The organism is Stenotrophomonas sp. Marseille-Q5258 (assembly GCF_946900935.1).
GTDB classification, from domain to species: domain Bacteria; phylum Pseudomonadota; class Gammaproteobacteria; order Xanthomonadales; family Xanthomonadaceae; genus Stenotrophomonas; species Stenotrophomonas nematodicola.
In genome coordinates this window covers 55,720-113,390 of record NZ_CAMPPN010000014.1, presented here as the reverse complement: position 1 = coordinate 113,390, position 57,671 = coordinate 55,720, and the positions used below count along the sequence as shown (strand labels likewise).

48 protein-coding genes (2 of these 48 only partly in view) are annotated in these 57,671 nt (G+C 68.3%); 13 read left to right on the top strand and 35 right to left on the bottom strand.

The annotated features are described in order from the left end of the window. The 3 genes from OC534_RS11165 to gap form a co-directional block, all read right to left on the bottom strand. Positions 1-660: the 5' portion of a DUF3999 domain-containing protein gene (locus OC534_RS11165; RefSeq protein WP_262071799.1), read on the bottom strand. 693 nt of this gene lie to the left of the window's left edge; the window shows 660 of its 1,353 coding nt (coding positions 1-660); the start codon lies at positions 658-660; its stop codon lies off the left edge, out of view. Beyond that, on the bottom strand, positions 657-3,317 hold the full coding sequence (locus tag OC534_RS11160) for a DUF2339 domain-containing protein (protein ID WP_262071798.1): 2,661 nt from the start codon (positions 3,315-3,317) through the stop codon (positions 657-659). Before OC534_RS11160 ends, OC534_RS11165 begins: the two co-directional genes overlap by 4 nt. Positions 3,318-3,483: 166 nt before the next feature. Further along, complete coding sequence (gene gap, locus OC534_RS11155) at positions 3,484-4,488, bottom strand: type I glyceraldehyde-3-phosphate dehydrogenase (RefSeq protein ID WP_017356070.1); 1,005 nt, start codon at positions 4,486-4,488, stop codon at positions 3,484-3,486. Between the two features lie 205 nt (positions 4,489-4,693). On the opposite strand from gap, the gene OC534_RS11150 reads away from it, so the two are divergent. Next, positions 4,694-5,323: an OmpW family outer membrane protein gene (locus OC534_RS11150; RefSeq protein ID WP_262071797.1), complete on the top strand. Its 630-nt coding sequence runs from the start codon at positions 4,694-4,696 to the stop codon at positions 5,321-5,323. A 161-nt stretch (positions 5,324-5,484) separates the two neighbouring features. Here OC534_RS11150 and OC534_RS11145 read toward each other — a convergent pair whose 3' ends face one another. Continuing rightward, positions 5,485-6,180 carry an aspartate/glutamate racemase family protein gene (locus OC534_RS11145; RefSeq protein ID WP_262071796.1) on the bottom strand — a complete coding sequence of 232 codons (696 nt, stop codon included), beginning with the start codon at positions 6,178-6,180 and terminating at the stop codon, positions 5,485-5,487. A gap of 97 nt (positions 6,181-6,277) precedes the next feature. Between OC534_RS11145 and OC534_RS11140 the strand changes: the two genes are divergently transcribed. After that, positions 6,278-7,102 (top strand): S1/P1 nuclease, encoded by an 825-nt coding sequence (locus OC534_RS11140; RefSeq protein WP_262071795.1) that lies wholly within the window; start codon positions 6,278-6,280, stop codon positions 7,100-7,102. A gap of 9 nt (positions 7,103-7,111) precedes the next feature. After that, positions 7,112-7,924 (top strand): MBL fold metallo-hydrolase, encoded by an 813-nt coding sequence (locus OC534_RS11135; protein WP_262071794.1) that lies wholly within the window; start codon positions 7,112-7,114, stop codon positions 7,922-7,924. A 19-nt stretch (positions 7,925-7,943) separates the two neighbouring features. Here OC534_RS11135 and OC534_RS11130 read toward each other — a convergent pair whose 3' ends face one another. Genes OC534_RS11130 through OC534_RS11120 form a run of 3 tightly spaced genes read right to left on the bottom strand, consistent with a single transcriptional unit; the run spans position 7,944 to position 10,052 of the window. Then, positions 7,944-8,516 (bottom strand): hypothetical protein, encoded by a 573-nt coding sequence (locus OC534_RS11130; protein ID WP_153164709.1) that lies wholly within the window; start codon positions 8,514-8,516, stop codon positions 7,944-7,946. Beyond that, the gene (locus tag OC534_RS11125) at positions 8,513-9,694 is read right to left on the bottom strand and encodes a TonB family protein (protein WP_262071793.1); all 1,182 of its coding nucleotides are present in this window, start codon (positions 9,692-9,694) and stop codon (positions 8,513-8,515) included. Before OC534_RS11125 ends, OC534_RS11130 begins: the two co-directional genes overlap by 4 nt. Continuing rightward, positions 9,687-10,052, bottom strand: coding sequence for a BlaI/MecI/CopY family transcriptional regulator (locus OC534_RS11120; RefSeq protein ID WP_136002991.1), 366 nt, complete (start codon positions 10,050-10,052; stop codon positions 9,687-9,689). The genes OC534_RS11125 and OC534_RS11120 overlap by 8 nt, the downstream gene beginning before the upstream one ends. Before the next feature lie 118 nt (positions 10,053-10,170). On the opposite strand from OC534_RS11120, the gene OC534_RS11115 reads away from it, so the two are divergent. Then, positions 10,171-10,728 (top strand): flavin reductase family protein, encoded by a 558-nt coding sequence (locus OC534_RS11115; protein ID WP_262071792.1) that lies wholly within the window; start codon positions 10,171-10,173, stop codon positions 10,726-10,728. Positions 10,729-10,759: 31 nt separating this feature from the next. Beyond that, positions 10,760-12,706, top strand: a complete 1,947-nt coding sequence (locus tag OC534_RS11110) for an acetyl-CoA hydrolase/transferase C-terminal domain-containing protein (protein WP_262071791.1) — start codon at positions 10,760-10,762, stop codon at positions 12,704-12,706. A 114-nt stretch (positions 12,707-12,820) separates the two neighbouring features. Here OC534_RS11110 and tkt read toward each other — a convergent pair whose 3' ends face one another. The 14 genes from tkt to OC534_RS11040 all read right to left on the bottom strand — a co-directional run bounded on the left by tkt (position 12,821) and on the right by OC534_RS11040 (position 28,956). After that, positions 12,821-14,830 carry a transketolase gene (gene tkt / locus OC534_RS11105; protein WP_017356319.1) on the bottom strand — a complete coding sequence of 670 codons (2,010 nt, stop codon included), beginning with the start codon at positions 14,828-14,830 and terminating at the stop codon, positions 12,821-12,823. 98 nt (positions 14,831-14,928) lie between these two features. Further along, complete coding sequence (locus OC534_RS11100) at positions 14,929-15,351, bottom strand: hypothetical protein (protein WP_037591313.1); 423 nt, start codon at positions 15,349-15,351, stop codon at positions 14,929-14,931. Between the two features lie 78 nt (positions 15,352-15,429). After that, positions 15,430-16,758 carry a dicarboxylate/amino acid:cation symporter gene (locus OC534_RS11095; RefSeq protein ID WP_136002989.1) on the bottom strand — a complete coding sequence of 443 codons (1,329 nt, stop codon included), beginning with the start codon at positions 16,756-16,758 and terminating at the stop codon, positions 15,430-15,432. Between the two features lie 67 nt (positions 16,759-16,825). Continuing rightward, a complete protein-coding gene (locus tag OC534_RS11090) occupies positions 16,826-18,541 on the bottom strand; it encodes a BatD family protein (RefSeq protein WP_262071790.1) in 1,716 nt (571 codons plus the stop codon). Continuing rightward, complete coding sequence (locus tag OC534_RS11085; protein ID WP_262071789.1) at positions 18,538-20,256, bottom strand: VWA domain-containing protein; 1,719 nt, start codon at positions 20,254-20,256, stop codon at positions 18,538-18,540. The genes OC534_RS11090 and OC534_RS11085 overlap by 4 nt, the downstream gene beginning before the upstream one ends. Then, on the bottom strand, positions 20,253-21,272 hold the full coding sequence (locus OC534_RS11080; RefSeq protein WP_153164713.1) for a VWA domain-containing protein: 1,020 nt from the start codon (positions 21,270-21,272) through the stop codon (positions 20,253-20,255). Before OC534_RS11080 ends, OC534_RS11085 begins: the two co-directional genes overlap by 4 nt. Beyond that, positions 21,269-21,727, bottom strand: coding sequence for a DUF4381 domain-containing protein (locus OC534_RS11075; RefSeq protein ID WP_262071788.1), 459 nt, complete (start codon positions 21,725-21,727; stop codon positions 21,269-21,271). Before OC534_RS11075 ends, OC534_RS11080 begins: the two co-directional genes overlap by 4 nt. Continuing rightward, the gene (locus OC534_RS11070; RefSeq protein WP_166473393.1) at positions 21,724-22,653 is read right to left on the bottom strand and encodes a DUF58 domain-containing protein; all 930 of its coding nucleotides are present in this window, start codon (positions 22,651-22,653) and stop codon (positions 21,724-21,726) included. Before OC534_RS11070 ends, OC534_RS11075 begins: the two co-directional genes overlap by 4 nt. 4 nt (positions 22,654-22,657) lie before the next feature. Further along, a complete protein-coding gene (locus OC534_RS11065) occupies positions 22,658-23,689 on the bottom strand; it encodes a MoxR family ATPase (protein ID WP_017357631.1) in 1,032 nt (343 codons plus the stop codon). 138 nt (positions 23,690-23,827) lie between these two features. Further along, entirely contained in the window at positions 23,828-25,810 is a 1,983-nt protein-coding gene (locus tag OC534_RS11060) for a type IV pilus secretin PilQ family protein (protein WP_017357630.1), read from the bottom strand. 20 nt (positions 25,811-25,830) lie between these two features. Further along, positions 25,831-26,364, bottom strand: coding sequence for a pilus assembly protein PilP (locus OC534_RS11055; RefSeq protein ID WP_037591971.1), 534 nt, complete (start codon positions 26,362-26,364; stop codon positions 25,831-25,833). Then, positions 26,361-27,038 (bottom strand): type 4a pilus biogenesis protein PilO, encoded by a 678-nt coding sequence (locus tag OC534_RS11050; RefSeq protein ID WP_136002982.1) that lies wholly within the window; start codon positions 27,036-27,038, stop codon positions 26,361-26,363. Before OC534_RS11050 ends, OC534_RS11055 begins: the two co-directional genes overlap by 4 nt. After that, positions 27,035-27,898 carry a PilN domain-containing protein gene (locus OC534_RS11045; RefSeq protein WP_136002981.1) on the bottom strand — a complete coding sequence of 288 codons (864 nt, stop codon included), beginning with the start codon at positions 27,896-27,898 and terminating at the stop codon, positions 27,035-27,037. The genes OC534_RS11050 and OC534_RS11045 overlap by 4 nt, the downstream gene beginning before the upstream one ends. Further along, positions 27,898-28,956 (bottom strand): pilus assembly protein PilM, encoded by a 1,059-nt coding sequence (locus OC534_RS11040; protein WP_017356727.1) that lies wholly within the window; start codon positions 28,954-28,956, stop codon positions 27,898-27,900. Before OC534_RS11040 ends, OC534_RS11045 begins: the two co-directional genes overlap by 1 nt. Before the next feature lie 223 nt (positions 28,957-29,179). On the opposite strand from OC534_RS11040, the gene OC534_RS11035 reads away from it, so the two are divergent. Continuing rightward, positions 29,180-31,600, top strand: a complete 2,421-nt coding sequence (locus tag OC534_RS11035; protein ID WP_262071787.1) for a penicillin-binding protein 1A — start codon at positions 29,180-29,182, stop codon at positions 31,598-31,600. Between the two features lie 113 nt (positions 31,601-31,713). Further along, on the top strand, positions 31,714-32,361 hold the full coding sequence (locus tag OC534_RS11030) for a hypothetical protein (RefSeq protein ID WP_017356725.1): 648 nt from the start codon (positions 31,714-31,716) through the stop codon (positions 32,359-32,361). A 107-nt stretch (positions 32,362-32,468) separates the two neighbouring features. Here the strand turns inward: OC534_RS11030 and OC534_RS11025 are convergent, their stop codons facing one another. The 10 genes from OC534_RS11025 to OC534_RS10980 form a co-directional block, all read right to left on the bottom strand. Next, positions 32,469-38,081 (bottom strand): ESPR-type extended signal peptide-containing protein, encoded by a 5,613-nt coding sequence (locus OC534_RS11025; RefSeq protein WP_262071786.1) that lies wholly within the window; start codon positions 38,079-38,081, stop codon positions 32,469-32,471. A 57-nt stretch (positions 38,082-38,138) separates the two neighbouring features. Then, entirely contained in the window at positions 38,139-38,846 is a 708-nt protein-coding gene (locus OC534_RS11020; protein ID WP_262071785.1) for a pilus assembly protein, read from the bottom strand. A gap of 22 nt (positions 38,847-38,868) precedes the next feature. Then, on the bottom strand, positions 38,869-39,999 hold the full coding sequence (locus OC534_RS11015) for a CfaE/CblD family pilus tip adhesin (RefSeq protein WP_262071784.1): 1,131 nt from the start codon (positions 39,997-39,999) through the stop codon (positions 38,869-38,871). Next, positions 39,996-42,743 carry a TcfC E-set like domain-containing protein gene (locus OC534_RS11010; RefSeq protein ID WP_262071783.1) on the bottom strand — a complete coding sequence of 916 codons (2,748 nt, stop codon included), beginning with the start codon at positions 42,741-42,743 and terminating at the stop codon, positions 39,996-39,998. Before OC534_RS11010 ends, OC534_RS11015 begins: the two co-directional genes overlap by 4 nt. Before the next feature lie 59 nt (positions 42,744-42,802). Next, positions 42,803-43,321, bottom strand: a complete 519-nt coding sequence (locus OC534_RS11005; RefSeq protein WP_262071782.1) for a fimbrial protein — start codon at positions 43,319-43,321, stop codon at positions 42,803-42,805. A gap of 614 nt (positions 43,322-43,935) precedes the next feature. Beyond that, positions 43,936-45,213 (bottom strand): citrate synthase, encoded by a 1,278-nt coding sequence (locus tag OC534_RS11000; protein ID WP_017356719.1) that lies wholly within the window; start codon positions 45,211-45,213, stop codon positions 43,936-43,938. Positions 45,214-45,532: 319 nt separating this feature from the next. Further along, complete coding sequence (locus OC534_RS10995) at positions 45,533-45,799, bottom strand: type B 50S ribosomal protein L31 (protein ID WP_017356718.1); 267 nt, start codon at positions 45,797-45,799, stop codon at positions 45,533-45,535. A gap of 108 nt (positions 45,800-45,907) precedes the next feature. After that, on the bottom strand, positions 45,908-46,846 hold the full coding sequence (locus OC534_RS10990) for a nucleoside hydrolase (RefSeq protein WP_017356717.1): 939 nt from the start codon (positions 46,844-46,846) through the stop codon (positions 45,908-45,910). Positions 46,847-46,921: 75 nt separating this feature from the next. Continuing rightward, a complete protein-coding gene (gene recG, locus OC534_RS10985) occupies positions 46,922-49,033 on the bottom strand; it encodes an ATP-dependent DNA helicase RecG (protein WP_136002974.1) in 2,112 nt (703 codons plus the stop codon). Positions 49,034-49,040: 7 nt separating this feature from the next. Beyond that, positions 49,041-49,427 (bottom strand): RidA family protein, encoded by a 387-nt coding sequence (locus OC534_RS10980; protein ID WP_136002973.1) that lies wholly within the window; start codon positions 49,425-49,427, stop codon positions 49,041-49,043. Between the two features lie 196 nt (positions 49,428-49,623). Between OC534_RS10980 and catB the strand changes: the two genes are divergently transcribed. Next, on the top strand, positions 49,624-50,256 hold the full coding sequence (catB, locus tag OC534_RS10975; RefSeq protein WP_136002972.1) for a type B chloramphenicol O-acetyltransferase: 633 nt from the start codon (positions 49,624-49,626) through the stop codon (positions 50,254-50,256). A gap of 55 nt (positions 50,257-50,311) precedes the next feature. Here the strand turns inward: catB and OC534_RS10970 are convergent, their stop codons facing one another. The 4 genes from OC534_RS10970 to OC534_RS10955 form a co-directional block, all read right to left on the bottom strand. Beyond that, positions 50,312-52,471, bottom strand: coding sequence for a bifunctional (p)ppGpp synthetase/guanosine-3',5'-bis(diphosphate) 3'-pyrophosphohydrolase (locus OC534_RS10970; RefSeq protein ID WP_017357260.1), 2,160 nt, complete (start codon positions 52,469-52,471; stop codon positions 50,312-50,314). 129 nt (positions 52,472-52,600) lie between these two features. Continuing rightward, entirely contained in the window at positions 52,601-52,900 is a 300-nt protein-coding gene (gene rpoZ, locus OC534_RS10965) for a DNA-directed RNA polymerase subunit omega (protein ID WP_017357259.1), read from the bottom strand. A 112-nt stretch (positions 52,901-53,012) separates the two neighbouring features. Then, the gene (gmk, locus tag OC534_RS10960; protein WP_153164720.1) at positions 53,013-53,678 is read right to left on the bottom strand and encodes a guanylate kinase; all 666 of its coding nucleotides are present in this window, start codon (positions 53,676-53,678) and stop codon (positions 53,013-53,015) included. After that, positions 53,675-54,535: a YicC/YloC family endoribonuclease gene (locus OC534_RS10955; RefSeq protein ID WP_017357257.1), complete on the bottom strand. Its 861-nt coding sequence runs from the start codon at positions 54,533-54,535 to the stop codon at positions 53,675-53,677. Before OC534_RS10955 ends, gmk begins: the two co-directional genes overlap by 4 nt. Before the next feature lie 121 nt (positions 54,536-54,656). Here OC534_RS10955 and rph point away from each other — a divergent pair, with 121 nt between their 5' ends. The 5 genes in view from rph to hemW are tightly spaced (each overlapping or abutting the next) and all read left to right on the top strand, a layout consistent with a single transcriptional unit that may run on beyond the window. Next, on the top strand, positions 54,657-55,385 hold the full coding sequence (gene rph / locus OC534_RS10950; protein ID WP_017357240.1) for a ribonuclease PH: 729 nt from the start codon (positions 54,657-54,659) through the stop codon (positions 55,383-55,385). Continuing rightward, on the top strand, positions 55,382-55,768 hold the full coding sequence (locus OC534_RS10945; protein WP_017357241.1) for a VOC family protein: 387 nt from the start codon (positions 55,382-55,384) through the stop codon (positions 55,766-55,768). The genes rph and OC534_RS10945 overlap by 4 nt, the downstream gene beginning before the upstream one ends. Further along, positions 55,765-56,358, top strand: a complete 594-nt coding sequence (gene rdgB / locus OC534_RS10940; protein ID WP_165699781.1) for an RdgB/HAM1 family non-canonical purine NTP pyrophosphatase — start codon at positions 55,765-55,767, stop codon at positions 56,356-56,358. The genes OC534_RS10945 and rdgB overlap by 4 nt, the downstream gene beginning before the upstream one ends. Continuing rightward, entirely contained in the window at positions 56,355-56,927 is a 573-nt protein-coding gene (locus OC534_RS10935) for a hypothetical protein (RefSeq protein ID WP_153164722.1), read from the top strand. The genes rdgB and OC534_RS10935 overlap by 4 nt, the downstream gene beginning before the upstream one ends. Continuing rightward, positions 56,924-57,671 carry the 5' portion of a radical SAM family heme chaperone HemW gene (hemW, locus tag OC534_RS10930; RefSeq protein ID WP_229296483.1) on the top strand. The gene runs 476 nt beyond the window's last position, so 748 of the gene's 1,224 nt are visible here — the first part of the coding sequence; its start codon is at positions 56,924-56,926; the stop codon falls past the right edge of the window. The genes OC534_RS10935 and hemW overlap by 4 nt, the downstream gene beginning before the upstream one ends.

Here is a 57,671-nt window from a genome sequence, read left to right as displayed (position 1 = left end):
GGCCACCGGCAGAATGCGGAAATACTTCGCCTGGCGGCCGATTTCGATCCGGCGTTGCTGCAGGCGACGGCCATCATGCTGCAGGTCGACCAGCGGCACCTCATCGGCCACCCGCTGCCAGTCACGCAGATCGTCACTGGCGTCCACGCGCACGCGCACCTGCAGCGCCGCCGATGCCTGCCAGTCCAGCCGCAGCGCCTGCACGCTGCTGCGCAGCGCGCTGGCGTCGACCAGCCAGCCGCCGGGATCGGCGGTGCCGACACTGCGGCCCAGCCGTGCCTCGACCCGGCGCACACTGCCGTCGGTGTTGCGCTCGGTGAGCAGTTGCAGGTCGTCGCCCGCACCGCCGGCACGGGCCGGCAGCGGGAACCACGGCAGGGACTGCCATTGCGCGGCCTGCGCCAGCGGCTGGTCGGCCGACAGCAGCGCCGAGGGCAGCGCCTGTCCCTGCGCGTTGAACACCTGCACGTCGGCCAGCCGCGGCGAGACCGCGCTGCGGTACTGCGCCTCGCCCAGCATCAGCCGGTAGGCACCGGCCTGCGGCGAGGACAGCTGCAGCGGCCACTGCTCGCGGTAGTCCTGGCGGGCATCGGCCGCCGAAACGGCCGGCGCGGCCAGGGCAACGGAGAATGCGGCAATCAGACGGGCGACGAGGTTCACGGCTGCGGCTCCACGGTGGATTCCGGCGCACGCGGCGGCGCCGGTGCCAGGTAACCCACGACCGTGCACAGCAGGCCGTAGGCGATGAACGAGGCGATGCCAAGCAGGTTGCCCAGGTGCTGGCGATCGATCAGGACCAGCTTGGCCAGCACCACGCCCATCAGCACCGCGCCCACCAGCCACAGCAGGCGCTGGCCGCGCCGCGACCCCCAGACCCAGCTGATCACACCGAGCACGCTCCAGACCACGGTCAGGCTGGTCTGGGCCAGGGTCGACGACCACAGCGCCCGGTTCCACGGCACCGCGCCCCAGTGATGGACGGTGTGCAGCGTCGTGCTGGTCAGCAGGATGAAGCCGGCGATCGCCAGAAGCGGCACGCGCCAGCCGGCAGCGCCCGCCGGGGCGGCCGGTGACCACACCCAGCGCGCCAGCAGCACCAGCACGGCCATCTGAGCCAGCTCCATCGGATTGAGCAGCGGCAGCCACGGCAGCGGACGCGGGTCGCCAGCCAGCCACACGCTCACCCCCCATCCCAGCGCCAACACACCGAACCAGGTGCCCTGCAACGCCGGACGCGCAACGTCGAAGCGCTCGCCCAGTGGCAGCGACAGCCAGCGCCAGCGCTGCAACGACATGGCCACCACCACCAGCCAGGGCAGCATCGCCAGTGCGGCGGTCCAGCCCGGCGCCAGGGCGAAGCGGTCGGCCAGCCAGCCGGCCAGCAGGGTCAGCACGCTGGGCCACAGCATCCACCACACGAACTGGGCGGCCAGCGCAGTGTGGTCCTGCGCGCCACGCAGGCACCACAGCCCGCGTACGCCGAGCAGCGCGAACGCCGCCCAGGCCCAGGCACCGTGGCCGGCGAACGGCTGGTCGTGCACCGCCGCCTGCCACAGCGCCAGCGGGAAGGCGGCCAGCAGCATCGCCAGCGTGGTCAGCACCAGCGCACGTGCCGGCCCGCGCCGGTGCGCCTCGGCGGCCCCCCATGCGGTCACCGCAACGGCAACCAGCAGCGCGTCCGGACGGCTGTCATGGGCAACGAAGCGGACGATCTCGTGGCTCGCACTGCCGAGCCACCACAGCAGGCCCCACAGGTAATAGACGATGGCCGGCGCATCGTGGCCGGCGCGCCGGTAGCTGAAGGCAGAGGCGAACCCGGCCAGCGCCAGCAGCAGGCCGCTCATGAAGGTGGGATTGGCGATCGCGGTGGCGTCGAGGTGCCAGTAATCGGCGCCGACCACGAAGCCGAACGCGGCGCCGAGCTGCAGCAGTGCCCCGGCAATCTGCGGCAACCAGCGCTGCTGGCGCAGGCCCAGCCACGCCAGCGCGGCGCCCTCCAGCGCGAAGACGCTGGCCGTGGCGCGTGCGGACAGGGCCAGCGGCACCGCCAGGGTGGCAAAGCCCACCGCCAGCACCGCATGCGACTGGCCCAGCGCGGCGTAGCGCGGGCGCCGGATCAACGCCCACGCCAGGCCCGCATAGACGGCCGCCAGCCCGAGCGCGCACAGCGCCAAGGCCAGACGGTTGTCGTGCAGCATGCCGGCCTGCAGCGAGAAGGCGATCAGCGGCGTGCCGAACACCAGGCTGCCATCGACCAGATCACGCTTCTCCGCCGGTTGCCGGCGGGCATACAGGATCGGGATGGCCAGGTAGAACGCGAAGAACAGCAGCAGGAACGGCTCGGTGCTGACGAACTTGTCCGGCGCGTACTGCAGCACGCCCCAGGCGGTCCCGATGCCGAAGGTGAACGCGAAGCCAAGCAGGTTCAGCGCGCGCCACGGCCGCCACCAGGCGATCGCCAGGATGGCCGTGTTGAGCACGGCATAGTAGGAGAACAGCGCAACGTGGTTGCCGCTGCCGGTGGACAGCCAGATCGGCGCCATGAACCCGGCCAGGATGCCCAGGACCGCCAATGTGCGCGAGTTCTGCACCACCGCCAGCACACCCATGCCGGCGATCAGCAGCACGCTCATGACGAACGCCGGCAGCGGATCGATCAGGTCGTAGCGTTTGAACGCGGCGAAGATCGTCAGCAGCAGGATGCCGATCGCCCCGCCCTGCAGGGCCAGCGCGAACAGCCGCCGACGGTCGCGCTGCAGCCAGCCGAACACCAGGCCGGCGAGTGCGCCGACGGCGATGCCGGCCAGGCGCATCTCGATCGGCGGATTCAGCCAGCCCTGGTCGCTGACGTACTTGAGCAGCGCGGCCACGCCGGCCAGCAGCACCAGCATGCCGATCTTGACCGGCACGTTGCCTTCGGTGAACCAGCGTTTGACCGCCGCCAGCGCACGTTCGGCCAGGTCCGGCCGATGCTCGTGGGGCTCCGGCTCGACCGGGCGGACGGGGGATGGCGTGGACACCGGGGCCGCCGCCTGCGGCAACGGCGGCGGCGCGGCGACCTGCGGCGGTGGCGGGGCTGCGACGGCCGACGGCCGCTCGACCCGCACCGGTTCGACCCCACGCGGCGGGGCAACGGGCGCCGCAACGGGCGCCGGCACGGCAATCTCCGGCGCTGCAGAACGTGCCTGGGCATCGGCCTGAGCGGCTTCCAGCGCGGCCACGCGCCGGCGCAGCCCGGCGATCATCACCAGCGCGACCACCAGCAGCACGGGCACCAGCAGCACCGCCAGTCCCAGCAGGACAATCAGAGCTTCCATTCCATCAGATCCTTATCGGCAAAGCCGCGGCCGCGCGCCTGGACGCGCATCCACGGTACGCGGCCATGCTAATGGATCGCGGCGGCGGGCAGCGCGATGCGGTTCCCAAACGCACGAACCCCGGCAGTGCCGGGGTTCGTGGGTACAGCGGGAAGGCGCGGCGCGATTACTTCGCGGCCACGACCTTGGCCATTTCCAGGCACTTGTTGGAGTAGCCCCACTCGTTGTCGTACCAGGACACCAGCTTGACGAAGGTGCCGTCCAGCGCGATGCCGGCGTCGGCGTCGAACACCGAGGTGTGGGTCTCGCCGCGGAAGTCGGTCGCCACGACCTTGTCTTCGGTGTAGCCCAGCACGCCCTTCAGCGCGCCTTCGCTCTGTGCCTTCACTTCGGCGCAGATCTCGGCGTAGGTGGCTTCCTTTTCCAGCTCGACGGTCAGGTCAACCACCGACACGTCCGAGGTCGGCACGCGGAAGCTCATGCCGGTGAGCTTCTTGTTCAGCTCCGGAATCACCACGCCCACGGCCTTGGCTGCACCGGTGGAGGACGGAATGATGTTCTCCAGGATGCCGCGGCCGCCGCGCCAGTCCTTGTTGGACGGGCCGTCGACGGTCTTCTGGGTGGCGGTGGCCGCATGCACGGTGGTCATCAGGCCGCGCTTGATGCCCCACTTGTCGTTGATCACCTTGGCCAGCGGGGCCAGGCAGTTGGTGGTGCACGAAGCATTGGAGACGATGGCCTGGCCGGCGTAGGTCTTGTCGTTGACGCCGAACACGAACATCGGGGTGTCGTCCTTCGACGGCGCCGACATGATCACCTTCTTCGCGCCGGCATCGATGTGCTTCTGCGCGGTGTCCTTGGTCAGGAACAGGCCGGTCGATTCGATGACCACGTCCACGCCCACCTCGTCCCACTTCAGGTTGGACGGGTCGCGTTCCTGGGTCAGGCGGATCTTCTTGCCGTTGACCAGCAGGTCGCCGCCGGACACGGCCACGTCGGCCTTGAAGCGGCCATGCACGGAGTCGTATTTCAGCATGTAAGCCAGGTAGTCCGGCTCGAGCAGATCGTTGATGGCGACGATTTCGATGTCATTGCCGAAGTTCAGCACGGCCGAGCGCAGCACGTTGCGCCCGATGCGACCGAAACCATTGATGCCAACCTTGATTGCCATGTTCACAAGCTCCTGCAGCCGCGACGGTGCGGCGCCGATGGTAAGGGGCCGTCATTCTAGCAGGGCCGGACCGGCCCGTTTCCGGCCCCGGCCGGAGGTAAACGGTTACACACCGCGAACCGGGGATTGATCAGAATCAAGGCGCCGGCGGGCACGGAGGGGAACACTGGCCCCACTCCATTCCACCCCGCAACGAGACACCCTCATGCGCAAGACCGCCCCCCTCCTGCTGTCCAGCCTGGCCGCCGCCCTGGCGCTGGCCGCCGCCCCCGCAATGGCCCAGTCCAAGGGCGACTGGACGATCGGTGCCGGCGTGCACCAGGTCGCCCCGAAGTCGAACAACGGCGCACTGGCCGGCGGAACGCTGAAGGTCGACGTCGACAACGACATCAAGCCGACCATCACCGGCGAATACTTCATCGCCGACAACCTGGGCATCGAGGTGCTGGCCGCGCTGCCGTTCAAGCACGACATCAACATCGCCGGCCTGGGCCGCGTGGGCAGCACCAAGCACCTGCCGCCGGTGGTCTCGCTGCAGTACCACTTCAACAGCAAGGGCAAGGTCTCGCCGTTCGTCGGCGCCGGCCTGAACTACACCACCTTCTTCAGCGAGGAAACCGGCGGCGCGCTGGCCGGCAGCTCGCTGAAGCTGGACGACTCCTGGGGCCTGGCCGCGCACGCCGGCGTGGACTTCACGGTCAGCGACAAGGGCTCGCTGCGTGTGGATGTGCGCTGGATCGACATCGACACCGGGGTCAAGCTCGATGGCGAGAAGATCGGCACCGTCAACATCGACCCGCTGGCCTACGGCGTGTCCTACGTATTCAAGTTCTGATCGGCGGATCGGAACCCCACCGCGCAACACCCCTCGCAGCAAAGCGCTTTCCCCGGCTCCGGCCGGGGATTTTTTTATCTGCCGGGTTCCCCCGTCGCCGCAGCCCCGTAGAGCCGGGTTCTACCCGGCTGCCGTCCAGCGCGGCAGCCCCGCAGCCCCCGTCAGTCCAGCAGGTGACGCCCTGCCGCCTGCGCGTGCAGCGCGGCGGTGTCGAACAGTGGCACCGTGGCGTCCTCGTCGGTGACCAGCAGCATGATTTCGGTACAGCCCAGGATGATGGCCTGCGCGCCCCGCTCCACCAGCCGCTGCATCACCCCACGATAGGCGTCGCGCGATGCCGGCAGGACCCGGCCCTGTACCAGCTCGTCGTAAATGATCCGGTGGACCACGGCGCGGTCGTCCGCCTCGGGCACAAGCACCTCCAGACCGAAGCGTTCGGCCAGCCGTACGTGATAGAAGTCCTGCTCCATCGTGAACGCGGTGCCGAGCAGCCCAACCCGCTGCAGGCCCGCCGCCTGGATCAGCGCGCCCACCGGATCGGCGATATGCAGCAGCGGCACGCCGATGGCCGCCTGTACCGCATCGGCCATGAGGTGCATGGTGTTGGTGCAGATCACGATGGCGGTCGCACCTGCCGCTTCCAGACGACGCGCCACGTCGACCATCGCGCGGGTCGCCGCTGCCCAGTCACCGGCCCGCTGCAGCGCCTCGATGTCGGCGAAATCGAACGACCACATCAGCAGGCGCGCCGAATGCATTCCGCCCTGGGCGTCGCGCACCTGCTCGTTGATCATCCGGTAGTAGTGCGCCGAGCTTTCCCAGCTCATGCCACCGATCAAGCCCAGGACCTTCTGCACCGCTGCCGCTCCCGTGGTTGGCCAGCGCCCAGCCTACCCGCCCTGACGGCCGGCCGGCCAGATCCGGGCAAACCCGGCGGTGGACGCGCCCGCTAGAATGCAGCCGATGAACATCGCCTCCCTGCTTCCGGCCGCCGCCCTCGCGCTGGCCCTCACCGCCGTTTCCACCAATGCCCTCGCCTGGGGCGCACAAGGCCATCGCCTTGTCGCCCGCGTCGCCGAAGTCCGCCTCACCCCGCAGGCCAAGGCGCAGGTCGACCGTCTGCTGGCCGGCGAGCCCGACCCGACCCTGCACGCCATCGCCCCCTGGGCCGATGAACTGCGCGCCAAAGACCCCGGCCTGGGCCGCCGTTCGGCGCGCTGGCACTACGTCAACATCGGTGAAGACGATTGCCGCTACGCCGTGCAGAAGCACTGCAAGGGCGGCAACTGCGTGGTCGAGGCACTGAAGGCGCAGACCGCCATCCTTGCCGACCGCACCCGTCCCGATGCCGAGCGCGCGCAGGCGCTGAAATTCGTTGTGCATTTCGCCGGCGACATCCATCAGCCGATGCATGCCGGCTACGGGCACGACAAGGGCGGCAACGACTTCCAGGTGCAGTTCAACAACCGTGGTACCAACCTGCACTCGCTGTGGGACAGCGGCATGCTCAATGCGCTGAAGCTGGACGATGACCAGTATCTGGCGCGCCTGATGGCACTGCCCGCGCCGAAGGTGGACAAGCGCTCGAAAATCGACCGCGACGCCGTGCAATGGGCCCAAGCCAGCTGCCGCATCGCCATTGCACCCGGCGTTTACCCGGACAGGCGTACGCTTCCCACGTCGTATGCCGCGACCTACCGCCCGGTCGCCGAGCGTGAGCTGCGCCTGGCCGGCGAGCGCCTGGCCGTGCTGCTCAATGACACGTTGGGCAAACGCTGAGGCACCCCCATGACACCGCACGTCGCCAGCTTCTTCCATCCGGACAGCCACACCTTCAGCTACGTGGTGCACGACCCGGCGACGCGGCAGGCCGCCGTGATCGATCCGGTGCTGGATTACGATCCGGACACCGACGCGCTCGGTGCCGGGCCGCTGCAGCCGCTGCTTGCACATGTGCGCGAGCACGGCCTGCAGGTGCGCTGGCTGTTGGAAACCCACGCCCATGCCGACCACATCAGCGCCGGCCGCTGGCTCAAACCGCATTGGCCACAGGCCACGCTGGCGATGGGCCAGGGCATCGTGCAGGTGCAGCGAACGTTCGCCCCGCGCTATGCGCTGGACGTGCCGACCGACGGCTCGCAGTTCGACCATCTGTTCGCCGATGGCGAGCGCTTCGCGCTCGGTGACATCGCCGCCGAGGTCATCGCGGTGCCGGGCCATACCAGCGACAGCGTGGCCTACCGCATCGGCGATGCGCTGTTCACCGGCGATTCGCTGTTCATGCCCGATGGCGGCACGGCACGCTGTGATTTCCCGGGCGGCGACGCCGCCCAGTTGTACCGTTCCATCCAGCGGCTGCTCGCCCTGCCCGATGCCACCCGCGTGTTCATCTGCCACGACTACGGCCCGGGTGGGCGCGAGGTCGCCAATGAAACCACCATCGGCGACCAGCGCGCGCGCAACATCCACCTGCGCGACAATGTCAGCCTGGCCGAGTTCGTCGCCACACGACAGGCCCGCGATGCGACGCTGGCCGAGCCGAAGCTGATGCATCCGTCAGTGAAGGCGAACCTGCAGGGCGGCCCGCAACGCGCCACCTGAGCCCTGCCGCCGCCGGCGCTCAACGACGCTGGCGGCGAACCGTGTGCTGTCCGTTCACGATCTCGAAGGTGAACGCGTAGAGCAGGCTGACCGGCACCGGCTCGATGCGCTCGGCCCCTGTGCAATCGCCCCGATCACTCGGCACCTGGCCGGCGGGATAGTGGCACACCGCTGCGGGCGAGTAGCGCCACTGCGCCACCGCCGCCTGCGCGGCGTCCAGCAGGGGCGTGTTCTCTGCCGCGGTGGCGGCATTGCACGACTCGCGATCGGTCAGCGGCAGGCTGCGTTCCACCCGGCCCTCGGCATCCACCACCACCTGCAGGCAGATCGTGGTCGGCGCGAGTGCGCGGCGCGGATCGCGGTCGCCGACCACCGGATCGGGCGCGGCATAGAGCTGCGGCATGCGGTAGCCTTCGCTCGCCTTCAGCGTGTACGGCTGCACCTGCCCGGCCCCCCCGTCGGCGCCGTCCACGTTCAGCCGCTGATGATCCACGTTTTCCCTGCGGGTATCGACGGTGGTGAGCTGGTCGTGACCGGCGCAGCCGCCGGTCACCAGCACCGACACCAGCAGCGGTGCCAGGGCATGCCTCATTGGCCAGGGCCGGTGTCGTCGAGCTTGAACGACATCGGTATCTTCAGTGCCGTGGCAACCGCCTTGCCGTCCCGGAGCGCCGGTTCGAAGGTCCACTGCTTCGCCGCGGCGATGGAGGCCGCATCGAACACGCCGGCCGGCGTCGACGTCAATACCCGGATGTCGCCGGTTCTGCCCTGCGCATCCACTTCCACGCGCAGCAGCACCTCGCCCGACACGCCCTGTTCGAACGCGCTGCGCGGATACTGCGGCGCTGCCATCTCCTTCGGCTTGGCATTCACCTGCGCTGGTGCGGCACCGGTACCCTGCCCGGCCCATGCGATCCCGCCAAGCCCCACGCACAACCCCACCACCAGTACCTGCCCGGACAACCACGGCAACGCCTTCCGTTTGTGCTGCTTCAGCATGGCAATACGCTCCTTCAACATGGGTTGGCTGCGCCAGTGGCATGCCATCGGCGCAACCGGGTGGGCCAACTGCGCCTTCAACAGCGCGTTGGCATAAAGACGGCGCAGGGCCGGATGCGGATCGACCGTGCGCGCGTCGCAGGCCAGTTCCTGGTCGCGCAGCAGGCGGCGCACGGTCCACGGCAGCAGCGGATGGAACCAGAACACGCAGCGCAGTACCGCCAGCGCCGCATTGGCCCACGGATCGCCATGCCGCCGGTGGCTGTGTTCGTGGCGCAGGATCAGGTCCTGTTCGGCCGGGCTGAAGCGCTGTTCGAAATCCGGGCCGACCACCACGCGCGGCCGCCACAGGCCCACCAGCGCCGGCAGACCGGGATCGCCCTGCGCCTGCCAGCTGCCATCGACACGCGGCTGCAGGCGGCCGAGCGCCCGTTCGAAGCGGCGCTGCGCACGCCAGCTGGCCGTGGCCATCGCCAGCGCACCGGCCAGCCACGCGGCAAACAGCAGCAATGGCCACACCGGCGTATCGGCGGACATATCCGGTGCGCGCAGCGCGGCCGCCACCCCCTTCACCGGCGCGGACCCGGTGATCGGGAGGTTCGGCAACGGCAGGTACGGCACCACCAGCAGCATCGGCAGCAGCCACCAGCCGCGGTACGCCAGCGCCGCGCCGCCCAGCCTCAGCAGCACCGGCCGTATCGCGGCCAGCACCAGCACGGCCACCGACAGCCACACGCTGGCCTGCAACAGTGCGTTGAGCAGCTCAGTCATGGTCCAGCTCCTGGATCAGCTTCCTGAGGTCGGCGATGTCCTGCGCGCTCAGCTCGCCACGCTGGCTGAAGTGCGCCACCAGCGGCGCCACGCGCCCGTCGAACACACGCCCGAGAAAGCCCTCGCTCTGCTCGGCCACCCACGCCTGCCGCTGCAGCACGGGCGAGTAGCGATAGCGGCGGCCGTCGCGGCTGGCACTGATGGCCCCCTTGGTCAGCAGGCGATTGAGCAGCGTCTTGATGGTGGGCTCGGCCCAGTCGCGATCGGCCAGGGCGGCCACCACCTCGTCGGCGCCCAGCGGATGGTTGCGCCACAACACGTCCATTACCACGGCTTCGGCTTCGCTGATCTGGCTCATCATTTACATCCGTAATCGACAAACCGATTACGCCCGTAATCGAATCCGGTGTCAAGCCCTTCGACAACCGGTTCATGCGCACGCTGCCAGCATCGAGCGATTCCCCGTGGAGCCGCCGATGAGACGCTATCGGAAAGTGGACTTTCCCGTCGCCGAGGTGCGGCGCTTCCTCGAACCCGGGCCGGTGGTGCTGGTCAGTTCGGCGTGGAAAGGCCAGCGCGACATCATGACGATGGGCTGGCACATGGTTCTGGAATTCACCCCGTCACGGCTGGCGACCATGATCTCCAGCGGCAACCACAGCTTCGGGCTGATCCGCCGCAGCGGCGAATGCGTCATCAATGTGCCCACTGCCGCACTGCTCGATACGGTCGTGGGAATCGGCAACAGCAGCGGCGCGGACATCGACAAGTTCGCGCACTTCGGCCTGGATGCCGTGCCCGGCAGCGTGGTGTCAGCCCCGATGATCGCGCAATGCCACGCCAGCTTCGAGTGCCGGCTGGTCGACCGCAGCCAGATCAGCCGGCATGGCCTCTTCATCTGGGAGGTGGTCAAGGCGCACGTCGCGCGCTCGCCGAAACTGCCGCGCACCGTGCACTACCGCGGCGATGGGCAGTTCATGGTCTCCGGCGCCGAGGTCTCCCGTCGCCGTCTGTTCAACCCCGAAATGCTGTAATGGCCCGCATGATTTCGCAGGAACGCGCCGCATGACCGACCACCTGACCGACCTGGACGCCGCCGTCGACTGGCTGCTGCAGCGGGTCGACGGCCCCCTTCGCGTGGGTGCCCCGCTGGCGCTGGGCAAGCCGCACCGCCTGCTCAATGCCCTGTATGCGCGCGTGGAGAACGATGCCTCGCGGCCGCTCCAGTTGTACACCGCACTGTCGTTGAACCCGCCACGCGGCGGTGCCGGGCTGGAAGCGCGCTTCATGGGACCGTTTGCCGAGCGCCACTTCGGCGCCGGTTTCCCGCGCCTGGCCTATGCCGATGCGATGGCGCGCGACCGCCTGCCCGACCATGTGCAGGTGGAGGAGTTCTACATGCAGTCAGGCGCGATGCTGGGCTCGTCGCAGGCGCAGCGCAGCTACACCAGCCTAAACTACACCCACGCCGCCGATGCGGTGGCGCAGCGCGCGCCGCATGCGATCGTGCAGAAGGTGGCGATGCGTGCGAACGATCGGCGCCTGTCGCTGTCGTGCAACAACGACATCACCCAGGACACCCTGGATGCAATGGTCGCGCGCGGGCTGCCGCGCCCGCTGATGATTGCCGAGATCGATCCGCAACTGCCCTACCTGGCCGGCTCGGCCACGGTGGATGTGTCGTTCTTCGATCTGGTGATCACGCCGCCCGGGCCATATCCGGATCTGTTCGGCCTGCCGCGTCAACCGGTCGGCGATGCCGACTACGCCATCGGCCTGTATGCCAGTGCACTGGTACGCGACGGTGGCACCCTGCAGATCGGCATCGGGACCCTGGCCGATGCGCTGAGCCACGCGCTGGTACTGCGGCACACCGACAACGCGCGCTATCGGCAGATCCTGCAGGCGCTCGATCCCGACCTGGCCACGCACCCGAGCGTGCTCGCCTCCGGCGGGCTGGAGCCGTTCGAGATCGGCCTGTACGGCTGCAGTGAGATGCTCAACGAAGGCTTCCGCCGGCTGGTCCAGACCGGGGTGATCCGGCGCAAGGTGCACGACGATCTGGCCCTGCTGCAGCGGATCGAGAATGGCACCGCCTGGACCACCGATTACGCCACTCTCGACGCCGAAGGCGAGTACCTGCACGGCGCCTTCTACCTGGGCTCGCCGGAGTTCTACGAGTGGCTGCGCGACCTGCCCGATGACGAACGCCGTGCGATCGGCATGCGTCGGATCAGCGAGATCAACCAGCTCTACGGCGGCGATGAGACGCTGGAGCGGATGCAACGCCGCGATGCGCGCTTCTTCAACTCCTGCATGATGGCCACCGCATTGGGCGCGGCCGTCTCCGATGCGCTGGAAGACGGACGCGTGGTCTCCGGCGTGGGCGGGCAGTACAACTTCGTGGCGATGGCCCATGCCCTGCCCGGCGCGCGCAGTGCGCTGATCTTCCGGGCCACGCGCGAGGACAAGGGCGTGCTGCAGTCGAACGTGCGCTGGAACTACGGCCACACCACTATCCCGCGGCATCTGCGCGACCTCTACATCAATGAGTACGGCATTGCCGACCTGCGCAACATGACCGACGAGGACTGCGTGATCGCGATGGCGGGCATCACCGATGCACGCTTCCAGGCGGCACTGCTGGACCAGGCCAAAGCCGCGAAGAAGCTGGCTGCGGGATTTGCCGCACCGCCGGCCTGGCAGCGCAATTCCGCCACGGCGGTCAGCACGGCACTGGCGCCGTTCCGCCAGTCCGGACTGCTGCCGGACTACCCGCTGGGCAGCGACTTCACCGAGGTCGAGCAGCACCTGGTCAAGGCGCTGGGCTGGCTGAAACAGAACACGCAGACGCGCGCGGCCAAGCTTCGCACGGTCCTGGCGGCGATCATGCAGCCGGCCGGTGACGGCGACGCGGTGTATCTGCAACGCATGGGGCTGGAGGCGCCGAAGGACATCGGCGAACGGATCGAAGCACGGTTGGTGCGGTTGGGACTGGCGCGTACCGCGTAGGCGCTGCTCACCTGCCCGGTACGCCGGGAGAAACGCAGAAGGCCGGGCAATGCCCGGCCTTCCGTTTGCAGCCGCCGAGCAGAGCTCGGCGTCCACGGGATCACCCGACGGCGATCAGTTGGCCAGCTGCGCCTTGGCCGCGGCCACCACCGCCTCGGTGGTGATGCCGAAGTGCTTGTACAGCGCATCGGCCGGGGCCGAGGCACCAAAGGTGTCGATACCGATCACCGCACCGTCCAGGCCCACGTACTGGCGCCAGAAACCGGTGACGCCGGCTTCCACCGCCACGCGCTTGCGCACGGCGTTGGGCAGCACGGATTCGCGGTAGGCGGCATCCTGGCGCTCGAACACGTCGGTGGACGGCATCGACACCACGCGGGTCTTGATGCCGGCGGCATCCAGTTCCGCCTTGGCCGCCACGGCCAGGCCCACTTCCGAACCGGTACCGATCAGGATCACGTCCGGCACGCCGCCTTCGGCGTCGGCCAGCACGTAACCACCGCGCGCGATCTGCGCAACCTGCGCGTCGCTGCGCGGCTGGTGCGGCAGGTTCTGGCGGCTGAACACCAGGCAGCTCGGACCGTCGGTACGGGTGATCGCCGACTTCCAGCTGACCGCCGACTCGACCGCATCGCACGGACGCCACACATCGTTGTTCGGGATGTAGCGCAGCGAGGCCAGGTGCTCCACCGGCTGGTGGGTCGGGCCGTCTTCGCCGAGGCCGATCGAATCATGCGTGTACACGTGGATCGCGTGCGCCGGGATCAGCGCGCTCATGCGCACGCCGTTGCGGGCGTAGTCGCTGAACACCAGGAAGGTGGCATCGAACGGAATGAACCCGCCATGCAGGGCCAGACCATTGGCGATGGCAGTCATGCCGAACTCGCGCACGCCGTAATACACATAGTTGGCGTTCGGGTCGTCGGTGGCGACCGACTTGCTCGCCTTCCACAGGGTCAGGTTGGAGTGGGCCAGATCGGCCGAACCGCCGACCAGTTCCGGCAGCAGCGGCGCGAACGCTTCGATCGCCAGCTGCGAAGCCTTGCGCGAAGCGATGGTCTGACCGTCGGCCTGGACCTGGGCGATGTAGGCGTCGGCCTTGGCGATGAAATCGGCCGGCAGTTCACCGTGCGAGCGACGGATCAGCTCCTCGGCTTCGGCCGGGAACTGCGCGGCGTACTTGTCGAACTGCAGTTCCCACTCGGCCTGGCGCAGGGTGCCGGTACCGCCGGCACGCCAGCCGGCGTAGATCTCTTCCGGAATCTCGAACGGACCGTAGTTCCAGCCCAGCTGCTTGCGGGTGGCTTCCAGCTCGTCCTTGCCCAGCGGCGCGCCGTGGCTGGATTCCTTGCCCGCCTTGCCCGGCGAGCCAAACCCGATGGTGGTGCGGCAGCAGATCAGGGTCGGCTTGTCGAACTGCGACAGGGCCTCGTCAATGGCCGACTTGATGCTGTCCGGATCGTGGCCATCGACGCCGCGCACCACGTTCCAGCCATAGGCCTCGAAACGCTCGGGGGTGTTGTCGGTGAACCAGCCTTCGGTGTTGCCATCGATGGAGATGTGGTTGTCATCCCAGAAGCAGACCAGCTTGCCCAGGCCCCAGGTACCGGCCAGCGAGGCGGCTTCGTGGGACACACCTTCCATCAGGCAGCCATCGCCCAGGAACACCCAGGTGCGGTGGTCGACGATCTCGTGTTCGGGACGGTTGTAGCGCTGTGCCAGCAGCTTCTCTGCGAGCGCGAAGCCCACCGCGTTGGCCAGACCCTGGCCGAGCGGACCGGTGGTGGTCTCCACGCCGGGGGTTTCGTGGCGTTCCGGGTGGCCGGCGGTCTTGCTGCCGAGCTGGCGGAACTGCTTGAGCTGCTCGATCGGCAGGTCGTAGCCGCTCAGGTGCAGCAGCGCGTACTGCAGCATCGAGCCGTGGCCGTTGGACAACACGAAGCGGTCGCGGTTGAACCACTTGGGGTTGTTCGGGTTGTGACGGAGATAATCGTTCCAGAGCACTTCGGCGATATCGGCCATGCCCATCGGCATGCCGGGATGGCCGGACTTGGCGGTTTCGACCGCATCAGCGGCAAGGAAGCGGATGGCGTTGGCCAACTGGCGGCGGGTAGGCTGCGTCATGGTTCTGTGGGATCAGGAGGCTCCCGCGGAGCTGCGGGCTGCCCATTGTCCCACAGACGACCGGTGGGGTCAGTCCGGGTCACGCCCGGACTGCGCCCTCAGCCACGCGCGGCGTCGATGAACGCGCACATGGCCCTGCGCTGCAGGTCCTCGCGCGTGGCATAACCGGCGGGCAGGGTCTTGCTGACGGTGATGCGGGCGCCGTCCCCCTCGCCTTCCACCAGCACGTTCACCGGCAGGGTCACCTGGCGGTCGGCCAGCGGGGCGGTCTGTTCCAGGGTCACCGAGCCCAGTTCGGGGTCCAGCCGGCCCACCTTCAGGCCGGACTTGAGGCCCTCGGCCTGGATCCGCCGCAGGGCTTCGGCCGGCGCAACGTCGGGCACCACGTCCCAGGTGAAGAACTGGCGACCGGCAGCAAAACTGCCGGTGGTACTGGCGTGGGTCTCACAGGTCCGGGTGTCAGCCCTGGCGTCGAACGCCAGCAGGGCCAGGCCAGTGGCCAGCAGATGCGAAATCCTCATTTCGGCTCCTTTCCGCACGGCGCCGATCCCGGCGCCTTCCATGCGCCGGTGGAGTATCCCATCGTGACTGGCGGCGGTTCAATCGCCGGTGACGCGTCCCGCCGTCGCCGGCGGCGGTTCCTCGGTCTCGCCCTTGGCCACCAGCGTGGTCAAGGCCAGATCGCCGGTGACGTTCAGCGCGGTGCGGCACATGTCCAGGAAGTGGTTCACGCCGAGGATCAGGCCGATGCCCAGCGGATTGACCCCCACCATCGCGCAGATCATCGCCACCACCGGCAGCGAGCCCGACGGCACGCCGGCGGTCCCGATACCGCCCAGGATGCACACCGCCATGACCATGATCTGCTGGCCGATGGTCAGGTCCACGCCGAAGAACTGGGCCAGGAAGATCACCGTCACGCCTTCGAACAGCGCGGTGCCGTTCTGGTTGGCCGTGGCGCCAACGGTCAGCACGAAGCGCGATACCCGCTGCGGCAGGCCCATCTGGTCGGCCACGCGCAGCGCGGTCGGCAGAGTGGCATTGCTGGAGGCCGTGGAGAAGGCCATCACCGTCGCTTCCTGCGTATCGCGGAAGAACGACAGCGGCGAGCGGCCCGACAGCCACACCGCCGTCCCGTAGGTCACGACCATGTGCAGACCCAGCGCCAGCACCACCACGCCCACGTAGGCACCGAGGCGCACGATCAGCTCCAGCCCGAACAACGTGGCCAGGTTGAACATGAAACAGGCCACTGCGTAGGGCGCCAGGCGGATGACCAGGTTGATCAGCGTCATCGAGACTTCAAACACGCCTTCGATGGCGCGGCGCAGCGGGGCAACCTTGTCGTCGTCGCTGAGGACCATGCCGATGCCGAACATCAGCGCGAAGAACATCAGCGACAGGATGGCGCCGTTGTCGGAGGCGGCCTGGAGCACATTGCTCGGCACGATCGACAGCAGCATGTCCATGCCCTTGGGCGTTTCATGGATGCCGGCGACGATCTCCCGGCTGCGCTCGGCGTTCTCCGACAGCATCTGCGCGGCGACCTGCGGGTCCACGCCGGCGCCGGGCTTGAGCACGTTGACCAGCACCAGGCCGATGCCCACCGCGATGCCCGACAGCACCACCGTATAGGCCAGCGTTTTCCAGCCGATCCGGCCCAGCGCGCGGATATCGCCCATCTCCGACACGCCCATGATCAGCGCCGAGAAGATCAGCGGCACGATCAGCATGAAGATCAGGTTGAGGAACAGGCTGGACAGGGGCGTGGTGACCCAGGCCATCACCACCCTCGCCACGTCACCCATGCCCGGAACGACCGGCGCCAGGGCGTGCACGATCAGGCCCAGCACCAGGCCGATGCCGAAGCCAATGCCCATTTTCCAGTGCAATGGCAGCGTCTGCCTGGTCTTTGCGGCCTCAGTCATCGAACGGCTTTCCTCTGAAAATAGTGAATCAGCTTAGCAAAGCCGGCCCGGCCGGCATCGGGATGCCTCACCGCGCCGACGGGTAGAGCGGTGCCAAGCCATTGTTTTCCGGCGCATCCACCGGTCGCCAGTGCGGTCCGTCATGGAACACGCGGCGCAGGGCCTGGCGGGCTGCGGCCACATCGCCGCCCTGCCCCCCCCAGCGCGCACGCTGCATCTGGACGAGGGCGGCGCGTTGATCGGGGCTTTCCAGCTGCTCCAGCACCTGCTCCAGGGTCTGCACGCCGGCCATGCCGGCCAGCACCGCCACGACCTCGTCCAGGCCCTGCACATCCATTGCCTGGCGCAGCGCGGCCAACGACGGCCTGGCGACCTCGGGCGACCCGGCCAGGTGGCGGGGAGCCACCGGTGCACCCCGGCGCCGGCGCCAGCCCAGGCCGAGCGCGATGGCCAGCGTGACCAGCCACAGTGCGGCAAAGCCGGCGGCCGCGGCGATCCAGCCCCACGGCCTGCCCGCCGCCTGCACCGGCTGGATCGGCACGGCGGTGGACGCGCCGGCGGGGGTGCCGGGCAGCGGCGACAGGGTGTCCAGCGCGATCGGGGCCGGTGCGGCGGCCGCGCCGCTCCCTGCGCCGACCTGCAGGGTCAGGTCGGGCACGGTTGCGGTACGCGCCTGCCCGGCCTTCACATCCCACCAGGCCATTTTCAGGCCAGGCACCGTCAGCGCGCCCGGCTGGCGGGGCACGATCGCGTAGCGCCGCGTCAGCTTCAGCTGCGGCGTGGTGCCGCTGAACGTTTCGTCGTACTGCGGCGGCTCGGCGAAGACCTGGGCGGTGGGGCCCACATCGGGGACCGGCAGCTCGGGCAACTGTGCGCGGGTAGCACCCAGCGCGGTCGCCTCGACCACCACCGTGGCCGCTTCACCGGCCCGCCCGGCTTCCGGGGCGGCGGTGTAGCGCAGGCGCAGGTCGTGCAGCGGCAGCCACGGCTGCGGCGCCGCGTCCGGCTGTGTCTGCACCTGGAGGGTGCGGTCCGGCGCCCGCGCCCGCAGACGCCCGTCGCCGCCGAACATGTCGTCGAAGAAGCCCCCTGCACTGCGCCCGTCGAAACGCGCACCGGCCAGCGCCAGCGGCCCGCTGCGCTCGGGGATCAGCAGAAAGCGGCGCTCGACCAGGTTGTAGCGACGGCCGTTGACGTCGCGCACCAGGCTGCGGTCCTCGCCAACGCGCTGCAGCGAGGCGCCTTCGGGGGTATCGAGGACCAGCTCGCCGGACACCAGCTGCGAGGCGTAGTACAGCCGCACCACCACCCCGACACTCTGCTGGACGTAGGGCGTGGTGTCATCGACCTCGGTTTCCAGGAACACCGCCGCGTTGCCGCGCGCCGCGCCTGGATCGGTGGCACCGGCAACCGCGGCGACCTGCAGGGTCAGCGGCGGTGTGAGCCCGCTGCCGACCCGCAGCGGCGGAAGGGTCAGAGTGCCGGCACGGCGGGGCGTCAGCGCGATGCCATGCAGCGTCCGCGAGGTCATGTCGCCGTTGCTCCACTGCACCTGGCGGCTGCTGGTCTGGCTGCCGAGGTCGAAGTCGGCACGCAACGGCGCGTAGTCGGGCACCGCACCGGCCTGGTCGGACTGGATGTTGAGCGTGACCGTGCCGCCCTCGTCGATGCGGTCGCGGTCCAGCCAGGCCCGGGGCTGCTGCGCCTGCGCGCCGAAACCGATGCACAGCAGCAGGGCCAGGACCGTGCGCAGCGCGCGGTGCGTGGGGGAATCGGCTCTCATCGTCCTTCCTGTTTCCTGCGTTCGTTTTCCAGCTGGAACTTGGCACGCAGCAATGCGCCCGGGTCGTCCGGCACGCGCCGCATCCACGCCTCCACGGCCTGCCGCTGCTCGCGCTGTTCAGCCGTCTGGGCACCTGCGCGGGCATCGCCCTGTGGGCCGTCGCCGGGCGGCGGCTGGCGCTGCAGCGCCTGGCGCATGCGCTCGCGCTGAGCCGCATCGGCCTGCTGCTGCGCCGCCGGATCGGCATTGCGAGGATCGGCCGGTGTGCCCGCCTTGCCCGCCTGGGAGCGCGCGCCGGGATCCGGCTTGCCGGGTTTCCCGCCCGCCTCCTGCGGCTGCCCCTGGCCGGGCGAGGGCTTGCCTTGTCCGGGCTGCGGTTTGCCCGGGTCCGACGACGAGGACGGCGGTGGCCTGCGCTTGCGCGCGGCATCCACCGCGGCACGGTTGGCCACCGCATCGGGCATGCCGGGATGCTTGGCCAGTGCGCGGTCGTAAGCGTCGATCGCTGCGTCGTACTGCCCCTGGCGGGCGAGCGCATTGCCGAGGTTGTACCAACCTGCGTCGGTGTCCACGCCCTCGAACTGCGCCTGGGCGGCACTGAAGTCGCCCCGCCGGTAAGCGTCCACGCCGGCGGCGATCTGTGCCTGCTGCACCTGGTCGGGGCGCTTCCACAGCGTGCCTTGCCCCTCGGCCGCGTGCGCGGTGGACGGCAGTGCCATCGGCAGGCTGGCGCAGACCAGCACCAGGCCCAGCAGGGCGCGGCGGCGGAACGCCAGCAGCGCGATCAGCAGCAGCGGCGGCAGCAGCCAGAAGCCTTCGTCGCGCCAGGCACGCCCCTGACCTTCGCGGCTGTCGCCGGCACCGGCGCGCGGAGTCAGCACGCGCAGCGATCGCAGGTCGCCATCGTCGCTGGCAACGGCCGCGTACGCACCGCCGCCCGCCCCGGCCACCGCGCGCAGCGAGGCGGCATCCAGGCGCGCTTGGGCGATCTGCCCGTTGTCGGCACGGTAGGCCGCCCCCGCGGCGGTTCCCAGGCCCAGCACCGACACATGGATGCCCTGTGCCGACGCCGAGGCCGCCGCACGCATCGCGTCCGCGTCGGCCTGGTCGGTGAGCAGCAGAATGTCACCGCCGCGCGCACCGGACTGCTGCAGCAGCTTGACCGCCGCCTCGATCGCGCGATCGGCGCGCTGCCCATCGCGAGGCATCACGTCCGGGCCCAGCGCATCGAGGTACAGCGCGATATTGGCCATGTCTGCGGTCAACGGCGCCACGGTGAAGGCATCATCGGCGTACGCCAGCAGCGCCACCTCGCCTCCCTGCCGCTCGCGCAGGAGCGTGGCCAGTTTGGCGCGCGCCTGCAGTAGCCGCGACGGCGGCAGATCGGTGGCGGTGATGCGCGAGGACAGGTCCAGCGCCAGCACCAGCGGTGACGGGCTCTGCCACAGTGGCTGCGACACCTGCCGCCATGAGGGCCCTGCCAGCGCCAGCACCGCCAGGACCACGCCACACAGCAGCAGTATCAGGCCGGCGCACCCTCCCCGCCCCCCCGCCACCAGCAGGTGCGGCAGCAGGTGTGCGTCGACCGCCTGCTGCCAGCCGCTGCGCCGCCGCCGGCGCCACGCCCACAGTGCGGCGATCACCGGCAGCGCCAACAGCGCCCACAGCACAGCGGGGCGCAGAAAGTGCAGCGCGTTCCAGTCGATCATGGTCATGCCCACCGCCTTGGCAGCAACCAGGCCAGCCCGGCCAGCAGCAACGCCAGCGCCAGCGGCCAGGCATACCGTTCGATGCGCGGACGCACGGCCGGACCTGCGGAAGTGACCGGCTCCAGGCGCTCCAGCTCGGCGTAGATGCCGGCCAGTTCATCGGTGTTGCGCGCACGGAATGAACGGCCCCCGGTGAGCGCGGCGATCTTCTGCAGGGTCGCTTCGTCGACCGGATCGTCGCCGGTGGCGATCTGCATGCCAAACACCCTCAGCCCGCCATCGCCGCCGAAGGCCACGGTGTATACCCGCACCCCCTCGGCCTGGGCCAGTTCGGCTGCCCGCAGCGGCTGCAGCACACCGGCATTGCTCACGCCATCGGTCAGCAGGATCAGCACGCGCTGTCCCTGCGGCTGTTCGCGCAGGCGTTTGACCGACAGGGCGATGGCATCGCCGATCGCGGTTTCGCGCCCGGCCAGGCCGACCACACTGCCATCGAGCTGTTCGCGCACGCTGGTCAGGTCGGTGGTCAGCGGGGTGAGCGTAAAGGCACGATCGCCGAAGATCAGCAGCCCCACCCGGTCGCCGACACGACGGTCGAGGAAGTCGGCCAGCACCGCCTTGGCCGCGGTCAGGCGCGGCACGACCTGGTTGCCCAGTCGCATATCCGGCTCGCCCATGCTGCCGGAGACATCCACTGCGAGCATCATCTGCCGGCCCTGGTGCGGCGGTGTCACCGCCTCACCCAGTTGCTGCGGCCGCGCGGCGGCCACGCACAGGCACGCCCATGCCAGCCACAGCAGCACCCGCCCCACGCCGGGACGGTGTCCGCCGGCCGTGCCGGCAAGCGCCTGCAACGTATCGACGGCATACGGTACGCGCAGCGCGGCACCGTCCTGCGCGCGCATCGGCCACCACCGCATCAACAGTGGCAATGGCAGGGCGAGCAGCAGCCAGGGCCAGGCCAGCAGGTCGGTCCACGACAACCAGGACAGCCACGTGGGCAGAGCGGCGGTGGCGATCATCGCCCGCCCACCATCAGATCCAGGAAACGCTCGCGCGCCAGCGCGCGCAACGTCGCCACCTCGGTTGGGTCGACCTGCGCACGGTACATACCGTCCAGCAGCAGTGTTCCGGCTGCGCCGGAGAAGGCGCGGCTGCCGGGCGGGTCGAGAAACGCCAGCCACGCCGCACCGTCCAGCAGCTCGGCCCCGGGCTGGCGATGGCGGGCGGCACGGCGCAGCAGTTCGGCGATGGCGGCGACCTCGGCAGCCGGGCCATCGGCGTCGGCCAGCCGCGTGTCGAACAGGGTCAGCCACCGCTGGCGGCGCCGACGCCGCTGCGCGCGCCACGCCCAGCATCCGGCCAGGACCACGGCCACCGTCCCCAGTACCAGCCACCAGCCGAGCGGCAGCGGCCATAGCGGCGGGAACGGCGGCAGATGCACATCGCGCAGCGGCAGCGCACCGCCCGTGCTCATGCCACCACCGCCGACGGCACCACACCGAGCCAGCTGTCGCTGGGATCGTCGGTGGCCACCACATGCACCTGGATGCGCCGCGCCGACAAGGCCTCGCGCAGGGCATCCAGGGGCGCCACGAACTGCGCCAGCCAGCGTGCTCGCACCGCGTCACTGCCCAGGTCCAGCGCCACCCGCTGCCCGCCGGCAACGAAGGACAGCGGTGACGGCGGCGGGGCGAGCTCCAGCGGGTCGACGAGCAGAACCAGCACCACCTCGTGATGCAGCGACAGCGCCGTCCAGCGCGACACGCCGATCCGGGCGGCCCGGCCCGGATCGGCCAGCACCACCACCCGCGCACCGGGGCGCAGCAGGCGGGTCGCCTGTTCCAGCGCGCGGTCCAGGCCGGCATCGTCGGCGGGCGGCTGCGCGTACCAGCGGGTCAAGGCATCCAGCACACGCAGTACCCCGCGCGTACCGCCGGCCGGGGCGATGGGCGCTTCGCGCAGGCTGCCGCGCACGGCGGCCAGGCGGTCTCCCTGGCGCTGCGCGAACCACGCCGCCACCGCACCGACGCGTGCGGCCTGCACCGACTTGAAGCGGACCCGCGTCCCGAAATAAAGCACCGGGTCGGTATCGGCCACCAGCAGGGTCAAGCGCTCGCGCTCGGCCTGGAATAGCTTGGTGTGGGCCCGGCCACTGCGCGCGGTCACCCGCCAGTCGATGTGGCGGGCGTCATCGCCCGGCACATACTCGCGCGATTCGGCGTACTCCATACCACGCCCGCGTGCGGGCGACGGTGCCTGCCCGGCATGACCCAGGCGACCGCGTCGCGGCGGACGCAGACGATGGGCGCTGCGACGCAGGGCCACCAGTTCGGGCAAGGTCGGCTTCACGCCGTCCCCGTCCAGGACCGGGGCCAGGCTGTCCACGGCGGCGTCCTTCATCGGCTCACGGTGCCGGCACGCGGGCCAGCAGCTCGGCGACCAGACGATCGCCATCCCAGCCTTCGGCCGTTGCCTCGTAACTGGGCAGCACGCGGTGGCGCAGCACATCCGGGGCCACACTGCGCACGTCCTCGGGGGTGACGAAATCGCGGCCTGCCAGCCAGGCGCGCGCGCGCGCGCAGCGCTCCAGGGCGATCGAGCCGCGCGGACTGGCTCCCCAGGCGATGCGCCGGGCCAGCGCCGGGTCGTAGCGGGCCGCGTCGCGGGAGGCCAGCACCAGTTCGATCAGGTAGCGCTCCAGCGCCGGCGCCATGTGCAGCGACAGCACCGCCCGGCGTGCGGCGAATACATCCTCCAGCGGCATCCGCGAGGGAGCTGCCGCCGGGACGGTGAGCGCTTCGCGGGCGCGCTCGCGGGCCAGGCGCAGGATCTCGGCCTCCGCGTCGGAGTCCGGGTAGCCGATCCGCACGTGCATCAGGAAGCGGTCCAGCTGCGCTTCGGGCAACGGGAAGGTGCCCTCCTGTTCGATCGGATTCTGCGTGGCCATCACCAGGAACAACGACGGCAGCGGGTACGTGTGGCGGCCCACCGTCACCTGGCGTTCGCCCATCGCCTCGAGCAGGGCGGACTGCACCTTCGCCGGCGCGCGGTTGATCTCGTCGGCCAGGAGGATCGGATGGAAGATCGGCCCCGGGACGAACTCGAAGCGCCCTTCCTGCGGGCGCCAGATCTCGGTGCCGGTCAGATCCGCCGGCAGCAGGTCCGGGGTGAACTGCACCCGCGAGAAACCGGCCTCCAGCCGCGATGCCAGGGCACGGATCGCGGTGGTCTTGGCCAGCCCCGGGGCGCCTTCGACCAGCAGGTGGCCATCGGCCAGCAGGGCGACCAGCAGCCGCTCGACCAGCGCACGCTGGCCGACGATCTCGGCCGACAGCGCATCGCGCAACGCGGTGAATGCCGCATGCAGGCGATCACCGTCTGCATCGGGCGGGGAAGGAAGGGTGTCGAACTCGGGCATGGGAGGGGGCAGATTCATGGCATCCGTATGACCCACGCAAGAGGCGTCAGGTTCCCTTGCCATGATGGCAGGCCAGGCGGTGCCAACGCATCAAGATTGGCTGAACGCAAAAAGGGCCGCGCGGGGCGGCCCTCTTCACCGGACGTGCGGCAGACCTCAGTTGGTCTTGGCCACGCGCAGGACCTTGGGGGTCACGAACACCAGCAGTTCGGCCTTGTCCTTGTTGCGGCTACGCTTCTTGAACAAGTTGCCCAGGAACGGCACATCGCCCAGGAACGGCACCTTGTTGATGCTGTTGCGGTCGGTGAACTCGTACACACCACCGATCACCACGGTCTGGCCGTCCTCCACCAGCACCGCGGTGTTGACCTCGCGACGGTTGATGGTCGGCACTTCGCCGTAGCCTTCCAGGCGGATATAGCGCTCGACTTCGTCCTTCTTGACGGCCATGTTCAGGAACACGCGGTTGTCGTTGGTGATGGTCGGGGTGACCTTCAGCTCAAGCACCACTTCCTTGAACTGCACGTTGGCCTGGGCCGCACCACCGATGCCACCACCGCTGATGGTCACGTAGCCGATTTCCTTGCCCTGCTTGATCAGCGCCTCGCGCTGGTTGGTGGTGACCACGCGCGGGTTGGAGATCACTTCGCCGCGCTCTTCCTGCTGCATCGCCGACAGTTCGACGTCCAGCAGGTAGCCCGCATTGAGGATGGACAGCGCCAGCGAACCGGGGTTGCTGGCCGCGGCCACGGCCGAGTTCCAGTTCAGCAGCCCGGTGCTGATCTTGTCCGGGGCACGCACCGGCACGGCACCGGTCCGGCCGCCGGCGATCCACTCGTTGACCGCCTTGTTGTAGTCGTAGTTGTTGGTGGCCTGATTGGTGATGTTCTCGTGATTGGTCTCGGTCTGGCCGCCGAAGAACACGTTGTCGCGGTTGCCGGTGATGCCGAACTTGGCGCCCAGCTCGCGCGCGAAGGTGTCGGTGGCGATCACGATGCGGCTTTCGATCAACACCTGGTCCACCGGGCGATCGATGACATTGATGAGCTCGCGCATGCGCGCGACCTTCTTCGGAATGTCGCTGATCATCAGCGTATTGGTGCGCTCGTCGGCCACGATACGGCCGCGCGAGGACAGGAAACCGCTGTCTTCCTGACCGCTGGTGCCGCTGCCACTACCACTACCACTGCCACCGCCGCCGCCGATGCCCTTGGCTTCGGTCAGTGCTTTGAAGATCTGGGCGGCGTTGTGGTAGTTGATCTGGATGTAATCGGTGATCAGGTCTTCGCGGTTCTCGATCGCGATCCGCGCGTCTTCCTTGTCCTGCTCGAACTTGGCCAGCTCCGGCTGCGGCGCGACCCAGATCACCCCGCCATCACGGCGCTTGTCCAGCCCCTTGGCACGCAGCACGATGTCCAGCGCCTGGTCCCACGGCACGTTGATCAGGCGCAGGGTGACGTTGCCTTCGACGCTGTCGGAGGCAACCACATTGAGGTTGGACTCCTCGGCGATCAACTGCAGCACGGTGCGTACCGGCACGTCCTGGAAGTTGAAGGTCACCGGCTTGCCACTGTACCCGCGCTGGCCCACGGCCGCGGCGGCCTGGGTCACCGTGGTGGCAGTGATCGCACCGGTGGCCGGCAGTGCCTGGCGCGGGCTGATCTCGACCACGTACTCGTTGCCGCTCTGGTACGCCAGCGACTCGAAGGCGGTGTTGGTGTTGAGCACCAGCTGGGTGCCGCCACCGTAGGGTTTGGCATCGATGCGCTGCACCGGCGTGGCGAAGTCGGTCACATTGATCGGCTTCTGCAGGTTCTCAGGCAGGCGCGCGTTGCCAACGTCGATCACGACGCTGTTGCCCTGGCTGCGCAGGTCCGGATTCGCTCCCTGCCCGTCGAACTGCAGGATCAGGCGGCCGGCGCCATCGTCGCCGCGCTTGAAATCGATCTTGGATACCGACAGCGACGCCGGTGCGGTGGCCGCTGCGGGTGTTGCCGCTGCGACCGGGGCCGTGGTGCCGGCTGGCGTGGCCGCCATCAGCGTGCCATTGGCCACCATGAGCGCGACTCCCAGCGCGCACAGGTGGATACGCTTCTGGCGCCGGACCGGACGCAGCCGCATGGCATTGGAAAAGGTCATCGTGCTATCCCCGTAAGCAATCATTGATCTTCAAGTGCGAGCGTTGCCGGCCGTTCCAGCCAGCCGCCTGCACCATCGGGCACAAGTTCAATCAGTTCGATCCGGTCCTCGTAGACCCCGGTCACCCGTCCGTCGCTCTGCCCCAGATACACGCCCGGACGCACCCGATAGGTGACCTTGTCCGGGGCCATCACCAGCGCGACGAGCCCGCCATCGCGACCGATCGAACCGACCATGTCCAGGCTGTCCAGCGGGAACGCTTCCAGCGGCTCCTTGCGGCGGTTCGGATCCGGACGCAGGCCCGATCCGCCCTGTGGATTGGTCCAGGCATCGGTGAACGGATCGCGCATCCCCTGCGCGGAGTACTCGAACGTTTCAAACTGCTGCATCACCGGCAGCGGCTCCAGCGGCGGTGCCGGCCGGGCGCGCACATCGGCCACCCACTTTTCCAGGTTCGGCGCATCGCCCGGCGTGCTGGTCACGCCGCGTGCGCAGCCCCCCAGCAACACCGCCAGCAATACCACGCAGACCCGTGCGGTCGTCCCCAGGCTCATCGCTTGCCTCCGGCCTTGGCTGCCTTGTCTTTTTCGGTGGCGGCCTTTTCCTGGGCTTCCATCTCCACGTCATCCAGGTAACGGTAAGTCTTGACCGTACCGGACAGCTCCAGCGCACCGCTGCGGGCGGTGATGCCGGTCTTGGGGTCCTTGGGCTTCAGGTTGATGTCGTGCATGGTCAGGATGACCACGCGCGGCAACGAGGCCACGCCGCTGACGAAGGCGCCGAACTGGTGGTAGCTGCCCACCATGCGCAGTGCGATCGGCTTCTCGGCGTAGAACTCCTTGGGTGCCTCCGCTCCGGGCTGGAACAGCTCGTTGGACAGGCCGCTGGACAGCGCGGTCTGCGAGATGTCGATGATCAGGTCCGGCATCTCGGTCTTGCTCGGCAACTGGCGCAGCATCTGCTGCAGCACCTGCTCCATCTGGGTCAGCTGCTGCTTGAGCGGCTCCAGGTTCACCGCGCGGCCCTGCTCCTTCTCGAACTCGGCACGCAGCTCGGACTCACGCTGCTCCAGCGTTCCCAGTTCCTCGCGCTTGCCGCTGATCAGGACGAACCACGCCATGATCACGATGAACAGCGCCAGCAGCGCGCAGAACACCACCTTGGCCTTCTGCGGCCAATTGCCGATGTTGTTGAAGTCCAGCTCTTTCAGATTGACTTTCTGGCTCATGCGGCCCCCTTCTGTGCCGGGGACGGCGCAGCCGGTTGTGCGTGTGGGGCGGGCGGCGCGATGCGGCTGCCGGACGGCTTGGCCGGGGTCGCGGCATCGGCCGGGGTCGACGCAGGCGCTGCCGGCGCGGCAGCAGGCGCGCCCGCCGGTGCAGCCGCCGGCGTGCCGGCAGCAGGCGTCGGGGCCGGCGACAGCGGCGCAACGGGCGGCGCGGCCGGATCGACCGCCGGGTCAGGGGCGCCCGGGACCGCAGGCACCGCCGCGTTCGGATCGGTCTGCGCCGGCAGCGTGACCTTGACCACGAACATGTAGGGCAATGCCTTGATGTCCGCAACCGGGCCGACCGACGGTGCGCCTTCCTTTTCCTTGTCCGGCGCCTTGGCCTCGATGATCGACAGCTCCGGATTGGTCATCCAGCCCGAGCTTTCCAGATTGCGCATGTAGGCGCTGACACGCGCATTGGACTGCGTGCGGCCTTCCAGGGTGAGGATGTCGCCTTCCTGCTTCAGCGCGGTGAGCACCACGCCGTCGGGGATGGTCCGGACCAGCGCATCGAACAGGTGCACCATCTGCGAGCGCTTGGCCTGCAGCTCCTCGATCACCTTCTTCCGCGCCAGCAGGCGGTCCTTCTGGCGATCCAGGCGCTCGATCTCCTTGTTCTGTTCCTTGACCTTCTCGATCTCGGCCTGCAGGAAAGTATTGCGATCCCCCTGCCCGCTGACCTGACGGTCGTAGTAGAACCAGATCAGCAACGACAGCAGCATGCCGCCAATGGCGGCAAAACCCAGCATGGTGTAGAAGTCGCGCTGGCGTTGCTTGCGCCGTTCGGCGCGCCAGGGCAATAGATTGATGCGTGCCATCAGTCGAAGCTCCTCAGGGCCAGACCCGTGGCGATCATCAGCGCCGGGGCATCCTGGGCAAGCGCGTGCGCCTGCACCTTCGGGCCCAGCGTCATCTGTGCCAGCGGGTTGGCCACGATGGTGGCCACGCCCAGCTGTTCTTCCACCATCTCCGGCAGACCGGCCAGCGCCGCGCATCCGCCGGCCAGCACGATGTGGTCGACGCGGTTGAACTCGCTGCCGGCATAGAAGAACTGCAGCAGGCGGCTGATCTGCTGGACCGTGGCTTCCTTGAACGGCTCCAGCACTTCCATCTCGTAGCTTTCCGGCAACCCGCCCTGACGCTTGGCCAGGCCGGCTTCCTCGTAGGTGAGGCCGTAGCGGCGCATCACTTCGTCGGTGAGCTGCTTGCCGCCGAACACCTGTTCGCGGCTGTACAGGCTGCGCCCGCCGCGCAGCACATTGAGCGTGGTCATGGTGGCACCGATGTCCACCAGCGCCACGACGCCGTCACTGGCCACCGGCAGCTCGCTGGCGACCAGGGCGAAGGCGTTCTCGACCGCGAAGGCCTCCACGTCCATCACCCGCGCGGTCAGCCCGCCCAGCTCCAGCGCCGACTGGCGCAGCTCGACGTTTTCCGACCGCGACGCCGCCAACAGCACCTGGACCATTTCCGGGTTGTTGGGAATCGGGCCCAGCACTTCGAAATCGAGGTTCACTTCCTCGATCGGGTACGGGATGTAGTTGACCGCCTCGAGCTCGACCTGGGCTTCCATGTCGTTCTCATCCAGGTCGGCCGGCATCGGAATCAGCTTGGTGATCACCGCCGAGCCCGCCACGGCGGCGGCGGCATGCCGGGCCTTGGTCCCCGATCGGTTCACCGCGCGTCGAATGGCCTCCCCGACCGCTTCGACCTCGACGATGTTCTTTTCCACCACCGCATTCGGCGGAAGTGGTTCCACGGCGTAATGTTCCACGCGAAAACGATTGCCACTGCGTGAAAGCTGCAACAGCTTTACCGCAGTCGAACTGATGTCGACGCCAATAAGCGGCGACTGGCTCTTTGGGATAAGCCCCACGGTTTCTCCCCTGCCGACGGGCACTTGGACGCATAACCTGCGCCCGCGCATTAATAACGTTTTTTTTGCAAACCGCAACCGCCACGCTGTGAAACGAGCACTACGGCACGTTTCACGCATCCCCAGACGGTGAACGAATTGCGCTCCCCGGGAACAACCCCAGCCGTTCCCTTGCGTAATCTATACTCTGCGACCACGAAATTCGCAATCGGAATCTGTCCTGATGACACGCTTACGCCGTTGGCTGCGCTGGATGCTGGTGGCGTTCCTGGTTCTGGCATTGATTGGCGCGGCGGTTGCCGGCGGCCTCTACTACGCCGTGTCCTCCAAGCTCCCCGACGTGCAGACCCTGCGCGACATCGAGCTCCAGGAACCCATGTATGTGTATGCCAGCGATGGCAAACTGATGGCCGTGTTCGGCGAGACCCGCCGCCGCCCCGTCGAGATGAAGGACGTCCCGCTACGCTTGAAGCAGGCCTTCCTGGCCACCGAGGACGCCCGCTTCTACGAGCATGGCGGCGTGGACTACAAGGGCATCGCCCGCGCGGTGTGGCTGCTGGCCACCACCAACGACAAGCGCGTGCCCGGCGGGTCCACCATCACCCAGCAGGTCGCCCGCCAGTTCTTCCTCAGCTCGGAGTACAGCTACACCCGCAAGATCTCGGAGATCCTGCTGGCGCGCAAGATCGAGCAGGAGCTGAGCAAGGACGAGATCTTCGAGCTGTACCTGAACAAGAGTTTCTTCGGCAACCGCGCCTACGGCGTGGCCGCTGCGGCCGAGTTCTATTACGGCAAGACGCTGGCCGAACTGGACCTGGATGAAATGGCCTCGCTGGCCGGCATCCCCAAGTTCCCTTCCAGCGGCAATCCGCTGAGCAACCCCGAGCGCGCCCGTGAGCGTCGCGACTATTACGTGCTGCAGCGCATGGCCACGCTGGGCTTCATCACCCAGGCCGAGGCCGATGCCGCCAAGGCGGTGCCGATGCACGCCAGCGCGCACGAGCCGCCGGTGCAGGTCGAGGCCCCCTATGTCGCCGAACTGGTGCGCCAGGAAATGATCGCCCGCTTCGGCGGCGACGCGGTCAACAAGGGCTACCACGTCACCACCACGATCAATTCCGACCTGCAGACCGCCGCCAACATCTCGGTGCGCGATGGGCTGTTCGCCTACGACCACCGTCACGGCTGGCGTGCGCCGGAGAAGCATATCGAGCTCGGTGCCGGCGACGATGCCGCAGCCCTGGCCGAACACGTGCGCAGGATCCCGGTGCAGTCGGTCCTGCTGCCGGCCATCGTGGCCGGCACGGCCGCCGATGGCAGCGCCACGGTGGTGCTGGCCAACCGCCGCGAGATCGTGCTGCCGGCCTCGGCCGCCAAGTGGACCGGCAAAACGCCGGCCAAGCTGGTCCAGCGCGGCGACATCGTGCGCGTGCGGCCTGGGGCCAAGGACGGCGAGTGGCTGCTGGACCAGGTCCCCCGCGGCCAGTCCGCGCTGGTCTCGCTGGATGCCGAAAGCGGTGCGCTGAAGGCGCTGGTCGGCGGATTCAGCTTCTCCGGCAACAGCTTCAACCGCGCCACCCAGGCCCGTCGCCAGCCCGGGTCCAGCTTCAAGCCCTTCATCTATGCCGCCGCGTTCGACAAGGGCTTCAACCCGGCCTCGATCGTGCTCGACGCCCCGGTCGTGTTCCGTGACCGCCGCGGCAAGACCTGGTCGCCGCAGAACGACGGCGGCGGCTTCCGTGGCCCGATGCGCCTGCGCGAAGCGCTGGTGCAGTCGCGCAACCTGGTCTCGGTACGCCTGCTCGACGGCATGGGAGTGGATTACGCGCGCAAGTACATCAGCGAGTTCGGCTTTGCCGAAGCCGAGCTGCCGCCGAACCTGTCGATGTCGCTGGGTACCGCCTCGCTGACCCCGCTGTCGGTGGCCCGCGGCTATGCCGTGTTCGCCAACGGCGGCTCGCGCGTGGACACCTGGCTGATCGACCAGGTCACCGACCGCGACGGCAACGTGGTGTTCAAGGAAAACCCCGCCCTGGCCTGCCGCGACTGCGCCGGCACCAGCGGCGGTGCGCCGGCCAGCCAGATCGTGGACGGCTTCAACTTCGGCGCCGCGCCGGCCCCGAACGCCGCCCCGGCCAAGCCGCAGCAGGCCGTGGCCGAGGCACCGCGCCCGTCCAACCCGGATGCCAAGGTTGCCCCGCGCGCCATCGATGCGCGGACCGCTTACCAGCTGGTCTCGATGATGCGTGACGTGGTCCAGCGCGGCACCGGCACGGCGGCCAAGGTACTGGGCCGGGAGGATGTCGGTGGCAAGACCGGATCCACCAATGATCACCGCGATGCGTGGTTCTCCGGTTTCGGCGGCCCGTATGCGACCACCGTGTGGGTGGGCCGCGATGACTTCCGCTCGCTGGGCTACCGCGAGTACGGTGGCCGCGCCGCCCTGCCGATCTGGATCGAGTACATGCGCGCCGCGCTGAAGGACACCCCGATCGCACAGAACGAGCCGCCGTCCGGCATGGTCCAGGCCACGCTCAACGGCGCCACCGAGTGGGTCAAGGTCGAGGACATGGACAAGATCGAGGAATACAGCTTCGACACCCATGCACCGCAGGCCGACGACGCCGCGTTCGACATCTTCTGATCCACCGCGATGCCCGGGGCCGCAGCAGGCCCCGGGAGTCCCTGTTGCCGCTGCCTACCCCGTTGTCACATCGCGGGTGTACAGTCGCGTGCAGGTCGCCCAGGAGCACGGTCATGCATCGAGCCCGTCAGCATGCAGCCACCCAGACCCGCGAGCGCCGCCACCGGCTTGCCCATGAAGCCGCCCGCCTGATGGCCGAGGGCGGCATCCGCGACTACCATCAGGCCAAGCTCAAGGCCGCCGCACGGCTGGACATCCACGACGACGCGTCGTTGCCACGCAACGCCGAGATCGAGGATGCGCTGCGCCAATACCAGCGCCTGTTCGCCGGGGCCGACCACGGCACCCAGCTGCGCCAGCGCCGCGAAGCCGCGTTGCGCGCGATGGACTTCCTGCACGCGTTCGCGCCGCGTCTGTGCGGCCCGGTGTTGGATGGCACCGCCGACACCAACAGCCCCGTGCAGGTGCAGGTCCACAGCGACGATGCCGACGCGGTGCAACGCTTTCTGGAGGAACACGGCATCCCGGCCGAATCGCGCATGCGACGGCTGCGGCTGGACCGCGAGCGCAGCCTCGACGTGCCGGTGTGGGTGTTCAGTGCCGAAGACCTGACCTTCGACATCGCGGTGCTGCCCTACGACGCGCTGCGGCAGCCGCCGCTGTCCGCCATCGACGAGAAGCCGATGCGCCGCGCCTCGCAGGCCCAGCTGCGCGATCTGCTCAGCCAGGACGAGATCGACAGTTACCTCGGCGGCGCCTGAGCGCCCGCCGAGACCGGTGACGCGCAAACGAAAACGCCCCGTGCGGCGAACCGCACGGGGCGTTGATCAACCGGGGCGGCCGGACGGCGCCGCCCCTGCTGAAGGACTTACCAGCCCACGCCGAAGCCGACGCCCAGCGTGCGTTCGCCGCTGTTGGTGAACGCGCCGTTGAGGCTGAAGGTGGCCGAGCCACGCTCGTTGAGCACGCGCTGGTAACCCACTGCCAGCGCCGACTCGCCTTCGGCATGGCCCACACCCGCGCCGAGGCGGTTGTAGGTCTGCAGGCCGGCGGTGTTCATCGCCATCGCCGCCTGCGCGCTGCCCATCGCGGCCATCCGGTTCAGGCGCTTGTCCATGCGGTCCAGCTTGCGATCCACGCCGGCCATCGCCTGATCGGTATACGCGTTGGCCTGGTTGACTGCCTCATCCACCGCACGCGAGTCCACCGCCGGCAGCGGATCATCGGCCTTCGGGCCCGGCTTGGGCACGTCGGCCGAGGCCACGGCCGGCGCATCCTTGGCCGGCGTCTGCGGTACCTGCGGATCGGCCGGTGCCTCGCCCGTCGCGGTGTCGTCCACCGACGCCTGCCGGTTGTCGGTCGCCGTCGGACCGTCGATCTGCGACTGCAGGCCGTCGATGCGGCCGTTGATCTGCTCCTGCACCGCATGCAGCTGCCCGCCGTTGACCGCATCACGGCTGCCCGGCGCGATCATGCCGTTGGCCACGTTGCCCAGCACCCTGCCGTGTTCCCCGGCCAGCCGCAGCTGGCCGCTTCCGTCACTGCGGAGGCCGCCGTCGTCGAACAGGCGCTCGAAGCGCGCATCGATGCTGGCCAGATCCCGGCGCGTGTCGACCACCGCGCCGTCGAGCGACTTCAGCGCATCGCCGACCGTGGCCTGCCGCTGGCCCTGCACGTGGAACTCCGGCGCGATGATTTTGCCCTCGGCATCCATGCGCATGTCGCCGTCGAAGGCCGCGAAGGCGCTGCGGAGCTGGGAGACGGTGGTGAGGTCGCTGGCATCGCGGCCGTTGGCGGCATTGGTTACGCGACGCTTGAGGTTGACATGGCCAAGTGAGACTTCGTACGCGCCGCTGGCAAGCGAACCATGTCCAAGTGCGACGCTGTTTTCGGCGTCCGGCAGAACCTGGCTGGCGCCGCCGAGCGCGACACCATTGCGAACATGTACTTGCGAACGCGCGCCTAGTGCAAATCCGTCCTCAGCCCCCACGTGCACCAACGCAGCGCGGCCCAACGAGACAGAGTTCTTTCCCCTCGCTTGCGCATAACTACCAATCGCAGTTGCCCCCTCCGCCAACGCCTTGGTGTCACTACCCAAAGCAGTGCCCAGGAGCGCCGCTTCCGCTGGCTTGCTCAGCTCGTCATAGCCCACGACCGCATACAGGTGCTTCTCCTCCAGGCCAGCGATCCGCTGGTTGCTGGCATGAAGCTGCCCGCCCGTGACCACCTCTCGGCTGCCCGCATGGCTGATATCGCCTTCGCCGACGTTGATGAGGCGCGCGCCACCGAAATCGACGGTGTAACGGTCGGCGCCGAAGCGCACGGCACTGGCATCCGCCATCGCCCGCGCCTGATCCAGCGTATCGAGGCGCGCGTCCATCGCATCCAATCCGCCGCGATTGCTGCCCACGCCCGCATCCAGTGCGGCCAGTGCATCGGCTACCGTGCCGTGTACGGAGCCCTGCACCCCATAGGAGGGAGCAATCGTGCTGCCATCCGCGGCAAAGCCCGCGCCGCCGCCGAGAGCATTCACGACGCCGGAGAGTTGGTCGACGGTGGTGAGGTCATTGCCCGCGATGCCGTTCATTGCATTCGTGACTCTACGCAGAATTCCACCGCCGCCCAATGAGACCTCATTGGCGATGGTAGCGACTGATCCCCAACCCAGGGCAACGCTGTTGCGTGCTCCTTCGAGAACCTTTGTGGAACCGCCCAAGGCAATACCGTTCTGAACATTCACCTGGGATCGTGCGCCCAGAGCGAAGCCATCCTCCGCACCTTCACGGACAAGGGCTGCACGCCCCAAGGATACGGAATTCTTGCCCCATGCCTGTGCAAAGCTGCCAACCGCAGTTGCCCCTTCTCCCATTGCCTTGGTATCGCTGCCCATTGCCGTCGCAAGAATCCCAACCTCTGCAGCAACGCTCCATTCGTCATATCCGACAACCGCATACTTCTGCGCCTCCTCCAGCACCGACACCCGCTCACTCGTCACGAACAGCTGCCCGCCCGTGACCGCTTCACGGCTGCCTGCCGCGATCTCGCCATCAGCCAGAGCGACCAGACGCGCAGCCTTCAGGTCCACCGTGCCGTCCTCGCCGAACTGCACGACGCTGCCCAGGTCAGGCGCGTAGTTGTCGAAGTCAACGCGCAACGCGTCCAGGTCTTCCCGGGCGGATGCGATCTGTGCGCCCTGCTCGGCCACCTTCGTGTTGGTGGCGAACAACTGCGCGCCATTGACCGCCTCGCGGCTGTCGGCACTGAGTTGCCCCTCGCCCAGGGCGAGCAGGCGGCCACCCTCCAGGTCGACATTGCCGTCTGCGTTGAAACGCACCACATCGGACAGGTCCGGATCGAAGTCCTGGAAGTCCTCGCGCAGGCGATCGATGTCCGTGCGGTTGCGTGCGATCTGCGCGTTGCTGTCGAACAGCTGACGGCCGCTGACCGCATCGTCGCTGGTGGCCGACAGCTGACCGGCGGCAACGCCCTGCACACGACGTGCCTGGTTGCCCTGGTTGCGCACATCCAGCACGCCGCCGCTGTTGGCGGCACCCAGGCGCACGTCGCCGCTGGACGAGGCCTGGCTGAGCAGGCCGCCCAGCACAGTGGCCTTGGTCTGTGCTTCATTGGCCGTGGTCTGCGCGCTGTTGGCGACGGTGTGCGCGGTATTGGCCAGCGTGGTTGCCGCCGTGACATTCTGGTTGGTGGTGTTGAGCTGACGCCCGCTTACCGCGTCGGCACTGCTGGCACTCACCACACCATCGGCCACACCACTGATGCGCCGGTTGGCGTTGGCCTGGTTGCGCACGTCCAGCGTGGTGCCGGTGTTCTGCGCGCCCAGGCGTACATTGCCGTTGGCCGCGGCCTGGCCGACCAGCCCACCGAGCGTGGCGGCCGTGGCCGTCACTGTGGCGACATTCTGGTTGGTGGCATGCAGCTGCCGGCCGCTGACGGCATCGGTGCTGCCGGTGCCGAGTGCCGCATCGGCCACGCCGGTCACCCGCCGACTGGCGTTGGATTGGTTGCGCATGTCCACCGCACCGCCGGTGTTGCTGGCACCCACGCGGACATCGCCATTGCCGGCGCTCTGGCTGAGCAGCCCCCCCAGCGCGTTGGCCTTGGTCTGTGCGTCGTTGGCGATGCTGTGCGCAGTGTTGGCCAGGGTCGTCACCGCGCTCACACTCTGATTGGTGGCATGCAGCTGCCGGCCGGTGACCGCTTCGCTGCTGGTGGTGCTCAAGGTACCGTCGCCCACGTTGACGATGCGGCGCTGGAGCGACGCGTTGCCGACCGACACCTGATTCGCGTCCTGGGTGGTTGAACCGTTGCCGAGCGCCACCGACCCTTCATGATTGGCGGCAGCGCGGTCGCCGATCGCGGTAGCGCTTCTGGCCGATGCGGTCGAGAGATTGCCAACGGCCGTTGTCAATTGCGCGCTGGCGACGCTCCCCCGCCCGAGTGCCGTCGATTGGGCTGCCGTTGCCTGTGCGCCAAAGCCCAGTGCCGACGCGTGGGTGCTGTCCGCCACGGCGTCATTGCCGATCGCGATCGCGCGGTCGCCGACCGCTGCGGCGCGCAGACCGCTGGCGACGGCGCCGTTGCCACTGCGCGCCTTCGAGCCGATGGCCACGCCACCATTGAAGGTGGACACGCGTGCGCCGTTGGCGTCGACCCCGGCGCGTGCATCGTCACCCAGTGCCACGCTGCCGGTATTGAAGCTCTGCGCGCCGTTGCCGACAGCGAGGTTGCCGACGCCGCCTTCGGATCGCGCCTGCCTGCCCAACGCCACGGCCCCATCGCCACTGGCAGCCGCATCGATGCCGAGCTTGAGGGTCGCCGCTGCCAGGCTGACCGCGAGCGCATCGGCCTGGGTCTTGGCAGCGTTGGCCGTGGTGGCAACACCGGCCACACTCTGGTTGGTGGCGTGCAGCTGCCTGCCCGTTACCGCGTCGGTACTGCTGGTGCTCAGGGCGCCATCGGCCACGCCGGTGATGCGGCGGTTGGCATTGGACTGGTTGCGCACATCGAGTGCGCTGCCGGTGTTGTTGCCGCCGAGGCGGACGTTGCCGTTGGCAGCGGTCTGGCTGATCAGGCCGCTGGCCGCATTGGCCTTGGCCAGTGCGTCGTTGGCGGTGGTACGCGCGCTGTTGGCGGTGTTGGTGGCCGTGGTGACGTTCTGGTTGGTGGCGTACAGCTGCCTGCCCGTTACCGCTTCGGTACTGCCGGTGCTCAAGGCGCCATCGGCTACGCCGGTGATGCGCCGGTTGGCATTGGACTGGTTGCGCACGTCCAGCGCGGTGCCGGTGTTGCTGCCACCGAGGCGGAGGTTGCCGTTGGCGGCGGTCTGGCTGATCAGGCCGCTGGCCGCATTGGCCTTGGCCAGTGCATCGTTGGCGGTGGTACGCGCGCCGTTGGCGGTGTTGGTCGCCGTGGTGACGTTCTGGTTGGTGGCGTGCAGCTGCTTGCCCGTCACCGCGTCGGTACTGGTGGTGCCCAATGTGGCATCGGCCACGTTGACGATCTTTCGCTGGGTGGTGGCATCGCCCACCGAGATCTGGTGATTTGCGGTGGTGACCGATCCCGCACCCAACGCCACCGAATTGCTGTGACTGGCATTGGCGTTGGCGCCCAGCGCCACTGCCTTGCCGCGCCCATCGGTCACCGCGTTCTGGCCGATCGCGATGCCTGCGTCGTAGCCACCCGACCGCGCACCGGTGCCGATGACAATGGCGTGGTGCGCATTGGCATTGGCCAGGTTGCCGCCGTCACCGATCACGATCGCACCGTTGGCCGGTGCCTTGGCATTGTTGCCCACGGCAATCGACGTGCCCCCCGACGCCTGCGCTCCATTGCCCAACGCGGTGGCATTGTTGCCCTCCGCACGGGCGCTGTTGCCGATGGCGATGGCACTGTTTCCATACGCGCCCACGTAGCTGTTCATGCCGATGGCCACCGCACCGGTGCCGCCGCCGGCCGCCGAGCGCGCATTGCGACCGATCGCCGTGCCACCCGACCCGGATGACGTCGCCGCGTCGATACCGATCGCCACGCCGCCGGCATTGCCCCTGGCATTCAGACCGATGCCCACGCCATCGAAGTTGGTGGCGGAACCGACGCCGATGGCCACGCCCTTGGTGCTGTTGGTCGTCGTGCCACCCCCGATCAGCACATTCTGGTAGCTGGTCGCCCCGGCGCCGCGCGCCATTGCAGGGCCTGTATCAGTGGCACCGCGCGCCATCGGCAGCTGCGCACCGGCACCGGTCGGCGACGGCGGCTGCGCCTCCTCCTCCACAGCCGCTGGCGGGGTGTCCGGATCTGGCACCGCGTCGGCAGCCAGTGCCGGCCCGGCCAGTGCCACGCACAGGGCTGCGCCCAGCACGCGCGTGGCCGAGGCCGGCTTGCCGCGCGAGCGGGTGTGCTCGCTGGCCACCGCCCAGCATCGCAGCGTTGTGTTCCAGATCAAACGGTAGATACGGTTCATCAAAGACTCCGTGGTTGGAAAACGGGATGCAGGCGGCGCGGCGCGATGCCGCGGCGCTCAGGGCAACAGGGTCTGGCGGTGGTCGCGGTAGCCGGCATGGCTGAGCCGGTAGTCGATCTCCACGCGCCCACCGGGGCGCGGCACGAACGGCAGGGTCATTGCCGCGCCCGGGTAGAGGCTGCGTTTGACCTCGTGGGACGTGCAGACGCCGCTGGCATCGCAGTCCTGGACATGATTGACGCCCAGTCGCAACGTGCCGCGGTTGACCAGGCGGTCGCCTTCCAGCTGCATCTCCACGCGCCCATCTGCAGGCAGCACGTTGACCAGCACTCCCCAGACCAGGCTCACACCCAAGGTGGCGCCAGTGCCCTGGACCTGCACTGCCGGCTCGCTGTCGTCGGGACCGCGCACGCCTTCGAAATACACCCGGAACGCGGTTTCCTCCTGGACCGGCTGCAGCGGAATGATCCGCACCAGGCGGTTGCCGCCGCCGGCGAGGCCGAACTTGCCCGGGGTGACCGCCATCACCGTGGCGCTGCCGATGGCTTCGTCGACTTCCTGCTCGTCTTCGGTCGCCGGATGCAGGATGCGTTTCACCGTGGCCTGCACGTACTGCGGTTGCGGCGACTGCGAATGCACGCGCACGGTCGTGGTCTTGCCGGCTTCGGCATGCACGCGCATGGGATGGACGTTGAGATTGGCCAGCACCGGTGCCGCTGGCAGGAGGGCCAGCAGCAGCGCGCCGGCCAGGGGAATCTTGCTCATGGGATCGGGTTCCAGGGGAAGGTCAGAGGCGGTCGGTCGGCAGGCGCATTTCGAGCTTGAGACGGCCGTCGTAGTAGCCCTCGCGTTTCTCGGACGCCGGCACACGGGGGGTTTCCAGGGTCAGCGGCGTGGGCACGCAGTACACCCACTGGTTCATGTCGGGCAGCATCACCAGCCGCAGCTCGGCGGTATCGATGCCGCGCAGCAGCACTTCCTCGTTGTTGTGCAGGGCGATCTTCTGGCCGCTGTGGTCCAGGGTGAGCTGGTAGTCGAGGCGGTCCTGCGCCTCGCGCCCACCGTCGCGGTGCCAGACCGAGTACTGCGATGGCGGACGCCCGGGCGCGGAGGGGCCCATGTCACGCGCGGTGATGGCCAGATACTCGCTCTGCGAGCCCATGCCGTCGTACAGGCACATGTCCAGCACGGCGGTGCCACCGATCGTGCCGGGCGAGGGAATCGGCCGGTAGTCCAGCTGCAGGCCCACCAGCGGCTCGGCCATGCCGAACTCGGGCAGGTAGATCATGGTGCGGTCGCGATCGGTGATGGTCAGATCGAACCGGAACACATGGGTGGCGATGATCGGACCGTCAGGATCGACGCGCAGGTTGAGGCGGAGTTCTGCAGTCCAGCGGCCGGCGACCAACTGCGCGATGTCAACTTCCTGAAGGATAAGCGCTGCGCTTGTTCCACTTGGAGGAATCAGGCATTCATTGACCTGCGAGGTCCACAAGGGATACTCACCGGGATGCCAAAAATCGATCGAGCAGAAGCGCTCCCACTCGACACGTTCAAGCCAGCCAGTGAGCGCAACTCCGATCACTTGTCCACTTCGATGGTCGCGAAAATCCAGCTGCAGTTGGCGCCTTCCCGCCGGCCCCTCCTGCGTATCACGCGTCGGACAACGCCCATACGCAGGGTCTTCACCACACGTCAGATGGATCTTCCCGTACCCCAGCTCCACCTCCCCATACCCGAGCACCGTCCGCGGCGCCCACAGCTCCAGCGCCTCGGGCGCGGAACGGTCGAAGGTACGGACGATGTCCGTGGTGATCACGCCGGTGGCCGGCGTCGTCGCCGGTGGGCGCTGTGCCAGTGCCTGTGCACTGCCGAGCAGGCAGACCCCCGCCAGTACCAGCCGCCATGCGGTCCTCATCGCGCACCTCCACGCATCACGTTGCGTTCGTTGCGCCCCGCCACCGGGGCCAGTTCGTTCAACAGCCGCTGCACGCGGGCCTGGTAGCGGATCGGGGCCGGCAGGCGGTCCAGCGCCAGCGGTTCGCACTGCACGTCGCCAACCAGCAGCACCACGCTGCGGCGTTCGCGCACGGTCAGCGGGCACTGCAGCAGGCGCTCGGCCTGCAGCAGGTAGAGCACCGGTTCGCGCTGCGGGAACTCGGCGATGAAGCCGCCATCGCTGCCCAGCGACGGCACCGGCGCGTTGAGAATGCGGGCGCCGTCCAGCGGCGCGCCGGCGATGTCGCGCGCGTTGCCGATGAAGGTATAGGTCACCTCCAGCCCGATCGGCAGGGCGATCACCTTGCCCGGCGGCAGGAACGCATGCTGCGCCGCGCCCAGCCGTGCCACGCGCACGGCAACCTCACTGTCGTGCGCACTGAGGTCCTGCACATCCACACGGTGGCGCTGGTAGCCGCCCAGCGGCAGCAGGCGGCGCTGGCCGAAGCCGAGGGTCTGGCGGCGATTGTTGCCGGCACGTACCTCGGCAGCAGCGCCGCGCAGATCCAGGTCCAGCGCGTTGTCCACGCTGACCGCCACGCCGGCATCGGCACCGTACGCACCGCCCCAGAACAAGCCCTGGGCGGACAGCGCCACGCCGGAGGAATGATTGACGCTGTAGGACATCTCGCCGCCGCCGGGTTGCCGGTAGTACGACACGGCGGCGCCGGTCTGCCCCATCGCGTTGTCGAGGCGTGCGCTCACCAGCGCGTTGTAGCGGTCCTCAGTGCGTCCGCTCAGTTCACCGCTCAGCTCGCGTGCGACGCCGTCATGCTCCTGGCGCAGCGACTGCGACAGGCCCAGGCGGTTGTCCGTCTCGCCGTGTGCCGGCCGCCGCATGTCCAGCGCCACGCGCTGCTGCAGACTGCCGTTCTCGATCCGCCGCAGCCGCGCCACGGTCAGGTTCAGGTACACCCCGCGATCGCGGTAGGCGCCAAGCCCGTTGCCGGTATCGTTGTCCTGCTGCCACACGCCCAGGCGGCTGCCAAGGGCCAGGCCGCGCCACTGCCGGGTGTGGCTGTAGCTGGCCTGTACGCTGCGCGCCGTCTGCGCCGGGCGCAGCGTGGGCACGGGCGGCGGCAGCAGCCCGGGCGGCAGACCGTTCCAGGCCTCGTCGCTGCCGTCGGGCAGCGTCCACTCCGGGGAGTGGCTGCGGCGTCGCGTGTGGCCCAGATACAGGCTGCCGCCGAACAAGGGTATCGATACCGAGGCGCTGAGCGAATCGGTGCAGCCGAAACGATCGCGCTGCAGTGGGGTACTGCCGCCGCAGGCACCGCCGCGCAGGCGCTGGCGGTAGAGGTTCCACGAGGCGACGTGGCGATAGCTCAGCTGCTGCTGCATGCCGTGACTTCCGTCGCCACCGCTGATCGCGCTGACCATCGCCTGCAGATCATGATCGCCCAGCCGCTGGCGGCCTTCCAGGCGAAGTTCGCCGTAGCCGGTATCGGCCACGCGGGCGACGCCGAGCGTCATGCCGTAGTTGCGCGTGAACGGCACGCGCAGCCCCGCCTGCAGGGCGGTATCCGAGGGCGCGGCGTCGCGCTCGCGCGCGCTGTGCGCCCGCCGCCGTCCGCCCTGTACGAACCACTGCACGCTGCGGTCGGACCAGTCGCCACCGCGGCTGAACGGCGCCTCTTCGCTACGCACGAAACGGCCGTCTTCGTAGATCCGCAGGGTGACGATGTAGGTGCCGGCGGGAAAGCGGCGGGTGTCCAGGTCGTTGACGCCGGCCTGGAGATAGAAGGTCTGCAGCAGGCGGTCGCCGTCGAACGCATCCACGCGCGCGTCGCGACCGAGCAGCACGGTCAGCGGCGTGGACGCGATACTGGCATCGGCATCCACATAGGCCTGCGTGGTGCCCACGCGCAGGCCTTCGAAACGGTCCAGCGGCAGCATGCCGAAGCTGAAGGTGCCACCCTGCTGGCTGGACAGGTTGCGCCGGTCCATGCGTCCCAGCTGCAGGTAATGACGCTGCGCCAGGTCGTGGCGGTAGTAGAGATCGTCCAGGTGGAAGCGGTCATGCGTATCGGCACCCTGGCGTGCCTGGCGGCTGTAGTTCCAACTGCCGCCGATATGTCCGTTGCGCAGCACGCCAAGCGCGCCGCTGCCCTGCATGTTCAGGGCCTGGTAGCCGTCGCCACCGCTGAGATTGATGGTCTGCTGATGCAGCAGTGCGTTCTGCGCCTGCTCGCTGACCTGGTGGAACGGCGACGGCGCGGCCGTCTGCTGCGGCAGCCACTGGCGTGCCGGGAAGAGCATGAGCACGCCCTCGCCTTCATCGAAAATGGCGCGCACCTGCGCGGGGTCGCCGGGGCTGTCGATCCAGCCACATCCCGGATTGGGCTGGCCGTACGGGCAGGCCAGGTGGCTGTTGCGCGGCAAGGGGGCCGCCAGCGCGGCCCGCAGCGCTTCCTGCGCGTCGGCCGCCAGGCCCAGTGCATTGAGCACCTGCACTGGCTGGTCCAGTTGCACGGTGTCCAGCGTGACCCATGCCGACCAGAGGCCGGCCGAGCGCCCGAACAGGCGTACCTCGACGCGCTCGGCCTGGCCGGTGGCGAGATCTTCGAAGCCGGCCGGCACCGGCCGCGCCTGCACGGCCGGTACGGCCAGCGTCAGGGCGAGCGCGATCGCCAGCCGGGTCAGGGCGGGTGCAGATATCGACATGAGGGTAGATGCAACCGATAGCCGGCCGGCCCGCGCACGGGCCGGCACGGTGGGAGGACTTACAGGGTGCCGGCGCTCTGGGCGACGACGAGTGCCACGGTGCCGCTGTACAGACCGGCGTGGCTGATTTCACCGGAGGTCTTCTGCTGCACGCGCAGCGGCATGGCGATCGAAGCGCCCGGAATCGCGCTCTCGAACAGGTCGGCGGCGGCGAAGTCGATGGCGGTGGTATCCAGCTCGCGACCGTTGAGGCTCACCGCCAGGTCGACATTCTGGGCACCGGGGGCCGCCAGATCGGGACGCAGTACCGCGTCGGCGGCCAGACGCACGGTGACGTCCTTCTCGGTGTCGTTGCTGAAGATGCGCACATCCTCGCTCCACGGGGCCAGGCCAGCACCACCGGCGCGGTAGACCAGCTGCACCGCGTCGGGCAGCGCGGTGCCATCGGCCTTGAGCAGGGACAGAGTCGGATCGACGTTGGCCCACACGGTGATGTTGGCTTCCACTGCAGCGTTTGCCGACAGCGAAGCGCCGACGAGTGCCACGGCCAGCGCGGCCTTCTTGAAGATATGCGACATGGTTTCTCTCTCTGATGGTTTAAGGAGCCTCCGTAGTGGAAGCACTGCGGTACGAACGGGGCGTACCAGCAGCGCGGTCACGTTAGTCAATGAAATGTGATTTGGACATGCAACGATTCTTAGAACGAATGGATAATCCGTGCATCTGCGACAGCGCGCACGCGACGCGCGAATCACGCCAATTCCTACGCGGGGTTTTCACCACAGCGTCGTCATGCACGACTATCATTCCTACGCAAAAAAGCCTGTTTTTCCAGACTGTCGAACACGACATCGCGCAGGCGCGATTGCCCCACCTGCGCAGGCGGAATCCGCCATGACCTGGGCGTTCGATGTTCTCTGCCACGACGCACGACGATAATGTCGGGACGCATGCGACCCTTGGCGACGCGAATGCACGTCGACACCCGACATCAACGGGACGGAGCGGTGAAACGCCAGGGGTCTCGACACGTAAATCGCGATGCCCGTGTGGATGGAAACGAAGGCGGAGGTGACGGCCGCAGGCCGACGCGCGGAGCATGCGTCGGCACGGGCATCGCAGCCCAGCGCGCGACGCGCAAAAAAAAACGCCTCCTTGCGGAGGCGTTTTCTGCGTTGCAACGTCGGGGCGATCAGCCCTGGTAGTCGCGCACGTCGTGGCCGGTGTAGACCTGGCGCGGACGGCCGATCTTCATTTCCGGATCGACCTGCTGCTCCAGCCAATGCGCAACCCAGCCGGAGGTGCGGCCGAGGGCGAACATGACGGTGAACATTTCGGTCGGGATCTGCAGCGCCTTGTAGATGATGCCGCTGTAGAAGTCGACGTTCGGGTACAGCTTGCGGGCGACGAAGTAGTCGTCCTGCAGCGCGGCCTGCTCCAGCTTGACGGCCACGTCGAGCAGCGGGTCCTGCACGCCAAGCTGCTTGAGCACCTTGCCGGTCATTTCACCGATGACCTTGGCGCGCGGGTCGAAGTTCTTGTACACGCGGTGGCCGAAGCCCATCAGGCGGAAGCCGGAGGTCTTGTCCTTGGCCTTGAGCACAGCGCTTTCGACGTTGTCGGCCGAGCCGATCTCTTCCAGCATCTTCAGCACGGCTTCGTTGGCACCGCCGTGGGCCGGACCCCACAGCGCGGTGACGCCGGCAGCTACCGAAGCGTACGGGTTGGCACCGGTCGAACCCACCAGGCGCACGGTCGAGGTCGAGGCGTTCTGCTCGTGGTCGGCATGCAGGATGAACAGCAGGTCCAGCGCCTTGACCACGTCCGGGTTCAGGTCGTACTGGCCATCGGCGGACTCGAAGGTCTGCTTCAGGAAGCGGCTGACGTAATCCAGCGAGGTGTCCGGCGTGTTGGCCGGCAGGCCCTTGCCGTGGCGGTAGATCAGCGCGGACAGCGTCGGCACCTTGGCGATCAGGCGCACGGCGGCCTGGCGGCGCTGTGCCGCGTCGGACAGGTCCAGCGACGCGTGGTAGATGCCCGACAGCTGCGCGATCGCGGCCGCCAGGATGGCCATCGGGTGGGCATCCTTGGCGAAGCTGGCGATCAGCGTGTTGATCGACGCATCGACGTTGGCCTCGGCGGCCAGCTCATCGGTGAAGGCCTTCAGCTGCGCGGCGTCCGGACGCTCGCCGTTGATCAGCAGGTAGACCACTTCGACGTAGCTGGACTTTTCCGAGAGCTGCTCGATGGGGTAGCCGCGATACAGCAGCACGCCCTTGTCGCCGTCGATGTAGGTGATGGCGGACTTGCAGCTGGCGGTGGCGGTGTAGCCGGAGTCGTAGGTGAAGAGACCGGTTTCCTTGGTCAGCTTGGAGATATCGACGCAATCGTTGCCAAGCGTGGGTTTGATGACCGGCAGAACAACCGACGTATCGCCGGCGTTGAGCGTGACCTGATCAAGATCGGACACTGTGTGCGCTCCTCAGGGGAAGGCGCCCACCCAAGCGCATGGGGCAGGCACGTGAAGGAAGTCCACAGCCTCTGCTGTGGATCACGTCATTATCGCACAGCACCATTTGCCACGCCCTAGGACGGAAGTCGTAGACGCAGGGCGTGCGCGCCCCGCTCCAGCAGGCATTGGCGGCTGCCGGGCCGACCGGCATGGACACTGCGTTGCTGCTGCGGCAACAATTTATGAACTGCCGTTCATTCGCCAGCAGGGTTCAAACAGGCAAAAAAAAACAACGGCCGCCTGGCGACCGTTGTTTTCATGCAGCAGCGTGGACCGCTTATTCGGCAGCAGCAGCCGGAGCCGGCTTGCCGAAACGCTTCTGGAACTTGTCGATACGGCCGCTGGTGTCGATCACCTTGTGCTTGCCCGTGTAGAACGGGTGCGAAGCGGACGAGATTTCGATCTTGACGAGCGGGTACTCCTTGCCGTCTTCCCACTGCACGGTTTCTTTCGTCGCCATGGTGGAGCGGGTCAGGATCTTGAAATCAGAGGTAACGTCCTGAAAAACGACGTCACGGTAGTTCGGATGGATATCGGCCTTCATGGACACACCGTAGAGAATATGAAAAACGTAAGCGCGGCATTATAGTCCCGGCGCCCTTCCAGGGCAAGCCGGGACCTCCGCTACATGAACAGGCCCGCCGTGGCGGCCTTACCGGACCCCGAGGGCGGCCCGGACCTGGGCTTCAAAGCGCCCCTGGTCGTAGGCCATCAGCAGCTGGGTATTGTCCGGCTGCCCCGTCTGGCGGTTCCAGTCGACAATGGTAGCACCCCGACTGTGGACACCGGCCAGTTCCACGTTCAACGGACGCGATTCAACCCGGATCGCCCCCTCCGGCTGCAGCGCCCAGGCCATCGCCAGGGCGTCGGCCGCAAACCAGCGCTCGCCGCGGCTGTCTTCGGACCACAGGCGGGTCTGGCGCGAGATCAGTTCGTAGAAGCGCGCCTTGTCGCTGTCGGCGGCCAGCCATTGCTCGACGTCCTTGTGCAGCAGGCCGTGGGCCACGGTGGCTTCCCAGTCCGCCACTTCGATCTGCGGGAAGCCGGTGAACACCACGTGCGCCGCTTCCGGATCGAAGGCGATGTTGAACTCGGCAGCCGGGGTGATGTTGCCGTGGCAGGTCACCGCCCCGCCCATCACCAGGAAGCGCTTCACGCGCTGCGGCAAGGTGGGGTCGAGTTTCAGCGCCAGCGCCACGTTGGTCAGCGGGCCCAGCGCGACCAGGAACAGCTCACCGGCGTACTGGTGCGACAGACGCAGGATCGCCAGCGCGGCATGCTCGGCCTCGGCGGTGCGGGCAGCGGGCGGCAGGTTGACGTCGCCGAAGCCATCGGCGCCATGCACGTGGGCGGCATCCACCGAGGGGTGCAGCAGCGGGTCGGCGCAACCGGCGAACACCGGCACATCGTCGCGGCCAGCCACTTCGCACAGTTTCAGGGCGTTGCGGACCGTGTGGTCCAGGCCGACATTGCCGGCGGCGATGGTCAGGCCAACGATCGCGTGGCGTTCATCGGCGAAGGCCATCAACAGGGCCAGGGCGTCGTCGACACCCGGATCGGTGTCGATCAGCAGCGGAATCTTCTTGGTCATCTTTGCCGTCTTGATAATCGGCAAGGGACTTTCGCACCCTGTCATGACAAATACAAGGCGGGGGCTGATGCCCTGTCAGGCCGCCGCGTAGCGCACCGCCGAGCCGATCCAGCGCCGCACCACGGTGTCGGCCACCGCAGGCGCTTCTGCGAGCAGGCGCTCGGCCAGTGCGTGCACGCCGGGCAGCAGGTCGGCGTCTCGCGCCAGGTCGGCCATGCGGAACGCGGCCAGACCGGTCTGCCGGGTGCCGAGCAGTTCACCGGGGCCGCGCAGCTCCAGGTCCTTCTCGGCGATCAGGAAGCCATCGTTGGTCTGGCGCATGGTCTCCAGCCGCGCACGCGCCATGTTCGACAGCGGCGCCTGGTACAGCAGCACGCAACGCGACACTGCCGATCCGCGCCCGACCCGCCCGCGCAGCTGGTGCAGCTGCGCCAGGCCGAGCCGCTCGGCGTTTTCGATGATCATCAACGATGCATTGGGAACGTCCACGCCGACCTCGATGACCGTGGTGGCCACCAGCAGGTCGATCTCACCGGCCTTGAACGCAACCATCGTGGCCAGTTTTTCGCTGGCCTTCAGCCGCCCGTGCACCAGCCCCACGCGCACGCCCGGCAGCAGCGCCTGCAGCGATTCGAACGTGGCCTGTGCAGGCGTGGCATCGAGCTCCTCGCTCTCTTCGATCAGCGTGCACACCCAGTACACCTGCTGCCCTTCGGCACAGGCCACCGCGATGCGCTGGATCAGGTCCGGGCGCCGGTCGTTGTTGAGCGCGACGGTCTGCACCGGCGTTCGCCCCGGCGGCAGCTCGTCGATCGCCGAGACATCCAGGTCCGCGTACTCGGACATCGCCAGCGTGCGCGGAATCGGCGTGGCGGTCATCACCAGCTGATGCGGCACGCTGCGCCCGTCGGCGCCCTTGTCGCGCAGTGCCAGCCGCTGATGCACGCCGAAGCGGTGCTGCTCGTCGACGATGGCCAGCGCCAGATCCTTGAACACCACGCTGTCCTGCATCAGCGCATGGGTGCCGACCACGACCTGCGCCTCGCCCGAGGCCACTTCGGCCAGCACCTTGGCGCGCGCCTTGCCCGTGACCTTGCCGGCCAGCCAGGCCGTGCGCACGCCCAGGGGGTCGAGCCAGCCGCGCAGGTTGTTCAGATGCTGCTCGGCGAGCAGTTCGGTCGGCGCAGCCAGCGCCACCTGCTTGCCCCGCTCCACCGCCAGCATCGCCGCCATCGCCGCGACCACGGTCTTGCCCGAGCCGACGTCGCCCTGCACCAGCCGCAGCATCGGATGCGCCTTGGCCAGGTCCTTGCGGATCTGCTCGTACACGCGCTGCTGCGCACCGGTCAGCCGGAACGGCAGGCTCTCGCGCAGCCGCTCGACCAGGGCACCCTGCCCGCGCAGCGAGGGGGCGTGGTGCGCCTGCAGCGCCATGCGCTGGCGGCGCAGACTGAGGTGGTGCGCCAGCAGTTCCTCGATGGCCAGTCGACGTTGCGCCGGGTGGCGGCCGGCGGCCAACGCAGCCAGGTCCGCATCCGGCGGGGGACGGTGCACGGTCAGCAGCGCGGCGCGCAGTGACGGCAGCCCCAGCCCGGACAACCAGTCGGGCGGGAGCAGTTCCAGCGCGGCTTCGTCGGGCAGGCGATCCAGTGCCAGCCCGATGAACCGGCGCATCGTGGCCGGCCCGACGCCCTCGACGGCCGGATAGACCGGGTCGAGGCGGTCACCCAGTTCGTCATCCTCGTGGCTGCCCAGCACGCGGTAACTGGGATGCACGATCTCCAGGCCAAGCTGGCCCGGTTTGGCCGTGCCATAGCAGCGCACCCGCGCGCCCACCGCGAACTGCGCCACCTGCTGGGCGCGGAAGTGGAAAAAGCGCAGCAGCAGCGTGCCGTACGAGTCGTCCTCGATGGCCACCTTCAGCATCGGTCGCCCGCGGAACCCGCGCTCCACCGCGCTGACCCGGCCCTCCACCTGCGCGGCCATGCCGGGCTGGAGCTGGGCGATGGTGGTCAGCCGGGTGCGGTCTTCATAGCGCAGCGGCAGATGCAGCCACAGGTCCTGCAGCGAGGACAGGCCGCGCGCCGCCAGCTTGGCGGCCACGGCCGGGCCGACACCGGCCAGCATCGCCAGGGAGGCGTCGCCGGAAGGCGTCAGGGCCGGGGTGACCGCCGACTTGCGTGCCACGTGGGGGTCAGTCGATGACCATCACCGCGTCGACCTCGAAGTTGGCGCCCTTCGGCAGGCCGGACACTTCGATGGTGGAACGGGCCGGGAACGGGGCCTTGAAGTAGTCCTGCATGACAGCGTTGACCTTGGCGAACTCGCCCAGGTCGGTCAGGTACAGGCCAAGGCGCACGACCTGGTCCAGCGAACCGCCGGCAGCTTCCGCCACGGCCTTGAGGTTGTCGAACGCGCGGCGCGCCTGGGCTTCGACATCACCGGCACCGACGATGTCGCCGGTGGCCGGGTCCAGCGGGATCTGGCCGGAGAAGTACACGGTGTTGCCGGCGCGCACGGCCTGCGAGTAAGGGCCGATGGCGGCAGGCGCCTTTTCGGTGTTGATGATCTGGCGGGACATGGTCGCTCCGGTACTTGGGAAAACAGAGCGGTGATTGTAGCAACCCGGTAGCGCCGGGCCATGCCCGGCGACGTTTGGTTCATGCCGCGCTGCGCGCTCGCCGGGCATGGCCCGGCGCTACCGGTGCACCATCCACTCATGGCCTCCGGGCCGGGCGCATCCGTAGACTGGCTGCTGATTCCTGTGGGACCAAGCCATGGCAAACGTGTTCGACTCCCCCTTCAAGGGCAAGCTGCTGACCGAAATGGTCACCAACCCCAACATCCTCGTCGGCCGCTACAGCTACTACTCCGGCTATTACCACGGGCACGGCTTCGACGACTGCGCGCGCTACCTGCTGCCTGATCGCGACGACGTGGACAAGCTGATCATCGGCAGCTTCTGCTCGATCGGAAGTGGCGTCAGCTTCATCATGGCTGGCAACCAAGGCCACCGGCACGATTGGGCATCGACGTTTCCGTTCTTCTACATGCAGGAAGAGTCGGCCTTTGCCGCGGCCAATGACGCCTTCAGGCCGGCCGGTGACACCGTGATCGGCAACGATGTGTGGATCGGCGCCGAGGCGATGATCCTGCCGGGACTGCGCATTGGCGATGGTGCCGTGATCGGTAGCCGGGCACTGGTGACCCGTGACGTAGCGCCCTACGCCATCGTGGGTGGCAACCCGGCCAAGGTGCTGCGCAGCCGGTTCGAAGCGGAGGACATCGCGCGGTTGCTGGAAATGGCCTGGTGGGAGTGGCCGCTGGCGCAGATCAAGGCGGCGATGCCGTTGCTGACCGCTGGGGATATCGGCGCGCTGCATGCCTACTGGCGCAAACACGTCGCGTGATGTTGCGGGGGTCAGAGCCCTCTCCGTTGGAGAGGCATCCGACCCCGGGTTCGCGTTACTGGCGGCGCACCGACTGCACGACCGACAGGCGGCGCAGGCGCCGCATCACTTCGGCCAGGTGGTTGCGGTCGCGCACCTGCACGTTGAAGCACAGCACGGCCGCGTTGAAGTCGCGGTCCAGGTAGTCCACCCGCTCGATGTTGGAATGGCTCTGGGCGATCGCGGCGGCCAGCTGCGCCAGCACGCCGGTCCCGTTCTCGACCTCGACCACCAGCGAGGTGTCGTAGTCGCCGGACACCGTGGTGTCCCAGCCGATCGGCACCCAGCGTTCGGGCGACTTGCGCAGCTCGGCCAGGTTCGGACAGTCCATGCGGTGGACCACGATGCCCTTGCCGGCGGTGTGGTAGCCCATGATGTCGTCGCCCGGGATCGGCTGGCAGCAGTTGGCGAAGGTGACCACACCGCGCTCGCTGCCGTTGATCAGGATCTTCTCCTGCGAATGCCGGGAATGCGCGCCGCCGCGCAGCTCGGCATAGGCCATCAGCGCCTGCGCGGCCTGGTTGGGCATCCAGTTGCCCAGCGCCACTTCGGCCAGCAATGCCTCCAGGCGCGGATAGCGGTGCTCGGCCAGGAAGGCATCGAGGCGGCCCTTGGGCAGCCGCTCCAGCGAGCTGTCCATCGCCTCCAGCGCGCGGTCCAGCATGCGATGGCCCAGCTGCACGGCGTCTTCGTGTTCGAGCTGTTTGAGCTGGTGGCGGATCGCGGTACGCGCCTTGGAACTGACCACGAACTCCAGCCACTGCGGCTTGGGCGTGGCCGAACGTGCGGTGATCACCTCCACGGTCTGGCCGCTGACCAGCTTGGTGCGCAGGGGAACCAGCTTCTTGTCCACGCGCGAGGCCACCGCCATGTTGCCCACGTCGGTGTGCACGGCATAGGCGAAATCGAGGGCGGTGGAGTTGCGCGGCAAGGCGAGGATCTTGCCCTTCGGGGTGAACAGGTACACCTCGTCCGGGAACAGGTCCACCTTCACGTTGTCGAGGAACTCCAGCGAGGAGCCGGCGGCCCGCTGCGAATCGATCAGCTCCACGATCCATGCATGCGCACGGCTCTGCGCGCTGTTGGGCGAGTCACCGCCGAACTTGTAGGTCCAGTGCGCGGCCACGCCGCGCTCGGCGATCAGATCCATTTCCTCGGTGCGGATCTGCACCTCGATCGGCGAACCATACGGCCCGAACAGCACCGTGTGCAGCGACTGATAGCCGTTGGCCTTGGGGATCGCGATGAAGTCGCGGAAGCGCCCGTCCAGCGGTTTGAAGGTGGCGTGCACCGCGCCCAGCGCGTGATAGCACTGCGGCACGCCGCGCACCACCAGGCGGAAGCCGAACACGTCCATCACCTGGTCGAAGGATTTGTTCTCGTCGCGCATCTTGTTGTAGATGCTCCACGGGGTCTTGATGCGGCTGACCAGGCGGTGCTCCAGCCCTTCCTTGGCCAGGCGCTGGCTCAGCTGCACTTCCACCTGCGCCATCGCCTCGCGGCGGACCACCGGCTGGCTGCGGATGTGCTTTTCCAGGATGGCATGGCGCCACGGATACAGCGCCTTGAAACCCAGGTTCTGCAGCTCGCTCTTGACCAGGCTCATGCCCAGGCGCTGTGCGATCGGGGCGTAGATCTCCAGTGTCTCGCGCGCGATGCGGCCACGCGCTTCGCGGCTCTGCGCGCCCAGTGTGCGCATGTTGTGCAGGCGGTCGGCCAGCTTGATCATGATCACGCGCAGGTCGCGCGACATCGCCAGCAGCATCTTGCGGAAGCTCTCGGCGGCCGCTTCCTGGCGGTCGCGGAACTTCAGCTTGTCCAGCTTGGTGACACCATCCACCAGTTCGGCCACGGCCTCGCCGAATTCGGCGGCCAGTTCTTCGCGGGTGAGCGGGGTGTCTTCGATGGTGTCATGCAGGATCGCGGCGATCAGCGCTTCCACGTCCAGGCCCAGCTCGGCCAGCACCTGCGCCACCGCCACCGGATGGGTGATGTAGGGCTCACCGGATTTACGGGTCTGGCCGGCGTGCGCCGAAGCCCCCACTTCCCAGGCACGGCGCAGCAACGGCAACTGCTCCGGCGGCAGGTAGTGCGCCGCGCGTTCGAGCTGGAGGACATAGTCGGGTACGGCCGCGCCGGGGGGCGAGGCGACCTTGGCAGTGGGGCCTGGATTCATGGTCAGAAGACTATTCCAGCCACGTGATAACGGCAAATTATTGCGTCATGGCCGAACCCTGCCCCTCACATGCAGACAGCCCGCCAAGGGCGGGCTGTCTGGGGCAACAACGATGCATCGCGCGGGCGATCAGTCGTCGTTCTTGGACATGTCTTCGTCGGCAACGACTTCGGCAGCAGCCCATTCCAGTGCTTCACGCTCGGCACGCTCGCGCTCGGCCTTCTCGACTTCGTCGATCAGGGCGTTGTCGATCTTGCGGGCGGCAATCTCGCGCAGCGCCAGCACGGTCGGCTTGTCGTCGGTTTCGCTGTTGTCCAGGGTGGCCTGGACGCCATTGGCCAGCTGACGGGCGCGCTTGGACGCCATCATGACCAGCTCGAAACGGTTGTTCACGACTTCCAGACAATCTTCTACGGTGATGCGGGCCATGCGGGCTCCCGGCAGCCGGCGAGGGCTGCTCAATCGAATGAGGGAAAGGGGACGGATTGTACCGGCGGGGGCTGGACAAAATCAAGCCAACCCGCTACCCGCCCCTTGTGAATCAGTCAGTTGTGGCCGCATCCTGGGTCAGGAGGGCCTGAATCAGGCCCGCATGGCGGACCTTCTGGGCCTCCCGCCGCAGCCGGCTGGCGGTGAAGATGGCACACAGCTCGTCCACGGCGGTCTCGAACACCTCGTTGACGATCACGTAGTCGAAGTCATTGAAATGCAGCATTTCCTCGCGTGCGGCCGCCAGGCGCTGGGCGATCACCGCCTCGCTGTCCTGCCCACGCTTGCGCATGCGGTCTTCCAGGGCCTGCCGGGACGGCGGCAGGATGAATACCGTGACCGTACCGGGCACCAGCTGGCGCACCTGCTGGGCGCCCTGCCAGTCGATCTCCAGCAGCACGTCCTGGCCGGCGGCCAGCTGCGGTTCCACCGACTGCCGGGCAGTGCCCTTCCAGTCGCCGTGCACCCAGGCATGTTCGAAGAAATCGCCGGCGGCGATCATGCGCTCGAACTCCGCGGCACTGACAAAGTGGTAGTGCTCGCCGTTGATCTCGCCGGGGCGGGTCGCACGCGAGGTGAACGAGATCGACAGGGCGATCTGCGGGTCGCGCGCCAGGGTGGCATTGACGATGCTGCTCTTGCCGGCCCCGGAGGGCGCGGCCACGATGTACAGGGTGCCGCGTGCGGGCTCGGCGGTCTGCGTGGGCTGGCTGCTCATTCGATGTTCTGCACCTGTTCGCGGATCTGGTCGATCAGCACCTTCAGTTCGACAGCCGCGTTGGACGTGCGGCTGTCCACGGACTTGGAGCCCAGCGTATTGGCTTCGCGGTTGAACTCCTGCAGCAGGAAGTCCAGGCGGCGGCCGACCGGCTCGCGCTGCGTCAGCACGCGGCGGATCTCCACGATATGGCTGCCGAGGCGGTCCAGCTCCTCGTCCACGTCCAGCTTCTGCAGCCACAGCACCAGTTCCTGCTCGGCGCGACCGGGATCGACCGGATGCGGCAGATCGGCCAGGCGGGCCGACAGCTTGGCGCGCTGGCCCTCGCGGATCAGCGGAATCAGCGTGGTGACCTCGGCGGCGATGCGCTCCACGCCGTCCACGCGCTCCTGGATGGCCGTGGCCAGCTTGTCGCCTTCACGCTCACGCGCGGCCACGAAGCCGTCCAGCGCGGTATCCAGCAGCGCCAGCGCCTCGGCCTGCAGGGCCGCGGCATCGACCGCTTCGCCCTGCATCACGCCCGGCACCTGCAGCAGTTCGGTGAAGCTGACCTGCAGGCTGGGGAACCCGGGCGCCAGGCGCCGGGACAGCTCGCCCAGCTGGGCCAGCAGCGCGTCGTTGACCACCAGCGCACCGGTGACCTCCGGGGCACGCAGGCGCACCACCAGGTCGATCTTGCCGCGGCTGCAACGGGAAGCGACGCGCTCGCGCAGCTGCGGTTCCAACGCACGCAGTTCTTCAGGCAGGCGCACGCCCACCTCCAGGAACCGGTGGTTGACCGAGCGCAGCTCACAGGCCAGCGTGCCCCAGCGGGTGGCGCGCTCGCCGCCGGCATAGGCGGTCATGCTTCGAATCATGCGGGTTTCCGGTGCTCTCAAAGTGCAAATGGTACCCTAGCGGTCTTCTCACGGCCTCCTCGCCCGCCGGTCTCCGGCCCGGGCGCGGTTCCGCATCCCCCGTCCTACCCGGAAGCCAAGCATGTCCGATCCCCGTCCCAGTGGCCGCCAGGCCGACCAGCTGCGCGAAGTGCGCATCGAGCGCGCCTTCACCCGCCATGCCGAAGGCTCGGTGCTGGTCAGCTTCGGTGAGACCCGCGTGCTGTGCACCGCCAGCGTGGAAAACCGCGTGCCGGGTTTCCTGCGCGGCAAGGGCGAGGGCTGGGTGACGGCCGAGTACGGCATGCTGCCGCGTTCGACCCACACCCGTAACGACCGCGAAGCCGCCCGTGGCAAGCAGGGCGGCCGCACGCTGGAGATCCAGCGCCTGATCGGCCGCACCCTGCGCGCCTGCATCGACCGCGGCGCGCTCGGCGAACGCACCATCACCCTGGACTGCGACGTGCTGCAGGCCGACGGCGGCACCCGTACCGCGGCCATCACCGGCGCCTACGTGGCCCTGGTGGACGCGGTGAACTTCCTGCTCAAGCGCGGCGACATCAAGCGCAACCCGATCGTCGGCGCGGTCGCGGCGGTCTCCGTCGGCGTCTACCGCGGCACCCCGGTGCTGGACCTGGACTACGCCGAGGACAGTGACTGCGATACCGACATGAACGTGGTGATGAACGACGGTGGCGGCTTCATCGAGCTGCAGGGCACCGCCGAAGGCCATGCCTTCCGCCGCGACGAACTGGACGCGCTGCTGGCACTGGCCGAGACGGGCATCCAGGCGCTGTTCGCGGCACAGCAGGCCGCCCTGGCGTCGGCATGAACCGGCGCATCGCCCTGACCACGCTGGTGGTGGCCGATTACGATGAGGCCATTGCCTGGTACACCGGCAAGCTCGGCTTCACCCTGATTGACGACATCGACCAGGGCGACAAGCGCTGGGTGGTGGTCGGCCCGACCGACGGCAGCGCCGCCGCCCTGCTGCTGGCCCGCGCCAGCAATGACGAGCAGCGCGCACGCATCGGCAACCAGACCGGGGGCCGCGTCGGTTTCTTCCTGAACACCGATGACTTCCACCGCGATCATGCCGCCATGACCGCGCAGGGCGTGGTGTTCCTCGAACCCCCGCGCGAAGAGGCCTACGCCACCGTCGCGGTGTTCGCCGACCTGTACGGCAACACCTGGGACCTGCTGGAGCCGAAATGAAGACACTGGTACTGGCCAGCGGCAACGCCGGCAAGCTGAAGGAACTGCAGGCCATGCTCGGCGACCTGCCGCTGCAGATCGTGGCGCAGGGCGAGCTGGGCGTGGAGGATGTGCCCGAAACCGGCCTGACCTTCGTCGAGAACGCGCTGATCAAGGCCCGCCATGCGTGCGCCAGCACCGGCCTGCCGGCCCTGGCCGACGACTCCGGCCTGATCGTGGACGCGCTGGATGGCGCGCCCGGCCTGTACAGCGCGCGCTATGCCGGCAGCCCGACCAACGATGCCGCCAACAACGCCAAGCTGCTCGAGGCGATGCGCGATGTACCGGCCGAACGCCGTACCGCGCGCTTCTACGCGGTGATCGTACTGCTGCGCCACGCCAACGACCCGCAACCCGTGATCTGCGAAGGCAGCTGGGAAGGAACCATCATCGATGCGCCACGCGGCAGCAACGGGTTTGGTTACAACCCGGTGTTCCTGGACCCGGTCCGCGGCCTGACCGCGGCGGAGATGGACCCGGCACAGAAGAACGCCATCAGCCATCGGGCCATCGCACTGGCCAGGCTGCGCGGATTCCTCGCCAGCGCATGAGCGACGGGGCGCGCCGCGAGTTCCATGCGAACGGACGCAGCTTCCAGGTGCTGCTCGCCCTGCTGATGCTGGGCGTCCTGGTCGTGATGGGCGGTACGTCCCTGCTCGGATCGGACAGCAGCGACCCGGCGCATCGGACCCCGTGGGGCTTCCTGTTCGGCCTGGTCGGCAGCATGTGGCTCCTGCTCGGCGTCCTGTTCGCGGTAATGAGCCGGCAACGCGTGGTCATCGGGACCGATGGCCATATCGAGGTCAAAAGCGTGCTCAATGGCTTCCGCACGCGGCGCTTCCATGTCCGTGAGGTGGCCGCGCTGCACTATGGCAACTGGCAACACAGCACCCAGTCGGTGGTCAGCGAACTGGGCGTGGCCCTGCGCCCCGCTCCACACCGGCAGTGGCAGCATGTGCGGGTGATGAACACGCACGTGGCCGACGGGGGTGCGCTGGCACTGTTCCGCGCCATCGCCGCTGCGGTGCACGCCGCCCAGCCCGAGCTCTCCCTTCCCCGCGAACTGGCGCCTGACAACGGCGCCCTCTCCCCGAGCCACGCCGCACGGCAACGTCCATGAACACCCCCTGCAATCACCTCCCCGGCGAAGCCTGCACCGACCACGACCACGATCACGATCATGAGGCGCGGCTGGTCCCGCCGCCGCTGTCGCTGTACGTGCACCTGCCCTGGTGCGTGCGCAAATGTCCGTACTGCGATTTCAACTCGCATGCGGCCAAGGGCGAACTGCCGTTCGACGCCTATATCGATGCGCTGATCCGCGACCTGGACCAGGACCTGCCACTGGTCTGGGGCCGGGTGGTCAACAGCGTGTTCTTCGGTGGCGGCACGCCCAGCCTGTTTCCACCGGACGCGATCGACCGCTTCCTGCAGGCAGCGGCTGCGCGGCTGCGCTTCGCACCGAATCTGGAAGTCACCCTGGAAACCAATCCGGGCACCGCCGAGCACGGCCGTTTCGACCGCTACCGCGCGGCCGGCGTGAACCGCATCAGCTTCGGCATCCAGACCTTCAACGACGAGGCGCTCAAGCGCCTGGGCCGCATCCACGACAGCGGCGAGGCCGAGCGCGCGGTCAAGCTGGCGCAGGACGCCGGCTACGACAACTTCAACATCGACCTGATGTACGCGTTGCCGCAGCAGACTCTGGGCCAGGCCGAGCACGACCTGGAACGCGCGTTCGCGCTGCAGCCCACGCATCTGTCGCATTACCAGCTCACCCTGGAGCCCAATACGGTGTTCTTCGCCCGGCCGCCGCAGGGCATCCCGGACGAGGATTCGGCGTGGGACATCCAGGAGCACTGTC

What these genes read in the sequence shown, in the direction of transcription:
- OC534_RS11070 (WP_166473393.1), bottom strand. Translation starts at nt 22,653, where the DNA reads ATGAAGGACGCCGCCGTGGACAGCCTGGCCCCGGTCCTGGACGGGGAC.
- OC534_RS11095 (WP_136002989.1), bottom strand. Translation starts at nt 16,758, where the DNA reads ATGACTGAGGCCGCAAAGACCAGGCAGACGCTGCCATTGCACTGGAAA.
- OC534_RS11110 (WP_262071791.1), top strand. Translation starts at nt 10,760, where the DNA reads ATGACCGACCACCTGACCGACCTGGACGCCGCCGTCGACTGGCTGCTG.
- OC534_RS11050 (WP_136002982.1), bottom strand. Translation starts at nt 27,038, where the DNA reads ATGAGCCAGAAAGTCAATCTGAAAGAGCTGGACTTCAACAACATCGGC.
- OC534_RS11035 (WP_262071787.1), top strand. Translation starts at nt 29,180, where the DNA reads ATGACACGCTTACGCCGTTGGCTGCGCTGGATGCTGGTGGCGTTCCTG.
- rdgB (WP_165699781.1), top strand. Translation starts at nt 55,765, where the DNA reads ATGAAGACACTGGTACTGGCCAGCGGCAACGCCGGCAAGCTGAAGGAA.
- OC534_RS11100 (WP_037591313.1), bottom strand. Translation starts at nt 15,351, where the DNA reads ATGAGGATTTCGCATCTGCTGGCCACTGGCCTGGCCCTGCTGGCGTTC.
- OC534_RS10990 (WP_017356717.1), bottom strand. Translation starts at nt 46,846, where the DNA reads ATGACCAAGAAGATTCCGCTGCTGATCGACACCGATCCGGGTGTCGAC.
- gmk (WP_153164720.1), bottom strand. Translation starts at nt 53,678, where the DNA reads ATGAGCAGCCAGCCCACGCAGACCGCCGAGCCCGCACGCGGCACCCTG.
- OC534_RS11020 (WP_262071785.1), bottom strand. Translation starts at nt 38,846, where the DNA reads ATGAGCAAGATTCCCCTGGCCGGCGCGCTGCTGCTGGCCCTCCTGCCA.
- OC534_RS10935 (WP_153164722.1), top strand. Translation starts at nt 56,355, where the DNA reads ATGAGCGACGGGGCGCGCCGCGAGTTCCATGCGAACGGACGCAGCTTC.
- OC534_RS10955 (WP_017357257.1), bottom strand. Translation starts at nt 54,535, where the DNA reads ATGATTCGAAGCATGACCGCCTATGCCGGCGGCGAGCGCGCCACCCGC.
- OC534_RS11045 (WP_136002981.1), bottom strand. Translation starts at nt 27,898, where the DNA reads ATGGCACGCATCAATCTATTGCCCTGGCGCGCCGAACGGCGCAAGCAA.
- OC534_RS11065 (WP_017357631.1), bottom strand. Translation starts at nt 23,689, where the DNA reads ATGAATCTGCCCCCTCCCATGCCCGAGTTCGACACCCTTCCTTCCCCG.
- catB (WP_136002972.1), top strand. Translation starts at nt 49,624, where the DNA reads ATGGCAAACGTGTTCGACTCCCCCTTCAAGGGCAAGCTGCTGACCGAA.
- OC534_RS11150 (WP_262071797.1), top strand. Translation starts at nt 4,694, where the DNA reads ATGCGCAAGACCGCCCCCCTCCTGCTGTCCAGCCTGGCCGCCGCCCTG.
- OC534_RS11055 (WP_037591971.1), bottom strand. Translation starts at nt 26,364, where the DNA reads ATGAGCCTGGGGACGACCGCACGGGTCTGCGTGGTATTGCTGGCGGTG.
- rph (WP_017357240.1), top strand. Translation starts at nt 54,657, where the DNA reads ATGTCCGATCCCCGTCCCAGTGGCCGCCAGGCCGACCAGCTGCGCGAA.
- OC534_RS11130 (WP_153164709.1), bottom strand. Translation starts at nt 8,516, where the DNA reads ATGAGGCATGCCCTGGCACCGCTGCTGGTGTCGGTGCTGGTGACCGGC.
- OC534_RS11080 (WP_153164713.1), bottom strand. Translation starts at nt 21,272, where the DNA reads ATGATCGCCACCGCCGCTCTGCCCACGTGGCTGTCCTGGTTGTCGTGG.
- OC534_RS10995 (WP_017356718.1), bottom strand. Translation starts at nt 45,799, where the DNA reads ATGAAGGCCGATATCCATCCGAACTACCGTGACGTCGTTTTTCAGGAC.
- OC534_RS11025 (WP_262071786.1), bottom strand. Translation starts at nt 38,081, where the DNA reads ATGAACCGTATCTACCGTTTGATCTGGAACACAACGCTGCGATGCTGG.
- OC534_RS10980 (WP_136002973.1), bottom strand. Translation starts at nt 49,427, where the DNA reads ATGTCCCGCCAGATCATCAACACCGAAAAGGCGCCTGCCGCCATCGGC.
- OC534_RS11120 (WP_136002991.1), bottom strand. Translation starts at nt 10,052, where the DNA reads ATGAGCCAGATCAGCGAAGCCGAAGCCGTGGTAATGGACGTGTTGTGG.
- OC534_RS11030 (WP_017356725.1), top strand. Translation starts at nt 31,714, where the DNA reads ATGCATCGAGCCCGTCAGCATGCAGCCACCCAGACCCGCGAGCGCCGC.
- OC534_RS11160 (WP_262071798.1), bottom strand. Translation starts at nt 3,317, where the DNA reads ATGGAAGCTCTGATTGTCCTGCTGGGACTGGCGGTGCTGCTGGTGCCC.
- OC534_RS11115 (WP_262071792.1), top strand. Translation starts at nt 10,171, where the DNA reads ATGAGACGCTATCGGAAAGTGGACTTTCCCGTCGCCGAGGTGCGGCGC.
- OC534_RS11010 (WP_262071783.1), bottom strand. Translation starts at nt 42,743, where the DNA reads ATGTCGATATCTGCACCCGCCCTGACCCGGCTGGCGATCGCGCTCGCC.
- OC534_RS11135 (WP_262071794.1), top strand. Translation starts at nt 7,112, where the DNA reads ATGACACCGCACGTCGCCAGCTTCTTCCATCCGGACAGCCACACCTTC.
- OC534_RS11075 (WP_262071788.1), bottom strand. Translation starts at nt 21,727, where the DNA reads ATGAGCACGGGCGGTGCGCTGCCGCTGCGCGATGTGCATCTGCCGCCG.
- OC534_RS11005 (WP_262071782.1), bottom strand. Translation starts at nt 43,321, where the DNA reads ATGTCGCATATCTTCAAGAAGGCCGCGCTGGCCGTGGCACTCGTCGGC.
- OC534_RS11140 (WP_262071795.1), top strand. Translation starts at nt 6,278, where the DNA reads ATGCAGCCGATGAACATCGCCTCCCTGCTTCCGGCCGCCGCCCTCGCG.
- OC534_RS11015 (WP_262071784.1), bottom strand. Translation starts at nt 39,999, where the DNA reads ATGAGGACCGCATGGCGGCTGGTACTGGCGGGGGTCTGCCTGCTCGGC.
- gap (WP_017356070.1), bottom strand. Translation starts at nt 4,488, where the DNA reads ATGGCAATCAAGGTTGGCATCAATGGTTTCGGTCGCATCGGGCGCAAC.
- OC534_RS11085 (WP_262071789.1), bottom strand. Translation starts at nt 20,256, where the DNA reads ATGACCATGATCGACTGGAACGCGCTGCACTTTCTGCGCCCCGCTGTG.
- OC534_RS11090 (WP_262071790.1), bottom strand. Translation starts at nt 18,541, where the DNA reads ATGAGAGCCGATTCCCCCACGCACCGCGCGCTGCGCACGGTCCTGGCC.
- OC534_RS10945 (WP_017357241.1), top strand. Translation starts at nt 55,382, where the DNA reads ATGAACCGGCGCATCGCCCTGACCACGCTGGTGGTGGCCGATTACGAT.
- tkt (WP_017356319.1), bottom strand. Translation starts at nt 14,830, where the DNA reads ATGACGCAGCCTACCCGCCGCCAGTTGGCCAACGCCATCCGCTTCCTT.
- rpoZ (WP_017357259.1), bottom strand. Translation starts at nt 52,900, where the DNA reads ATGGCCCGCATCACCGTAGAAGATTGTCTGGAAGTCGTGAACAACCGT.
- OC534_RS11125 (WP_262071793.1), bottom strand. Translation starts at nt 9,694, where the DNA reads ATGACTGAGCTGCTCAACGCACTGTTGCAGGCCAGCGTGTGGCTGTCG.
- OC534_RS11060 (WP_017357630.1), bottom strand. Translation starts at nt 25,810, where the DNA reads ATGACCTTTTCCAATGCCATGCGGCTGCGTCCGGTCCGGCGCCAGAAG.
- OC534_RS10970 (WP_017357260.1), bottom strand. Translation starts at nt 52,471, where the DNA reads ATGAATCCAGGCCCCACTGCCAAGGTCGCCTCGCCCCCCGGCGCGGCC.